The sequence below is a fragment of the Streptomyces sp. NPDC055815 genome (assembly GCF_053616475.1).
The window spans coordinates 1-55,565 of sequence record NZ_JBSHDU010000042.1 but is presented as its reverse complement, the minus strand read 5'-3'; the positions used below and the strand labels follow the sequence as shown (position 1 = coordinate 55,565).

Annotated in this window: 53 protein-coding genes, 1 tRNA gene and 2 pseudogenes (1 of these 56 running past the window's edge); 25 read left to right on the top strand and 31 right to left on the bottom strand. The window is 72.2% G+C overall.

The genetic code is table 11. The features are described 5' to 3' along the window. The 3 genes from ACWGN5_RS25175 to rsmI all read right to left on the bottom strand — a co-directional run. Positions 1 to 310 carry the 5' portion of a TatD family hydrolase gene (locus ACWGN5_RS25175; protein WP_369144709.1) on the bottom strand. The gene continues 560 nt to the left of window position 1, outside the view, so only the first 310 of its 870 coding nucleotides appear in the window; the start codon lies at positions 308 to 310; its stop codon lies beyond the left edge, outside the window. Positions 311 to 362: 52 nt separating this feature from the next. Continuing rightward, positions 363 to 785: a hypothetical protein gene (locus ACWGN5_RS25170; protein WP_453518993.1), complete on the bottom strand. Its 423-nt coding sequence runs from the start codon at positions 783 to 785 to the stop codon at positions 363 to 365. Between the two features lie 138 nt (positions 786 to 923). Then, entirely contained in the window at positions 924 to 1,811 is an 888-nt protein-coding gene (gene rsmI / locus ACWGN5_RS25165) for a 16S rRNA (cytidine(1402)-2'-O)-methyltransferase (RefSeq protein WP_453518992.1), read from the bottom strand. A gap of 52 nt (positions 1,812 to 1,863) precedes the next feature. On the opposite strand from rsmI, the gene ACWGN5_RS25160 reads away from it, so the two are divergent. Next, entirely contained in the window at positions 1,864 to 3,612 is a 1,749-nt protein-coding gene (locus ACWGN5_RS25160; RefSeq protein WP_453518990.1) for a dolichyl-phosphate-mannose--protein mannosyltransferase, read from the top strand. Between the two features lie 232 nt (positions 3,613 to 3,844). On the opposite strand, the pseudogene ACWGN5_RS25155 reads toward ACWGN5_RS25160, so the two are convergent. Further along, positions 3,845 to 4,702 (bottom strand): annotated as a pseudogene (locus tag ACWGN5_RS25155) (IS5 family transposase). 17 nt (positions 4,703 to 4,719) lie between these two features. Here ACWGN5_RS25155 and ACWGN5_RS25150 point away from each other — a divergent pair. Both ACWGN5_RS25150 and ACWGN5_RS25145 read left to right on the top strand, forming a co-directional pair. Further along, positions 4,720 to 4,860: pseudogene (locus ACWGN5_RS25150) on the top strand (tyrosine-type recombinase/integrase); the annotation flags it as partial. A 28-nt stretch (positions 4,861 to 4,888) separates the two neighbouring features. Then, positions 4,889 to 5,458 (top strand): hypothetical protein, encoded by a 570-nt coding sequence (locus ACWGN5_RS25145; RefSeq protein ID WP_453518987.1) that lies wholly within the window; start codon positions 4,889 to 4,891, stop codon positions 5,456 to 5,458. A gap of 229 nt (positions 5,459 to 5,687) precedes the next feature. Here ACWGN5_RS25145 and ACWGN5_RS25140 read toward each other — a convergent pair whose 3' ends face one another. Beyond that, complete coding sequence (locus ACWGN5_RS25140; protein ID WP_453518986.1) at positions 5,688 to 6,941, bottom strand: FG-GAP repeat domain-containing protein; 1,254 nt, start codon at positions 6,939 to 6,941, stop codon at positions 5,688 to 5,690. Between the two features lie 184 nt (positions 6,942 to 7,125). Between ACWGN5_RS25140 and ACWGN5_RS25135 the strand changes: the two genes are divergently transcribed. The 4 genes from ACWGN5_RS25135 (at position 7,126) to ACWGN5_RS25120 (ending at position 11,236) form a co-directional block, all read left to right on the top strand. After that, a complete protein-coding gene (locus ACWGN5_RS25135) occupies positions 7,126 to 8,763 on the top strand; it encodes a penicillin-binding transpeptidase domain-containing protein (protein WP_453518985.1) in 1,638 nt (545 codons plus the stop codon). A 200-nt stretch (positions 8,764 to 8,963) separates the two neighbouring features. Next, positions 8,964 to 9,461 (top strand): YbaK/EbsC family protein, encoded by a 498-nt coding sequence (locus ACWGN5_RS25130; RefSeq protein ID WP_453518982.1) that lies wholly within the window; start codon positions 8,964 to 8,966, stop codon positions 9,459 to 9,461. Continuing rightward, complete coding sequence (locus tag ACWGN5_RS25125; protein WP_453518981.1) at positions 9,458 to 10,309, top strand: EamA family transporter; 852 nt, start codon at positions 9,458 to 9,460, stop codon at positions 10,307 to 10,309. Before ACWGN5_RS25130 ends, ACWGN5_RS25125 begins: the two co-directional genes overlap by 4 nt. Positions 10,310 to 10,363: 54 nt before the next feature. Continuing rightward, positions 10,364 to 11,236: a MerR family transcriptional regulator gene (locus tag ACWGN5_RS25120; RefSeq protein ID WP_453518978.1), complete on the top strand. Its 873-nt coding sequence runs from the start codon at positions 10,364 to 10,366 to the stop codon at positions 11,234 to 11,236. A 114-nt stretch (positions 11,237 to 11,350) separates the two neighbouring features. On the opposite strand, the gene ACWGN5_RS25115 is transcribed toward ACWGN5_RS25120, so the two are convergent. Beyond that, positions 11,351 to 12,136 carry an SDR family NAD(P)-dependent oxidoreductase gene (locus ACWGN5_RS25115; protein WP_453518976.1) on the bottom strand — a complete coding sequence of 262 codons (786 nt, stop codon included), beginning with the start codon at positions 12,134 to 12,136 and terminating at the stop codon, positions 11,351 to 11,353. Positions 12,137 to 12,328: 192 nt separating this feature from the next. Between ACWGN5_RS25115 and ACWGN5_RS25110 the strand changes: the two genes are divergently transcribed. Both ACWGN5_RS25110 and ACWGN5_RS25105 read left to right on the top strand, forming a co-directional pair. Then, complete coding sequence (locus tag ACWGN5_RS25110) at positions 12,329 to 13,087, top strand: 2OG-Fe dioxygenase family protein (protein ID WP_453518974.1); 759 nt, start codon at positions 12,329 to 12,331, stop codon at positions 13,085 to 13,087. Between the two features lie 77 nt (positions 13,088 to 13,164). Further along, a complete protein-coding gene (locus ACWGN5_RS25105) occupies positions 13,165 to 13,782 on the top strand; it encodes a LysE family translocator (RefSeq protein ID WP_453518973.1) in 618 nt (205 codons plus the stop codon). A gap of 7 nt (positions 13,783 to 13,789) precedes the next feature. Here the strand turns inward: ACWGN5_RS25105 and ACWGN5_RS25100 are convergent, their stop codons facing one another. The 7 genes from ACWGN5_RS25100 to ACWGN5_RS25070 all read right to left on the bottom strand — a co-directional run bounded on the left by ACWGN5_RS25100 (position 13,790) and on the right by ACWGN5_RS25070 (position 20,050). Further along, entirely contained in the window at positions 13,790 to 14,287 is a 498-nt protein-coding gene (locus ACWGN5_RS25100; RefSeq protein ID WP_453518971.1) for a YbaK/EbsC family protein, read from the bottom strand. A 16-nt stretch (positions 14,288 to 14,303) separates the two neighbouring features. Further along, the gene (locus tag ACWGN5_RS25095; RefSeq protein ID WP_453518968.1) at positions 14,304 to 15,371 is read right to left on the bottom strand and encodes an ArsR family transcriptional regulator; all 1,068 of its coding nucleotides are present in this window, start codon (positions 15,369 to 15,371) and stop codon (positions 14,304 to 14,306) included. Positions 15,372 to 15,618: 247 nt separating this feature from the next. Beyond that, positions 15,619 to 16,785 (bottom strand): serine hydrolase domain-containing protein, encoded by a 1,167-nt coding sequence (locus tag ACWGN5_RS25090; RefSeq protein ID WP_453519037.1) that lies wholly within the window; start codon positions 16,783 to 16,785, stop codon positions 15,619 to 15,621. Positions 16,786 to 16,877: 92 nt separating this feature from the next. After that, positions 16,878 to 17,366: an allene oxide cyclase barrel-like domain-containing protein gene (locus ACWGN5_RS25085; RefSeq protein ID WP_453518966.1), complete on the bottom strand. Its 489-nt coding sequence runs from the start codon at positions 17,364 to 17,366 to the stop codon at positions 16,878 to 16,880. Positions 17,367 to 17,521: 155 nt separating this feature from the next. Then, on the bottom strand, positions 17,522 to 18,262 hold the full coding sequence (locus tag ACWGN5_RS25080; RefSeq protein ID WP_453518964.1) for an energy-coupling factor ABC transporter ATP-binding protein: 741 nt from the start codon (positions 18,260 to 18,262) through the stop codon (positions 17,522 to 17,524). Continuing rightward, positions 18,259 to 19,020: a cobalt ECF transporter T component CbiQ gene (gene cbiQ, locus ACWGN5_RS25075; RefSeq protein ID WP_453518962.1), complete on the bottom strand. Its 762-nt coding sequence runs from the start codon at positions 19,018 to 19,020 to the stop codon at positions 18,259 to 18,261. Before cbiQ ends, ACWGN5_RS25080 begins: the two co-directional genes overlap by 4 nt. A 1-nt stretch (position 19,021) precedes the next feature. Continuing rightward, positions 19,022 to 20,050: an energy-coupling factor ABC transporter permease gene (locus tag ACWGN5_RS25070; RefSeq protein WP_453518960.1), complete on the bottom strand. Its 1,029-nt coding sequence runs from the start codon at positions 20,048 to 20,050 to the stop codon at positions 19,022 to 19,024. A 179-nt stretch (positions 20,051 to 20,229) separates the two neighbouring features. Between ACWGN5_RS25070 and ACWGN5_RS25065 the strand changes: the two genes are divergently transcribed. Continuing rightward, positions 20,230 to 20,589 (top strand): SsgA family sporulation/cell division regulator, encoded by a 360-nt coding sequence (locus ACWGN5_RS25065; RefSeq protein WP_453518959.1) that lies wholly within the window; start codon positions 20,230 to 20,232, stop codon positions 20,587 to 20,589. 28 nt (positions 20,590 to 20,617) lie between these two features. Here the strand turns inward: ACWGN5_RS25065 and ACWGN5_RS25060 are convergent, their stop codons facing one another. Together ACWGN5_RS25060 and ACWGN5_RS25055 are read right to left on the bottom strand one after the other, a co-directional pair. Then, the gene (locus ACWGN5_RS25060) at positions 20,618 to 22,777 is read right to left on the bottom strand and encodes an MMPL family transporter (RefSeq protein ID WP_453518956.1); all 2,160 of its coding nucleotides are present in this window, start codon (positions 22,775 to 22,777) and stop codon (positions 20,618 to 20,620) included. 99 nt (positions 22,778 to 22,876) lie between these two features. Next, the gene (locus tag ACWGN5_RS25055) at positions 22,877 to 23,449 is read right to left on the bottom strand and encodes a TetR/AcrR family transcriptional regulator (protein ID WP_453518954.1); all 573 of its coding nucleotides are present in this window, start codon (positions 23,447 to 23,449) and stop codon (positions 22,877 to 22,879) included. A 172-nt stretch (positions 23,450 to 23,621) separates the two neighbouring features. Between ACWGN5_RS25055 and ACWGN5_RS25050 the strand changes: the two genes are divergently transcribed. After that, positions 23,622 to 26,924, top strand: coding sequence for a S41 family peptidase (locus ACWGN5_RS25050; RefSeq protein ID WP_453518951.1), 3,303 nt, complete (start codon positions 23,622 to 23,624; stop codon positions 26,922 to 26,924). Here the strand turns inward: ACWGN5_RS25050 and ACWGN5_RS25045 are convergent. The 5 genes from ACWGN5_RS25045 to ACWGN5_RS25025 all read right to left on the bottom strand — a co-directional run bounded on the left by ACWGN5_RS25045 (position 26,921) and on the right by ACWGN5_RS25025 (position 31,167). Next, positions 26,921 to 27,421: a GNAT family N-acetyltransferase gene (locus tag ACWGN5_RS25045; protein WP_453518949.1), complete on the bottom strand. Its 501-nt coding sequence runs from the start codon at positions 27,419 to 27,421 to the stop codon at positions 26,921 to 26,923. The two genes, ACWGN5_RS25050 and ACWGN5_RS25045, sit on opposite strands and share 4 nt — an antisense overlap. A 124-nt stretch (positions 27,422 to 27,545) precedes the next feature. Next, positions 27,546 to 27,731, bottom strand: a complete 186-nt coding sequence (locus tag ACWGN5_RS25040) for a hypothetical protein (RefSeq protein WP_453518948.1) — start codon at positions 27,729 to 27,731, stop codon at positions 27,546 to 27,548. Positions 27,732 to 27,839: 108 nt separating this feature from the next. Next, complete coding sequence (locus tag ACWGN5_RS25035; RefSeq protein WP_453518946.1) at positions 27,840 to 28,730, bottom strand: SDR family oxidoreductase; 891 nt, start codon at positions 28,728 to 28,730, stop codon at positions 27,840 to 27,842. Further along, the gene (locus ACWGN5_RS25030) at positions 28,727 to 29,644 is read right to left on the bottom strand and encodes an alpha/beta fold hydrolase (protein ID WP_453518943.1); all 918 of its coding nucleotides are present in this window, start codon (positions 29,642 to 29,644) and stop codon (positions 28,727 to 28,729) included. Before ACWGN5_RS25030 ends, ACWGN5_RS25035 begins: the two co-directional genes overlap by 4 nt. Continuing rightward, entirely contained in the window at positions 29,641 to 31,167 is a 1,527-nt protein-coding gene (locus tag ACWGN5_RS25025) for a flavin-containing monooxygenase (RefSeq protein ID WP_453518941.1), read from the bottom strand. The genes ACWGN5_RS25030 and ACWGN5_RS25025 overlap by 4 nt, the downstream gene beginning before the upstream one ends. A 214-nt stretch (positions 31,168 to 31,381) precedes the next feature. Here ACWGN5_RS25025 and ACWGN5_RS25020 point away from each other — a divergent pair, with 214 nt between their 5' ends. From ACWGN5_RS25020 to ACWGN5_RS24995, 6 genes are all read left to right on the top strand, one after another. Beyond that, positions 31,382 to 32,023, top strand: a complete 642-nt coding sequence (locus ACWGN5_RS25020) for a MerR family transcriptional regulator (RefSeq protein ID WP_453519035.1) — start codon at positions 31,382 to 31,384, stop codon at positions 32,021 to 32,023. Between the two features lie 101 nt (positions 32,024 to 32,124). Further along, entirely contained in the window at positions 32,125 to 32,721 is a 597-nt protein-coding gene (locus ACWGN5_RS25015; protein ID WP_453518938.1) for a hypothetical protein, read from the top strand. Between the two features lie 5 nt (positions 32,722 to 32,726). Then, positions 32,727 to 34,070, top strand: a complete 1,344-nt coding sequence (locus tag ACWGN5_RS25010) for a peptidoglycan-binding protein (protein WP_453518935.1) — start codon at positions 32,727 to 32,729, stop codon at positions 34,068 to 34,070. Further along, positions 34,067 to 34,777, top strand: coding sequence for an ABC transporter ATP-binding protein (locus tag ACWGN5_RS25005; RefSeq protein WP_453518933.1), 711 nt, complete (start codon positions 34,067 to 34,069; stop codon positions 34,775 to 34,777). Before ACWGN5_RS25010 ends, ACWGN5_RS25005 begins: the two co-directional genes overlap by 4 nt. Beyond that, on the top strand, positions 34,774 to 36,003 hold the full coding sequence (locus ACWGN5_RS25000) for an ABC transporter permease (protein ID WP_453518931.1): 1,230 nt from the start codon (positions 34,774 to 34,776) through the stop codon (positions 36,001 to 36,003). Before ACWGN5_RS25005 ends, ACWGN5_RS25000 begins: the two co-directional genes overlap by 4 nt. 464 nt (positions 36,004 to 36,467) lie before the next feature. After that, complete coding sequence (locus ACWGN5_RS24995) at positions 36,468 to 36,833, top strand: hypothetical protein (RefSeq protein WP_453518929.1); 366 nt, start codon at positions 36,468 to 36,470, stop codon at positions 36,831 to 36,833. Here the strand turns inward: ACWGN5_RS24995 and ACWGN5_RS24990 are convergent. From ACWGN5_RS24990 to ACWGN5_RS24980, 3 genes are read right to left on the bottom strand one after another with little or no spacing between them, the layout of a single operon-like run. After that, the gene (locus ACWGN5_RS24990; RefSeq protein WP_453518928.1) at positions 36,809 to 38,488 is read right to left on the bottom strand and encodes a HAMP domain-containing sensor histidine kinase; all 1,680 of its coding nucleotides are present in this window, start codon (positions 38,486 to 38,488) and stop codon (positions 36,809 to 36,811) included. The genes ACWGN5_RS24995 and ACWGN5_RS24990 overlap by 25 nt on opposite strands. After that, positions 38,485 to 39,192 carry a response regulator transcription factor gene (locus tag ACWGN5_RS24985; RefSeq protein ID WP_453518925.1) on the bottom strand — a complete coding sequence of 236 codons (708 nt, stop codon included), beginning with the start codon at positions 39,190 to 39,192 and terminating at the stop codon, positions 38,485 to 38,487. Before ACWGN5_RS24985 ends, ACWGN5_RS24990 begins: the two co-directional genes overlap by 4 nt. A gap of 40 nt (positions 39,193 to 39,232) precedes the next feature. Beyond that, complete coding sequence (locus ACWGN5_RS24980) at positions 39,233 to 40,036, bottom strand: exodeoxyribonuclease III (protein WP_453518923.1); 804 nt, start codon at positions 40,034 to 40,036, stop codon at positions 39,233 to 39,235. Positions 40,037 to 40,085: 49 nt separating this feature from the next. Between ACWGN5_RS24980 and ACWGN5_RS24975 the strand changes: the two genes are divergently transcribed. Both ACWGN5_RS24975 and ACWGN5_RS24970 read left to right on the top strand, forming a co-directional pair. Continuing rightward, a complete protein-coding gene (locus ACWGN5_RS24975) occupies positions 40,086 to 40,565 on the top strand; it encodes a GNAT family N-acetyltransferase (protein WP_453518920.1) in 480 nt (159 codons plus the stop codon). A 166-nt stretch (positions 40,566 to 40,731) separates the two neighbouring features. Further along, positions 40,732 to 41,664: a collagenase gene (locus tag ACWGN5_RS24970; RefSeq protein WP_453519032.1), complete on the top strand. Its 933-nt coding sequence runs from the start codon at positions 40,732 to 40,734 to the stop codon at positions 41,662 to 41,664. 71 nt (positions 41,665 to 41,735) lie between these two features. Here ACWGN5_RS24970 and ACWGN5_RS24965 read toward each other — a convergent pair. The 7 genes from ACWGN5_RS24965 to galU all read right to left on the bottom strand — a co-directional run bounded on the left by ACWGN5_RS24965 (position 41,736) and on the right by galU (position 47,059). After that, a tRNA-Ala gene (locus ACWGN5_RS24965) sits at positions 41,736 to 41,809 on the bottom strand. Between the two features lie 96 nt (positions 41,810 to 41,905). Further along, on the bottom strand, positions 41,906 to 42,949 hold the full coding sequence (sepX, locus tag ACWGN5_RS24960; protein WP_453518918.1) for a divisome protein SepX/GlpR: 1,044 nt from the start codon (positions 42,947 to 42,949) through the stop codon (positions 41,906 to 41,908). A 137-nt stretch (positions 42,950 to 43,086) separates the two neighbouring features. Next, positions 43,087 to 43,680, bottom strand: a complete 594-nt coding sequence (locus tag ACWGN5_RS24955; protein ID WP_351188888.1) for a GNAT family N-acetyltransferase — start codon at positions 43,678 to 43,680, stop codon at positions 43,087 to 43,089. Positions 43,681 to 43,694: 14 nt separating this feature from the next. Beyond that, a complete protein-coding gene (locus ACWGN5_RS24950; RefSeq protein ID WP_453519030.1) occupies positions 43,695 to 44,234 on the bottom strand; it encodes a MogA/MoaB family molybdenum cofactor biosynthesis protein in 540 nt (179 codons plus the stop codon). Between the two features lie 14 nt (positions 44,235 to 44,248). Further along, entirely contained in the window at positions 44,249 to 44,734 is a 486-nt protein-coding gene (gene moaC, locus ACWGN5_RS24945) for a cyclic pyranopterin monophosphate synthase MoaC (protein ID WP_116160486.1), read from the bottom strand. Between the two features lie 59 nt (positions 44,735 to 44,793). Continuing rightward, the gene (gene glp / locus ACWGN5_RS24940) at positions 44,794 to 46,143 is read right to left on the bottom strand and encodes a molybdotransferase-like divisome protein Glp (protein WP_453518914.1); all 1,350 of its coding nucleotides are present in this window, start codon (positions 46,141 to 46,143) and stop codon (positions 44,794 to 44,796) included. 4 nt (positions 46,144 to 46,147) lie between these two features. Further along, on the bottom strand, positions 46,148 to 47,059 hold the full coding sequence (galU, locus tag ACWGN5_RS24935) for a UTP--glucose-1-phosphate uridylyltransferase GalU (RefSeq protein WP_453518912.1): 912 nt from the start codon (positions 47,057 to 47,059) through the stop codon (positions 46,148 to 46,150). A 104-nt stretch (positions 47,060 to 47,163) separates the two neighbouring features. On the opposite strand from galU, the gene ACWGN5_RS24930 reads away from it, so the two are divergent. Further along, positions 47,164 to 47,763 (top strand): 5-formyltetrahydrofolate cyclo-ligase, encoded by a 600-nt coding sequence (locus ACWGN5_RS24930; RefSeq protein WP_453518910.1) that lies wholly within the window; start codon positions 47,164 to 47,166, stop codon positions 47,761 to 47,763. On the opposite strand, the gene ACWGN5_RS24925 is transcribed toward ACWGN5_RS24930, so the two are convergent. Continuing rightward, a complete protein-coding gene (locus ACWGN5_RS24925; RefSeq protein WP_453518908.1) occupies positions 47,747 to 50,497 on the bottom strand; it encodes a penicillin acylase family protein in 2,751 nt (916 codons plus the stop codon). The two genes, ACWGN5_RS24930 and ACWGN5_RS24925, sit on opposite strands and share 17 nt — an antisense overlap. Before the next feature lie 214 nt (positions 50,498 to 50,711). Between ACWGN5_RS24925 and ACWGN5_RS24920 the strand changes: the two genes are divergently transcribed. The 5 genes from ACWGN5_RS24920 (at position 50,712) to ACWGN5_RS24900 (ending at position 55,534) form a co-directional block, all read left to right on the top strand. Continuing rightward, positions 50,712 to 52,280, top strand: coding sequence for a potassium/proton antiporter (locus ACWGN5_RS24920; RefSeq protein WP_453519028.1), 1,569 nt, complete (start codon positions 50,712 to 50,714; stop codon positions 52,278 to 52,280). Between the two features lie 251 nt (positions 52,281 to 52,531). Then, a complete protein-coding gene (locus ACWGN5_RS24915) occupies positions 52,532 to 53,803 on the top strand; it encodes an MFS transporter (protein WP_453518905.1) in 1,272 nt (423 codons plus the stop codon). 68 nt (positions 53,804 to 53,871) lie between these two features. Beyond that, positions 53,872 to 54,219, top strand: coding sequence for an FmdB family zinc ribbon protein (locus ACWGN5_RS24910; protein ID WP_453518902.1), 348 nt, complete (start codon positions 53,872 to 53,874; stop codon positions 54,217 to 54,219). 77 nt (positions 54,220 to 54,296) lie between these two features. Next, a complete protein-coding gene (locus ACWGN5_RS24905) occupies positions 54,297 to 55,142 on the top strand; it encodes an S-methyl-5'-thioadenosine phosphorylase (protein ID WP_453518899.1) in 846 nt (281 codons plus the stop codon). A gap of 128 nt (positions 55,143 to 55,270) precedes the next feature. Beyond that, positions 55,271 to 55,534, top strand: a complete 264-nt coding sequence (locus ACWGN5_RS24900) for a hypothetical protein (RefSeq protein WP_453518896.1) — start codon at positions 55,271 to 55,273, stop codon at positions 55,532 to 55,534. Positions 55,535 to 55,565 lie beyond the last annotated feature (31 nt).

The window sequence follows — 55,565 nt, the reverse complement described above, 5'->3', positions numbered from 1 at the left end:
CGTCGCCGCCGCCCTGACGGGCGCCCTGCCGGGACCAGCCGTCGGGGTCCCCGAGGACGATGCGGGGGGCCTCGTTGGGGTGCAGCGCGACGGCGGCGTGCACGTTCTCGTGGGCGGCGGCCGTCTCGGCGGCCCACTGCGAGCCCTTCACGTCGCAGCCGACCTGGACGACCGTGGTCACGCCGACCGCGGCGGCCTTGACCAGGGCCTCCTCGACGGTCCCGGACTGCAGGTCCATGTGGGTGTGCGAGTCCGCGACCTCCACGAGGAGGGGTTCGGGCAGCGGCGGCGGGGCGTCCTTGGCACTCATGGCCCCGATCGTACGAGGGCCACGAGTGCCGGCGCGCGGGGTTACCGGTGGACTAGTGGTGACGCCTGCGGGGGTGGAAGAGGTCCGACAGATGCCAGTGATGCGGCACCGGCGGCTTCTCGGGGGCGTCGTCCTCGGTCAGCTCCTGGCCGATGGGCCCGGCCGGTGAGACGGGCTTCGTCGCCCGCGCCCCGTGCTGGTGCTTCTCGGTCGCGGCGACCAGGTCGAGCACCGACGACACCTGCCCCGCGCGCATGATGCGGACGACATGTCCGCCGCAGTTCATGCAGGTGGGGCTGGACAGCGGGGACGGTACCCGCTCTCCGTCGGCCTTGTAGACGACGAATTCCTGGCCGGCGGCGTCGACGTGGTGCTCGATGTCGTACGCCTGCTCCCAGCCGTATCCACAGCGCATGCAGGCGAAGGCGTACGCCTCATGGGCGACGGATATGCCGGTGCCGGTGATCTCGCTCATGCCAGCTCCTCTCCACTGATCAGTGGACGCCTTTTCGGGCCGGAGCGCATCAGCGGGGGACGAACCATGGATTTCTCTTTGGCGTTCCCTTGCCAAGCGCCCTGCGAAGAGTCCCGGCGCCGGGTTCGGCTTTGCCTTTCACATTAGTCCTTTACCCTTTCCGGGGCCCGACACGTCCGCATTCTTTGCCGCGACCACGGCATCGAACACCTCCCGCTTGGGAAGCCCCGCCTCCGCCGCGACGGCGGCGATCGCCTCCTTGCGGCGCTCCCCCGCCTCCTCGCGCACCCGCACCCTGCGCACCAGCTCCTCCGCGTCGAGCTCGGCCGGGCCGGTCTCCGGGGCGCCCTCGACGACGACGGTGATCTCGCCCCGTACGCCGTCCTTCGCCCATTCCGCGAGCTCGCCGAGCGGGCCCCGCTTGACCTCCTCGTACGTCTTCGTCAGCTCGCGGCAGACCGCGGCCCGGCGCTCGGCGCCGAACACCTCGGCCATCGCGGCCAGGGTGTCGTCGAGCCGGTGCGGGGCCTCGAAGTAGACGAGGGTCCTGCGCTCGTCCGCGACCTCGCGGAGACGGCCCAGGCGCTCGCCGGCCTTCCTCGGCAGGAAGCCCTCGAAGCAGAAGCGGTCCACCGGGAGGCCGGAGAGGGCCAGCGCGGTGAGCACGGCGGACGGGCCGGGCACGGCCGTCACCTTGATGTCCTGCTCGACGGCGGCGGCGACCAGCCGGTAGCCGGGGTCCGAGACCGACGGCATGCCCGCGTCCGTCACGAGCAGCACCCGCGCCCCGCCGACCAGGGCCTCGACGAGCTCCGGCGTACGGGCGGACTCGTTGCCCTCGAAATACGAGACGACCCGGCCCGTCGTGTGGATGCCGAGCGCCCGGGTGAGGCCGCGCAGCCTCCGGGTGTCCTCGGCTGCCACGATGTCCGCGCCCTGCAGCTCGGCGGCGAGACGGGGCGGGGCGTCCGCGATGTCACCGATGGGGGTCCCTGCGAGTACCAGCGTTCCTGTCACACGGAACATCCTCCCAGCCCGGACAGGCGACTCGCACAGGCGCGTTCCCTACGATGGCGCGGTGACCAGTACCGCACCCGAGGCCCTGGAGGGCCAGCACCCCATGGCGGCGCCCGTGGCAGAGCCCTCTTCGTGGCAGCAGAGGCTGCGGCGCTTCGGCTACACACCGCCTGCCTCCGACCCGATCGGACTGCGCGAGCGGCTCGTCCCCCCGTACACCCGGCCCTCCGAACGGACGTGGTCGCTGCTCGGCATCGGCCCCGGCGGCGCCGACCGGCTGTGGCGGCTGCTGGCCTGGGGCGGTCCGCTCCTGGTCACGGCGGTCGCGGGCCTGCTGCGGTTCTGGAACCTGGGCAAGCCGCACGCGGTGATATTCGACGAGACGTACTACGCCAAGGACTCCTGGGCCCTGATCAACCAGGGGTACGAGGGGGCCTGGCCGAAGGACATCGACAAGACGATCCTCACCGACCCCGGCTCGGTCCTGGTGCCGACGGATCCCGGGTACGTCGTGCACCCGCCGATGGGCAAATGGGTGATCGGCGTCGGCGAGAAGCTCTTCGGCTTCGAACCCTTCGGCTGGCGTTTCATGGTCGCCCTGCTCGGCACCCTGTCCGTGCTGATGCTGTGCCGGATCGGCCGCCGGCTGTTCCGCTCGACGTTCCTGGGCTGCCTGGCGGGCCTGCTCCTGGCCGTCGACGGACTGCACTTCGTGATGAGCCGCACCGCGCTGCTCGACCAGGTGCTGATGTTCTTCGTGCTCGCCGCCTTCGGCTGCCTGGTCCTGGACCGGGACAGGACGCGCCGACGGCTCGCCGCCGCCCTCCCCGAGGACGAGGAAGGGGTCCTGCGTCCGGACGCGGAGATCGCCGAGACCCTCCGCCTGGGCTGGCGGCCCTGGCGGATCGCGGCCGGCGTCTCCCTGGGCCTCGCGGCGGCCACCAAGTGGAACGGCCTCTACGTGATGGTCGCCTTCGGTCTCCTCACCGTCCTGTGGGACGTCGGCGGCCGCCGCACGGCCGGCGCCGTCCGCCCGTACCTCGCGGTGATCAAGAAGGACCTGGTCCCCGCGTTCGTCTCCGTCGTCCCGGTGGCCATCGGCACGTACCTGGCGACCTGGAGCGGCTGGCTGGCCACCGACAAGGGCTACTTCCGCCACTGGGCCGAGGAGCACGACAAGGCGGTCGGCGGCGGCACCTGGGGCTGGCTCCCGGACTGGCTGCGCAGCCTGTGGCACTACGAGTCCGAGGTGTACACCTTCCACGTCGGCCTCACCTCGCCGCACACCTACCAGTCGAACCCCTGGTCCTGGATCGTGCTGGGCCGCCCCGTCTCGTACTTCTACGAGTCCCCCGCCCCCGGCACGGCCGGCTGCCCGGCGACGGCGAAGGAGAAGTGCGCCCAGGAGGTCCTGGCCCTCGGCACCCCCCTCCTCTGGTGGGCCGCCTGCTTCGCGATCCTGTACGTCCTGTGGCGCTGGGCCTTCCGCCGCGACTGGCGCGCGGGCGCGATCGCCTGCGGCATCGCGGCCGGCTGGCTCCCCTGGTTCCTTTACCAGGAACGCACCATCTTCCTTTTCTACGCGGTCGTCTTCGTGCCTTTCCTGTGCCTGGCGGTGGCCATGATGCTGGGCGCGATCATCGGCCCCCGAGGCTCCTCGGAAAGACGCCGCACTTTCGGCGCGGTGGCAGCGGGCTGCCTGGTCCTGCTCATCGTCTGGAATTTCATCTACTTCTGGCCCATCTACACCGGCACCCCCATTCCACTGGACCAGTGGAGAAGCCGGATGTGGCTGGACACCTGGGTGTAGCGGGGGAAATACGGCAAGAGGGCGCGACCGTCGGTCGCGCCCTCTTGGTTGTTGTCGGTGGCTGTCAGTGGGCTCCGGCGACCCCTCGACGGCCCACAGACGGCCCGGGACGGCCTCCGCTTGCCTCTCCAGCGTGTACGAGGCGCGCTCTATCACCGTGCCCGCGAGACGTCGCCCCGCTAACGTCTGAGCCACTCGGCGGTGCCGGGTTCCTTGAGAGCTCGTAACACGATCATGAGCTGTGCTTCTTGACGCGTCTCCAGCAGATGAGGCTGCAGGCGAGGGAGACGAAGGCGTCGTGGAGTTCGGTTCGCCGTTCCCAGCGGACGGCGAGGCGTTTGAACTGGTGCAGCAGGGCGAAGGTCTGCTCGACGACGTAGCGGAGCTTGCCCAGGCCCTCGATGTTCGGGGAGCCTCTGCGGGAGATGACCGGGAGTATCCGCCGCTTGCGCAGTTCGCGGCGGTTCGGGTCGGAGTCGTAGCCCTTGTCGCCGAGCAGGGCTTCGGCGCTGCCGCGGCCGGCCCGGGCGGCCTGCGACGGGCGGGATGCCGTCGACCAGGGCGAGGGTCTGGGTGACGTCGTTGACGTTGGCGGCGGTGGTGATGACCTTCAGCGGAGTGCCACGTCCATCGCAGATCAGATGGTGCTTGCTGCCCGTCTTCCGCCGGTCGACCGGCGACGGACCGGTGTCGGCTCCCCCTTTTTCGCGCGGACGTGGGAGCCGTCGACGCACGCTCTGGACCAGTCCAGCTCGCCGGCCGCGTTCAGCTCGGCGAGCAGGATCCGGTGCAGCCGGTCGAAGACCCCGGCCTTCTGCCACCGCTCCAGCCGCCGCCAGCAGGTCTGGCCCGATCCGAACCCCAGCTCCAGCGGCAGCAGTTGCCAGGCGATGTCGTTGCGGAGCACGTACAGGATGCCTTGCTGGCACAGCCGGTCCGGCACCGGCCGCGGGCCGGGAGCCTTCTTGGGCCAGGGCGGCAGCAACGGCTCGATCAGCGCCCACAGGTCATCGTCCACGATCCACGGCCGGGTACTCACACCATCCCGAACGGCCGAATCGTCACACCGGTCACGGCCGACCAGGAGCATTCAGCAAGATCGTGTTACGAGCTCTGAGTCAGTACCTCGGTCACGCAGATCCGGGGTTCACGCTGCGCACGTACACGCACCTCATGCCGAGCAGCGAGGGGCGGACGCGGAACGCGGTGGAAGCGTTGTATCTCTCAATGGGTCCTCTGCCTGAATGACGCCCACGAGGTCCAGCAGAATGACGCCATGGACCAGGGACTAGCAGCAGCGTTGGCAGGGATCGCCGGAGTGGTGGGGGCTGGCATCGGCGGCCTAGCGACCGCCTATGGAGCGCGTGTTGGCGCACAAAAGACGATCGAGGCAGTCCATACACAAGTCGCACATCAGGCCTCTGCTGAGCACGAGCACTGGACTCGCGAGCAGCGGAGGCAGGCATGCGACGAGACCGTGGCCGCATGGATGACGTTCATTACCCAATCCGTGCCATGCCAAGGGCGCATCTCACGAGACCAGGACCTCTCCGAAGAGCAGTTCAGCGCACTACACGAAGCGTTCATAGCTCTGACGATTGCCACCGCCAAGCTTCAGCTCTGGGGCCCCGACGACCTGGTCTCATCGGCACGCAGCATGGGGTCAGCAGCGAAGCAACTCCACGTTGCAATACTCAGGTGGCCCCGGGCACTTCATGGTGGCGACGCAGCAGAATCCAGCGCCACCAAAGCACAAGTTGAAGCCTGCGGCACGAACGCGAGCGCCGCTTGGCATTCCTTCGCCTCCACCGCACACACAACGCTTAGCGTGCGCTCGCAGCACTGACCACGGCCCACAGACGGCCCCAGTAGCGCCTTCACAGCCTCCGCTGCGAAGAAACCGCTGGTGAGGGCCTATTTCTCTTTGGATGAGGAAGCTTCATCTACTTCTGGCCCATCTACACCGGCACCCCCAATCCGATGGAGGGCTGGCGGGCCCGGATGTGGCTCGACACCTGGGTGTAGCGGGGGAATTGCACGAGGAGGGCGCGACCGCCGGTCGCGCCCTCCTGGCGTCAGGCGATCTTGTCCCAGGTGTAACCCGGGTTGTACACCGAGGACCGCTGGGCGGGAGCGAGGGGTGCGCGCCAGTCGCCGGTTGTTCGGTAGAGGTAGAGGGAGTCGTCGGTGCCGGAGTTCGGGCAGGCGTTGATGCCGCCGAGGAGGTCGGGGCGGCCGTCCTTGGTGACGTCGCCGGCGCCGATGAGCCAGCCGTAGGTGTTCCAGCCGCCGCCGATCTTCGTGCGCGGGGCGAAGGTGCCGTCGCCCTTGCCCAGGTACTGCCAGAGCACGCCGGACTTGTCGCGCGCGACCAGGTCGCCGGGCGCGCCGCCCGCGATGTCGCCGACGGCGGTCAGCTCGTTGTAGACGCCCCAGCCCGTACCGATCTTTCTGCGGGCGGTGAAGGGGGCACTGGCGTTCCCTGTGCCGGGGTAGAGCCAGAGGACGCCGGACCTGTCGGTGGCGATCGCGTCCGCGCGGCCGTCGTTCGTCAGATCGCTGCCCGCCGCGATCTTGTCGTAGATCTGCCAGCCGGTGCCGACCTTGATCCGGGTGGCGAAGCCGCCTCGCCCGTTGCCCTGGTACAGCCAGAGGACGCCGGATCTGTCGCGGGCCAGGAGGTCGCCGACCGCCGCACCGCCGAGGTTGCCGGCCGCTTCGATCTGATCGTAGATCTCCCAGCCTCGGCCGATGAACTGGTGGGACTCCTGGTCCAGAGTGCCGCCGGAGTAAACGGTGGTGTCGGACCGCCACAGCCCGCCGCCGCCGTCGCGCCGGATGATGTCGAGCGAGCCGTTGTCGTTGAAGTCGTGCGGCTGCGTCTTGCGGACGACCGTGAAGGAACCAGAGGCTTGGAAGCCGAGCGGGGTCCCGTCGAGGGTCTCCGCCGTGAGCGTCCAGGTGTAGTCACCGTTCGGGGCGTCACCGATGTTGGTGGCGTGGGTGTCCCAGTAGAGGGAGAAGGTGCCGGGGCTGCCCGCGTCGCCGAGCATGTGCTTCATCGTGATCCCGGTCCGCGTGTGGCGTAGGACGACCGTGGCCCCTCTGGCACCCGTGAGCGTCCAGTTCATCTCGAAGTACGTCTTGGTGCTCAGATCGACGACGGACGGCACGGTGTGCCGGACGAGCGTGACGTCGTCCTCGGCGGCGTCCACGCCGATGGGGGATGCGAACGCCGGGGTGCTCACCGCACCAGCGCCGAACGACACGGCAAGCACAGTGGTGACGGCGGCGGCGAGCCGACGCCGGGTCGAACGAGCCAGAGGCACGGGTGATCCCTCCCGGAGGCAACAGGCGCTCCATGCGCCTCACTTGTGAGACCGGCGGGGGCGTGAAGGGTTGTACGGCGGGGGCCGGTGGGGCGGGAGTGACGGATATGACGAAAGTTGCTCGACACACGGATGCCGGGGCTGCTTGACTCTTCGGTTCCACCTGGGGAGGGGAAACGCAGTCATGCGCAGTGGAGTCAAGGTCACGATCGTCGGGGGCGTGTTCCTCGTCGTGGCGAGCGGAGTCGGGTACGGGGGATACAACCTCTGGACGGGGATCACGGGCGGCGAGACGTCCGTGGACGCCAAGGCCGGTGACGCACCGAAGACGGGGCCCGTCACCGACGACGAGGTCACCTCGACCGCGAAGGACTTCCTGGCCGCCTGGGCCGCCGGGGAGTCGGACCGGGCGGCCCAGCTGACGAACGACCCGGTCTCCGCGGAACCCGCGGTCGCCGGCTTCCGCGAGGGCGCGAAGGTCGCCAAGGCCGTCATCACGCCGGGGGCGGCCGTCGGGGCCAAGGTGCCGTTCACGGTGCGGGCGACCGTCACGTACGACGGCGTGTCCAAGGACCTGTCCTACGCCTCCGAACTGACCGTGGTGCGCGGGCAGACCACCGGCCGCCCGCTCGTGAAGTGGCAGCCGACCGTCCTCCACCCGAAGCTGACCGCCGCCGGCACCCTGCGCACGGGCGTCGCGAAGACCGCCGAGGTGAAGGCCGTCGACCGCGAGGGCGTGGAGCTGACGGCGGCGAAGTACCCCTCGCTCGCGCCGGTCCTGGCCGAACTCCGCAAGCGGTACGGGTCGAAGGTCGACGGCACCGCCGGTGTCGAGACCTGGATCGACTCCGGCAGCGAGGGCGTCGCCGACACGCCGCTCCTCGTCCTGCGGAAGGGGAAGCCGGGCACGTTGAAGACCACCATCGACGCGGACGTCCAGGCGGCGGCCGAGAAGGCCGTCAAGGGGTACGACTCCGCCTCGGTGGCCGCCATCGAGCCGTCCACCGGAGCGATACGGGCCGTCGCCAACAGCCCGGCCAAGGAGTTCAACACCGCGCTCCAGGGCCAGCAGGCCCCCGGCTCCACCATGAAGATCGTCACCGCGGCGATGATGATGGAGCACGGTCTGGCCACGCCCGACACCAAGGTCGAGTGTCCGCCGGACGTCCTGTCGCGGGGCGCCACCTTCCAGAACCTCAAGCGGTTCAGCATCAACGGCGGCACCCTCACCGACGCGTTCCGCCGCTCCTGCAACACCGCCTTCATCAAGTCGATCACCAAGCTCAGCGACAAGGGCGTCGCGGACACCGCCCTCGGCACCACCGCCCGCCACTGGTTCGGCATCGGCGAGGAGTGGAACATCGGCGTCCAGGCCTCGGACGGCAGCGTCCCCGAGTCGGCCGGCAGCGAGACGCCCGCCTCGTACATCGGCCAGGGCAAGATCACGATGAGCGCCCTGAACGTCGCCTCGCTCTCCGCGACCGCGAAGAACGGCGCCTTCCTCCAGCCGTACCTGGTGGCGCGGGACCTCGACGACCGCGCGTTCGCCACGGCGGAGCCGCTCCCCGGCGAGGTCGCCGGTGGGCTGCGCCGGATGATGAAGGCGACGGCGACGAACGGTACGGCGGCGGAGGCCATGGCGGGGGTGCCCTCGCCGAAGGGCGCCAAGACCGGCTCGGCGGAGGTCGACGGCCAGTCCACCTCGAACAGCTGGTTCACCGGCTACTCCGGCGACCTCGCGGCGGCGGCCGTCGTCCAGGCCGGCGGCCACGGCGGCGACGCGGCGGGCCCGGTGGTGGCCAAGGTCCTCAAGGCCGGGTGACCTCCGGGGTCCGGCAGGTGGGGTGACCCTCGCGGGACTGGAGGCGGGGTGGCCCTCGCGGGACTGGAGGCGGGGTGGCCCTCGCGGGACTGGAGGCGGGGTGGCCCTCGCGGGACTGGAGGCGGGGTGGCCTGAAGGCGCGCGACCCCGCCCGGAACCCGGTCGCATGCCCCGTACACCGACCGCTAGCGTGTCGGGGCATGACGACCCACGAGGACACCGCCTCCGCCGCTCATCCCCAGTTCGCCGCCGCCCTGCGGGAGCTGGGGCTCGACGTCGAGATCCGCCGCTTCCCGGACGAGACCCGCACCGCCCAGCAGGCCGCCGACGCCATCGGCTGCGCGGTCGGCGAGATCGTGAAGTCGCTGATCTTCGCGGCCGACGGGGTGCCGGTCCTGGTCCTGATGGACGGCGCGTCGCGGGTGGACGTCGAGCGGGTGCGGCAGGAGCTGGGCGCGGAGAAGGTGACCCGCGCGGACGCGAAGGCGGTGCGGGAGACGACGGGGTACGCGATCGGGGGCGTGCCGCCGTTCGGCCACCGCACCCGGACGCGGGTCCTCGCCGACCGGGGCATCCTCGACCACACGGTGGTGTGGGCGGCGGCGGGCACCCCGCACACGGTCTTCGCGATGGACCCGAAGACGCTGGTCACGCACGCCGGCGGCACGCTCGTGGACGTCCGCGAGCCCGTGAAGTGACCCCGCTCGTCACGCTCGCGGTCCTCGTCGCGGCCGTCACGCACGCCGGCTGGAACGCGATCGCGCACCACATCAAGGACCAGCTGCTCTCCTTCACGCTGATCTCCGGCGGCGGGGCGCTGATCGGTCTGGCCGCGGCCTGCTTCGTACCGCTGCCGGCGGCGGGCGCGTGGCCGTACCTGATCCTGTCGGCGGCCCTGCACGTCGGCTACTACGCCCTGCTGATGCGGTCGTTCTCGCTCGGCGACTTCGGCCAGATGTACCCGATCGCGCGCGGTACGGCCCCCCTGGTCGTGACCGTCGTCGCGGCGGTCTTCCTCCACGAGGTGCCGGACAGTAGGCAGCTGCTCGGGGTGGCCGTGGCCTGCGCGGGCCTGACGGGCCTGGCGCTGTGGGGCATCCGGGGCAAGGACGCCCGCCCGCACTGGCCGGCGCTCCTCGCGGCGGGCGCGACGGGCCTGTCGATCGCCCTGTACACGGTGGTCGACGGCGTCGGCGTCCGCGCCTCCGGCACCCCGCTGGGCTACATCGCGTGGCTGATGATCCTGGAGGGCCTCGTGATCCCGGCGTACGCCCTGTGGACCCGCCGCGCGGCCCTCCTCCCCCAGCTCCGCCCGTACGCGGCCCGTGGCCTCCTCGGCGCGGCCCTCTCGGTCTCGGCGTACGCGCTCGTCCTGTGGGCGCAGACCAAGGCGCCCCTGGCCCCGATCGCGGCGCTGCGCGAGTCCTCCATCATCGTGGGCGCGGCCATCGGCGCCCTCTTCTTCAAGGAGGGCTTCGGCGCCCCGAGGATCGCGGCGGCGGGCCTGATGGTGGTGGGCATCGGGCTGATGCTGCACGCGGGGTGACGGGTGCGTCGGCGGGCTTGCGTCTCCCGTAGGGGGAGGCTCCAGGGTGGGGGCATGGACGAGGACATCGCGTTGGGGATCGGGGAGCTGGCCCGGCGGGGCGGGGTCTCCGTGAAGACCGTTCGGTTCTATTCCGATCAGGGGATCCTCGTGCCCGCCGGGCGCAGTGCCGCCGGATACCGGCTGTACGGCGTCGAGGCCGTCGCGCGGCTCGAACTGGTGCGGACCCTGCGGGACCTGGGGATCGACCTGCCGACGGTGCGCCGGGTACTGGACCGGGAGGTCTCGCTGCCGCAGGTCGCCGCGGTGCACGCCGAGGCGCTCGACGTGCAGATCCGGGCCCTGCGGTTGCGGCGGGCCGTGCTGACGGCGGTGGCCTCGCGTGGATCTACTCCCGAGGAGACGGAACTCATGCACAGACTCGCCCGACTTTCCGAGGACGAACGTCGGCTTCTCGTCCAGGACTTCCTCGATTCCGTGTTCGCGGGAGTCGGGGCCGAGGGGCCCTTCGCCGGGGTGCGGCGGTCGATGACCCCCGAGCTGCCCGACGACCCCTCGCCCGCCCGGATCCGCGCCTGGGTCGAGATCGCCGAGCTCAGTCAGGACCCGGAGTTCCGGGCGTCCCTGCGGAGGGCCGTGGAGGGGGAGGCGGGGAGGTACGAGGGGGTTCCCCGGCCCGGCGTCGCCGCCGTGGTGCGCGAGCTCGTCGGGCCCGCCCTCCGCGACGGGGTGGATCCCCGCTCGCCCGCGGCCGAGCCCTTCGTACGGGGCGTGCTCGGCCACTGCACGGAGGAACAGCTCCAGGGGCTCGTCGACCCGCTGCGCGACCGGTACTTCGAGCTGCTCGCCGTCGTCAACGGCTGGTCCCCGCCGGAGAGTTGCACACCCGCCGTCACGTGGACCCTCCGCGCGATCGCCGCGTCCTAGCCGCCCGGCGCGCGCCCGGGCCCCGCGCGCGATCGCCGCGGCCCAGCCGCCCGGCGCGCCCGGGCCCCGCGCGCTCGCCGCCATCCGGGTCAGGCAAGATCCGAAAGAGACGGCCTAACCCTCCCCCAGTACCTCCGCGAAGTGTGTGTTCACGGCGAGCAGGCCGCCGTCCACGCGGAGGGTCGTGCCCGTGATCCAGGACGCGTCGGTGGAGGCCAGGAAGGCCACCGCCGCCGCCACGTCCTCCGGGGTGCCGACGCGGCCCAGGGGGTAGACGCGGCCGGCGAGGGCCGCGAGATCGGTCTCGCGGCCCTTCCAGGCCGTCGTCGCGATCGTGCCCGGGTTGATCTGGTTGACCCGGACCCCGCGCGCGGCGGCGTCGCCCGCCAGCGTGCGGGTCAGGGACGCCAGGCCCGCCTTGGCCGCGCTGTAGGCGTGGTTGCCGAAGTCCGCCTCCGCGTTGACGGAGCCGATCGTGACGATCGCCCCGCGCCCGCCGGCCGCCGCGAGGTGCGGCAGCGCCGCCCGTGCGCAGCGGACGGCGCCCATCAGCGTGACGTCGAACTGGCCGGTCCAGCCCGCGTCGGGTTCGTCCTCGAAGCGGTCCCGGTCGGGGGCGACGGGGGCGAGGGCGTTGTTGACGAGGACGTCCAGACGGCCGAAGGTCTTCACGGCGTACGCGACGGCCGCGTCCACCGACTCCTGGTCGGCGACGTCGCAGCGCGCCGCCAGCGCCCCGGGGAGTTCCTCCGCCGTCTTCTCCGCCGCCGGCTCGTCGATGTCCGTCACGAGGACCCGGGCGCCCTCCGCCGTGAGCCGCCGGGCGGTGGCCGCGCCGATGCCGCGCGCCGCGCCGGTGACCAGTACCGCGTACCCCTCGAAGCGTTGCGTGAGATCCATGGCCAGATCCCAGCACCCCGTGAAACCTTTTCGCAACACGGTGTTCATGGAATTCACGGACGAATGGCCAGAGATGGCCCGAGAACGCGAACTCGCGGCCATTCGGCCAGGACCGAAACTCTTTGACACCCGTCCCCGGCGAATAGCACGATCCACCCCGCCGACCATTACTTTTCGACCCAGGGGGAAACAATGACTTCGCTGCAGCACGGGGACGATACGTACGAGTCCGGCGTCGAGGAGATCTGCTCGTCCCTTTCCTCCCGGAGTTTCGATCTGATCTCCGGCGACAAGGTGAAGTCGCTCCTCCTCCGCCGCTCCGAGACGGCCCTCGACGACCTGGAGTCCTTCCGCGACAGCTGGTCCCGCATGCCCCTCGACGGGTACATGGCGGACGGCGGCCGCTACCGCCGGCGTCGGCACGCCACGCTGAGCGCGCCCCCGGCGAGCGCCGAGTACGCGGTCGAGGCCCACCAGCCGCACTACCAGGGCCTCGACTACAACAACCTCAACGGCGGTGTCGCCCGGCACTACGAGCCGTTCGAGGAGCAGAGCCTGCGCGGCCGCACCATGGACAGCCTGGTCACGCTGGGGTGCGACATCTTCGGCCGCCTCGCCCCGTACTCGGGCTGGCACATCGAGGCCCACCAGTTCCGCATCGAGGTGAACGGCGAGGAGGTCGGCCTGCCGACCCCCGAGGGCGTCCACCGCGACGGCGTCACCTTCGTCCTGATGGCGATGATCGGCCGCTCGAACGCCACCGGCGGCGAGAGCACCGTCTTCAACCTGGACAAGCAGCCGGTGGAGAAGTTCTCCCTCACCGACGTCCTGGACGTGGCGCTCGTCAACGACGAGCGGGTCTACCACGGCGTCACGCCCATCGAGCAGATCGATCCCGCCCTCCCGGCCTCGCGCGACGTGCTCGTGATCACCTACCGTCACAAGCCGTAAGTGTCCGGTGCGGCGCGGGGGGCGGCCACTCCGGCGCCCCCCGCGCCCGCATTCCACCCGAGTGAGAAGACGGGAAAATGGGTCAGCTCATCGCCGTAGCGGTCATCACCATTCTGGCAGTCATCAGTCCCGGCGCGGACTTCGCGATGACCGTGCGGAACAGCTATTTGTACGGGCGGACCGCCGGAGTTCTCGCCGCCGTCGGCATTTCCCTGGGCGTTCTCGTCCATGTCACCTACACCATGCTGGGTGTCGGACTTCTGGTGTCCCGGACCCCGATGCTTTTCACGGCGATGAAACTGATCGGCGCCGCGTACCTGGTGTACATCGGATACAAGACCTTCGTCACCAAGGCGCAGGTGGACATCGACCTGTCGAGCGACTCCGGCCTCTCGAAGGCGGGGGCGCTGCGGACCGGATTCCTGACGAACGCGCTCAACCCGAAGACGATGCTCTTCGTGCTGAGCACCTACACCCAGGTCGTCAGCGCCGACACCCCCGTCTTCCAGCAGATCGGCTACGGCCTGTTCATGTCACTCGCGCACCTGGTCTGGTTCGCGCTGGCCGCGGTGCTCTTCTCCAACCAGTCCCTGCGGACGCGGCTGCTGCAGCGGCAGCGCGTGCTCAACAAGGTCATCGGGACCGTCCTCGTCGGGCTCGGGATGGTGCTCGCCCTCACGCCGTCCATGGCGTGAGGGACGGTCAGGAGGAGACCCGTTCCACCCGCGGCTCCGCGATCGTGCGGTAGTCCTCCGTGGCCAGGGCCAGCGAGCGGTCGAGGCGGGCCGCGTTGAAGAAGAACTCCTCGTGGACCAACAGGTCCGGGTCCACGATCAGTTCGAGGCGCTCGTCGAAGGCGAACGGCAGGATCGTGCCGCTCGGGGAGCCCGCGAGCTCCTCGGCGATCTCCGGAGAGGCGAAGGAGACGTACGTGCCGCCGTACAGCGCCTTCACCGCGTTGAGGTCGATGCGCCGGTCGCCCGGGACGACGACGAGCGCGAAGCGCTTCTCCTTCTTGCCGATCTTCACCATGGCGATGATGCACTTGGCCGCCCGGTCGAGCGAGTGGCCGCGCAGTGCGCTGACCGCCTCGGTGGCGCCCTCGGGGGCGTGCTCGATCACCCGGTAGGCCGCGCCGCGCTCGTCGAGCAGGGCGAGCAGCTTCTCGTACGTGTCGACACCCGTGACATCCGTGGTCATTCGGTTCCTCCTGCTTTCAACTGGTTTGGTTCTCCGGCGCGTTGACCCTACGCCTGTTGTCCATGTGCCGGAGCAGCGCGACACCCGGGCCGTCCAGCTCGTACAGCACCCGTACGCCCTCCCTGCGCCGTCGCACCACGCCCGCGGCGACCAGGGCGGTGAGGTGCTCGGAGACGGTGCTCGGGGCCAGGCCCAGGGTCGCGGCGAGGTCCGAGGTGGTGGTGGGCGCGACGAGGCCGCGGACGACGCCGGCCCGGCTGCGGCCGAGCAGTATCTCCAGCCGGTCCCCGCGCGTGGGCTCCTCGGCGAGGCCCCGGCGGCCCGGCGGGGGCGTCTCCCCGAGCAGGACGGCCGCCCCCTCCGCCTGGTAGGCGACGGCCGTCGTGCCGTCCGAGGCGGACGCGGAGTACGGGGCCCCCTTGCCGAACACCAGGGGGACGAGGATCAGCCGGGAGACGCACGGCACCGCGGTCCTGTCCCGCACCACGGGGCCGACGTGCAGCCTCAGCACGTCGTCCCGCCGGGTGAGCCGTCGTCCGCGCAGGGAGCCGAGCAGCCGCTCCGGGCCCTGGGTGGCGAGGATCCGGGCCCGCAGCAGGATGTCCTCCTCGGTGGCGACCCGCAGGGGCGCCGCGTACGGGGCCATGGCCGCCCGCCAGTACCGGGGGACGAACTCGCCGAGCTCGGCGAGGCGGGCTCGCGGATCCGCGTACAGGGGCGCCACCTCGGGGGGTACGCCCTGCGGGAACCACTGCTCCAGCTCCGCCCTGACCCGGGCCGGGGGCAGGGCGGCGAGGGCCGCGAGATCCGCCGTCAGGTCGCCCCTGGAGGGGTCGGGGACGGCGAGGAGGAAGGAGGGGAGGGCGCCGCCGCGGGCGCGGTACAGCGGGACGAGCCAGCCCGGGATGGCCACCCCGGCCCTTGTCAGCGAACGGCGGGCCGCCCGGTCCCAGTTGGTGTACGGCCAGGGCGCGAGCCCGCGCCGCGAGGAGAGCAGCCCGATGCTGCCGTACGTCTCCCAGAGCCGGCTGTCGGCGATCCGGACCGTTCCGTACCCGGACCGCCGCAGCGGAATCTCGATCACCACGCACCCCCGCGCCCGCTCCATGGTCGGTGGAGCGGGCACACGGTATCGGCCAGGTGGCCGGGGAATGGTTCGTCGGCGCTCACAATGTCAAGTCGCCGGACAGGGAACGTATTTCAGCCGAAAAGGACCCTGCTTTTCAGCCCGAGAGGCCGCGCGGCCTCAGCCCGGGGCCGCGCGGCCTCAGCCCGGGGCCGCTCTGCCTCAGCCCGGGGCGCTCGCACTCAGCCCGGTGAGCCGCTCGTCCTCAGCCCGTCACCGAGCGCACCGCGCGCACCAGGGCCTGGGCGCGCGGGTCGGCCGTGACCGTCTTCCGCATGCCGTTGGTGACGTACCCGAAGGCGATCCCGGCGTCCGCGTCGGCGAAGCCGAGGGAGCCGCCGCGGCCGGGGTGGCCGAAGGAGGAGGGGCCGAGGAGCGGCGAGGCCGGGCCGTGCAGCATGTGGCCGAGGCCGAAGCGCGTGCCGACGAGCAGCACCTGGTCCGGGCCCGCGGACTCCTCGGTGCGGGCGAGGGTCAGGGTGGCGGGGGCGAAGAGGCGCTCGGCGCCACCGACGGGGCCGAGGGTGGCGGCGTAGAAGCCGGCGAGGGCGCGGGCGGTGGCGACGCCCGCCGAGCCGGGCAGTTCGGCGGCCCGGTAGACGGGGTCGTTCTCGTCGGGCTTGGGCTCGATGACCCCGAAGGCGCGCCGGGTGAGGGAGGCGGGGTCCTGGTAGGCCTCGGTGACGGAGCGCTTGGGGCGGAGCTTGAGGGCGCCGCTGCCCGGCGGGTCGATCTCCTCGACGGGGCCGAGCCGGCCGACCCGGTGGGTCTCGGCCTCGGGCAGGCCGATCCACAGGTCGAGGCCGAGGGGGCCGGTGATCTCCTCGGCGACCCAGCGGCCTATCGTGCGGCCGGTGGCCCGGTGGACCAGGCCGGAGAGCAGCCAGCTGAAGGTGTGGGCGTGGTAGCCGTGGGCGGTGCCGGGCTCCCAGACGGGGGCCTGGGCGGCGATCGCGCGCGTGGCGGTGTCCAGGTCGACCGCCTCGGCGAGGGTGAGCGGGGTGTCGAGGACCGGGACGCCCGCCCGGTGCGCGAGCAGCTGCCGTACGGTCACCCGGTCCTTGCCGTGGGCCTTGAACTCGGGCCAGTACGAGGCCACGGGGGCGTCCAGGTCGAGCAGCCCGCGCTGGTGCAGGAGCAGGGGGACGGCGGCGGAGACGCCCTTGGTGGCGGAGCGGACGACCTGGGCGGTGTCCGCCGTCCACGGCTCCGTACCGTCGACGTCCTTCGTGCCCGCCCACAGGTCGACGACCTTCTCGCCGTCCCGGTGGACGGCGAGCGCCGCGCCGCGCTCGCCGCGCTCCTCGAAGTTGCGCAGGAACGCGTCCCTGACCGGCTCCCAGCCCGCCGCCACCGTGCCCTGGACGTCCACCTGACCCACACTTCCTCTCGTACGACCGTCTCCCATGGTGCAACGCGAGGGGAGAAGGCCGGATTCCGGGGTCAGGTGGAGGTCCGGGGCGGTCAGACGAGGTTGATCGTGAAGGTCCTCACGCGCGGTCCGGCCGGCTCGGAGTGGACCGAGCCACGAGCCTTGTCGTACCTCCCGGTGCCACCGGTGATCGCGTTGTCGAAGGGCCCCTGGTCGAGGTAGTTGAAGTACATCCCCTGCACGGTGAGCTGGCCGTCCGGGAGGACGTAGGTCGCGACGCACTGCTCCGCTTCGTCGTCGCCGCCCCGGGTGGTGGTGCAGGCGACGTGGCTCTCGCCGATCTTGGCGTGCGTCGGGTCGTCGAAGAGGGAGAGGTCCGAGCGGGCGATGGCCCGATCACCCTGCGCGGGGTCGCCGGTGGCGGGAATGCGGGTCAGCTCCTTCACCTCGGCCCGGAGTGTGATGGTCCGGGCTTTGCTCCCGGCCTGGGCGGAATCGGTGTCCGTCGCGGCGTCGGCCGCGACAGAAGTGCAGGTGAGGAGGGTGACCAGCGTGGCCGCGCCGAGACAGGCGGCTCTCATGGGGCGCATCATGCGTCTCCTGGGGTGATGTGGGGGAATGACCGGATGGCGAACTCTCATCCGATTCCGTTCGATTCCCTTCATAACCCCGGCACCACCGCCGCACGGAGCGTCCAGGCGCGACCCACCGGCAGGTCCAGCCGGTCGGACCAAAGTCAGGCGACGGAGCTCGGTACGAAGCCGAACGGGAGCTCCAGGCGGTGCCGGGCCATCGTCTCCTCGTCCGAGAGGATCGCGGCGGTCGGGCCGTCCTCCGCGATCACGCCCTCGCTGAGGATCACCGAGCGCGGGCAGAGCTCCAGGGCGTACGGCAGGTCGTGGGTGACCATCAGGACGGTGACGTCCAGCGCCTTGAGGATGTCGGCGAGCTCGCGGCGCGAGGCGGGGTCCAGGTTGGAGGAGGGCTCGTCGAGGACGAGGATCTCCGGCTCCATGGCGAGGACGGTCGCGACGGCGACCCGGCGGCGCTGCCCGAAGGACAGGTGGTGCGGGGGCCGGTCGGCGAACTCCGCCATGCCGACCTTCTCCAAAGCTCGGAGCACGACGGCTTCGAGCTCGGCGCCCCGCACCCCGGCCGCCGCCGGGCCGAAGGCCACGTCCTCGCGGACGGTCGGCATGAACAGCTGGTCGTCGGGGTCCTGGAAGACGATGCCGACCTTGCGGCGGATCTCCGCCATGTGCTTCTTGCCGACGGGCAGCCCGGCGACGGTGACGCTGCCCGCGCCGCCGGTGAGGATGCCGTTGAGGTGGAGGACGAGGGTCGTCTTGCCGGCGCCGTTCGGGCCGAGCAGGGCGACCCGCTCGCCGCGCCCGACGGTCAGGTCGACGCCGAAGAGGGCCTGGTGGCCGTCGGGGTAGGCGTACGCGAGGCCGCGCACTTCCAGCGAGGCGGTCATAGGGTCCATCCCAGGAGGCAGATCAGGAGTGCGGTGAGCGGCAGCGCGGCGGCGTACGTCCACTGGGCGCGGGTGGCGGTCACCTCGTCGATGACCGGCATGGTGCCGCTGTAGCCGCGGCTGACCATGGCGAGGTGGACGCGTTCGCCGCGCTCGTACGAGCGGATGAAGAGCGCGCCCGCGGACTTGGCGAGGACGCCCCAGTGGCGGACGCCCTTCGCCTCGAAGCCGCGGGAGCGGCGGGCGACGGACATGCGGCGCATCTCGTCGGTGATGACGTCGCCGTACCGGATCATGAACGAGGCGATCTGGACGAGCAGCGGCGGCAGCTTGAGCCGCTGGAGGCCGAGGACCAGGGCCCGCAGTTCGGTGGTGGAGGCGAGGAGCACGGAGGCGGCGACGCCGAGGGTGCCCTTGGCGAGGACGTTCCAGGCGCCCCACAGGCCGGGGACGCTCAGGGACACCCCGAGGACCTCCGTCTGCTCGCCCGGCACGACGAAGGGCATGAGCAGCGCGAAGGCGACGAACGGGATCTCGATGAGCAGCCGCTTGAGCAGGAAGCCGGCCGGGATCCGGGCCTTCGCGGCGACGGCCGCGAGGAGTGCGGCGTAGAGGGCGAAGGCCCAGACGGCCTCGCGGGGCGTCGAGACGACGACCACGACGAAGCCGAGGACGGCGGCGAGCTTGGTGTGCGGGGGCAGCTCGTGGACCGGCGAGTGCCCGTGCCGGTAGAGCTTGTGGGCGTGCCCCGCTCCCATGTCACGCCTCCACGGCGGCGGCGGCCTTGCGGCGGCGGACGACCCAGAAGGCGCCGGTGCCGACGGCCAGGGTCGCGCCGACGCCGATGACGCCGGCGAGGCCGCCGGAGAGGCGGGGGGCCTCGATGCCCTTGACGCCGTAGTCGGCGAGCGGGGAGTCGGCGGCGGCGTGCTCCTCGACGTTCTTGTCGATGCCCTTGTCGGCGGCGACCTTCTCCAGGCCGTCGGGGCTGGCGGAGGCGTAGAAGGAGACGAAGCCGGCGAGGACGAGGGCGGTGACCACGCCGCCGATCCACAGCTTCTTCGGGGAGCCCTGCGCGAGGGGCGTCGCGGCGGGAGCCGCGTCGACCAGCTCGCCGTCGACGCGGAGCTTGAGCGGCGCGGTCAGGCCGCGGGCGCCGTACACCAGGTCGGGGCGGACGGCGACGACGGCGCCGACGGTCAGCATGGTGATGACGGCCTCGCCGACGCCGATGAGGACGTGCACGCCGACCATGGCCGTGAGGACCTTGGAGACGGGGACGTCGGTGGTGCCGCCGATGGCGTAGATGAGGGTGAAGGCGGCGGCCGCGGCCGGTACGGAGACGAGCGCGGCGGCGAAGGAGGCCACCGTCACCGAGCGGCGGGTGCGGGGCAGGACGAGGACCAGGCCGCGGAAGAGCGCGTACGCGACGACGACGGTGACGACGCCCATGACGGTGATGTTCACGCCGAGGGCGGTGAGGCCGCCGTCGGCGAAGAGGATGCCCTGCATGAGCAGGACGACGGCGATGCACAGGACGCCGGTCCAGGGCCCGACGAGGATCGCGGCGAGCGCTCCGCCGAGGAGGTGTCCGCTGGTCCCGGCGGCGACCGGGAAGTTCAGCATCTGGACGGCGAAGATGAACGCCGCGACGAGCCCCGCGAGCGGCGCGGTCCGCTCGTCGAGTTCGCGGCGCGCTCCGCGCAGGCTGACCGCGACAGCGCCGGCGGCGACGACACCGGCGGCGGCCGATACGGGGGCGTTGATGAATCCGTCAGGTACATGCACGTCCGGAATGATAAGGCGCTCCTGCAAACAACTTGCAAGAGCGCATCTGTCACAGGACGACGGCGCTCGGATGCACGTGACCCCGCGCACACCTTCCGCCGTACGGGTATGAGCCGTGCCCGCGAAGGGAAGGCGTGGGACATTGGTAGACAAGAGGACAAAAGGTGAGGAGTCACCCAATGGCCGCCGTAGACGACCGCGCAGTCGACGACCATGCCAAGGGACGGATCATCAGCGACGCCCCGCTCTCCCGCCCCGTCCCGGTGGCCCTCCGCTACGACCCCGGCTTCTCCCCCGCGACGGTCCGCTTCGTCTTCCCCGGCGCCGTCGAGTGGTCCTTCCCGCGCGCCCTCCTGGAGACGGGGATGCGTACCCCGACCCGCCGCGGCGACATCGGCGTCTGGCCCTGCGGCCGCGTCCAGACGGTCGTCGAGCTCCACCGGGACGACGGGGTGACGGTCGTGCAGTTCGACACCACGGCGCTGCTCCGCTTCCTGAAGCACACGTACGCCGCCAGCACGTCGATGACGACGCACTGACGGCGTACGGAACTCAGCGGCGGGAAGCTCAGACCTTCACGAGGTCCGGCTTCGCGTCCGCCTGATCGGCCGTGGGCTTCGCGAGGCCCTCGCCCTCGACGTCCACGTTCGGCAGGATCCGGTCCAGCCACTTCGGCAGCCACCAGGCCTTGTGGCCGAGCAGGGCGAGGACGGCCGGGACGATCGCCATGCGGACCACGAAGGCGTCGAAGAGGACCGCCGCCGCGAGGCCGAAGCCGATCATCTTCACCATCTGGTCGTCCATGCCGATGAAGCCGGAGAAGACCGCGATCATGATCACCGCCGCGGCGGTGACCACCCGGGCGCTGTGCCGGAAGCCGGTCACGATCGCCTCGCCGGGACGCTCGCCGTGCACGTACGCCTCGCGCATCCGGGTGACGAGGAAGACCTCGTAGTCCATCGCCAGGCCGAAGACGACACCCACCATGAAGATCGGCATCATCGACATGATCGGGCCGGTCTGCTCGACCCCGAAGAGGCTGCCGAGCCAGCCCCACTGGAAGACCGCGACGACCGCGCCGAGGGCCGCGACCACCGAGAGCAGGAAGCCGAGGGCCGCCTTCAGCGGGACGAGGACCGAGCGGAAGACCAGGGTCAGGAGGACGAAGGCGAGGCCGACGACCAGTGCCAGGTACGGCACGAGCGCGTCGTTCATCTTCTGCGAGAAGTCGATGTTCATCGCGGTGGCGCCGGTGACCAGGACGTTGTCGCCCGTGGCGTCGCGGATGTCGTGGACCAGGCCCTCGGTGGCGGTCGAGGACGGCCGGTCCTTCGGGACCACGGTGATCATCGCGGCGTCGCCGGCCTTGTTCGGGGTCGGCGGGGTGACCGCCGCCCAGCCGTCGAGGCCCTTGATCGCGGAGACCGTCTTGTCGGCGGTCGCCTTGTCGCCGTCCACGACGACGAGCAGCGGGCCGTTGAAGCCGGGGCCGAAGCCGTCGGACAGCGCGTCGTACGCCCGGCGCTCGGAGGTGGAGGTCGGCTTCACGCCGTCGTCCGGGAGGCCCATCTCCAGGGAGGCGGCGGGCACGGCGATCGCGCCGAGGCCGAGGACGCCGACGATCAGCACCATCAGCGGGCGGCGGATGACGAAGCGGGCCCAGCGGGTGCCGCCGTTGGGCTTGTCGCTCGGCTTGGCGGTGCCCTTGCGCTGCTTGCGGCCGACGACCTTGTTCCCGGCGAAGCCGAGCAGGGCCGGGATGAGGGTGAGCGCGATCAGTACGGCGATCACGACCGTGCCGGCGGCGGCGAAGCCCATCTTCGTCAGCATCGGGATGTTGACGACGGCCAGGCCGACCAGGGCGATGACGACGGTGAGTCCGGCGAAGACGACGGCGGAGCCGGCCGTGCCGACCGCGCGCCCGGCGGCGTCCTCCCTCTCACGGCCCTCGGCGAGCTCCGCGCGGTAGCGGGAGACGATGAAGAGGGCGTAGTCGATGCCGACGGCGAGGCCGATCATCGACGCGAGCGTGGAGGTGGTGGTGCCGAGGTCCAGGACGTTCGCGAGCGCGGTGATCGACGAGACGCCGATGCCGACGCCGATGACCGCGGTGAGCAGCGGCAGCCCGGCCGCGACGAGCGAGCCGAAGGTGAGGACGAGCACGATGCCGGCGAGGACGATGCCGATGGCCTCGCTCGCGCCCTGCTCGGGCATGGTCTGGAGCGCGTCGCCGCCGATCTCGACGGTCAGCCCCTTGCCCTGCGCGTCGTGGCCGGTGTCCTTGAGGGCCTCGCGGGTCTCGTCGGTCAGCTCCATGGCGTTGACCTTGTAGGAGACCGAGACGTAGGCGGTGGAGCCGTCCTGCGAGACGGCGTGCGCGGTGTACGGGTCGGTGACCTGGACGATCTGGTCCGAGCCGGACTTCAGCGCGGCGACGGTGTCCTCGACGACGGCCTTGTGCGCCGGGTCGGTCATCTTCTGGCCCTGGGGGGCCTTGAAGACGACGCGGGCGGTGGCCCCGTCGGCTCCGGCGCCCGGGAAGCGCTCTTCGAGCAGGTCGAAGGCGCGCTGGGCCTCGGTGCCGGGGATCGAGAAGGAGCTGGAGGTGGCGGTGGGCGCGGTGGCGGCACCGATGCCGGCGATCGCGAGGAGCGCCACCCAGAGGAGGGCGACGAGCCGTCGGCGCCGGAAGGCGGTGCGGCCCAACTTGTAGAGGAACGTGGCCACGGGGGCGTACTCCCAGTGTGGGGCGGGACAGGGCATGGGGAGCCGGCCCGACGGCGTGAGCGGTTCGTCGTCAGGTGGAGAGGTGGAGCTTCGGGTGGATCAGGCGCCGAGTGAGGGGAGCACCACGGCGTCGAAATACGCGCTGAGGAAGGCGCGGTCGACCGGCTGATCGTCGATCAGCGGGCGGGCGATGAACGCACCGATCAGCATGTGCGGGACGAACTTCAGCGCCGGGTTGTCGGCGGGGATCTCGCCCCTGCGGACCGCTCGGCGCAGCACCTCGTCGAGGCCGTTCATCTCGGGTTCGACGAGCAGCTCGCGCAGCGCTTGGTGCAGTGCGGGGTTGGTGTGGGCGGCATGGGCGAGACCCCGCATCAGCGCGGTGTCCTTGTCCATCTGGCAGTCGTCGGTGTGGGCGACCATCTCCTCGATGTCGCCCCGCAGCGAGCCGGTGTCGATCTCGGTGATGTCGACCGGCTTGTTGTGACGCAGTGCCCGTGCGACCAGCTCGGGCTTGCTCCCCCACTGGCGGTAGAGGGTGGCCTTGCTGGAGTGGGTGCGGGCGGCGACGGCGTCCATGGTGAGGGCGTCGTAGCCGACCTCGCGGAGGAGGTCGAGCACGGCCGCGTACAGCTCGGACTCCCGCTCGGGAGTGAGTCTGCTGCGAGCCATGGCCGGTCTCCGATCCGAACGAAACGGTTTCGTACACCACGACGATACCCACCCCCTCAGCGAAACGAAACCGTTTCGTACGTGTCCTGGACCACATCGTGCACGCATTCACAAGGACGCCCGCATACACGTACGAGTTGCCTCACCCCCTCCGCGCGGAAAGCATGAACGGGTGAGTGACGACGTCGCGTATCTCCGTTTTCCGCATCTCCACGACGACCTGCTGTGCTTCGCCGCCGAGGACGATCTGTGGCTCGCCCCGCTCGTCCCCGAGGGCCACCGCCCCGGCCGGGCCTGGCGCCTCACCGTCGACCGGACGCGGGTCGGACACCCGCGCTTCTCGCCGGACGGGCGGCACATCGCGTACACGAACTGGCGCAGCCTCGACCCCGAGATCCATCTCGTCCCCATCGACGGCGGCGCCGCCCGGCGGCTCACCTACTGGGGCTCCACCGACACCCGGGTCTGCGGCTGGACGCCCCCCGACAAGGACGGCCGCTCCGACATCCTCGCCGTCTCCTCGCACGGGCAGCCCTTCTCGTACTACTCCTGGGCGTACACCGTCCCCACCGACGGCTCCCCCGGCCTCCGCATGCCCTGGGGGCCCGTCTCCGACATAAGCGTCACCGACGACCCCGCGATCACCGGACACGACGGCGAGCGCCGCACCCTGCTGCTCACCGGGAAGCCGCCGCACGAGCCGGCCGCCTGGAAGCGGTACCTCGGCGGCGCCACCGGCCGCCTCTGGCTCCACGGCGAACGGCTCCTGCCCGACCTCGGCGGCCACATCGACGCCCCCATGCCCGTCGGCGGCCGGATCGCCTTCCTCTCCGACCACGAGGGCGTCGGCAACCTCTACTCCTGCCTGCCCGACGGCACCGACCTGCGCCGCCACACCGACCACGACGACTTCTACGCCCGGCACGCCTCCAGCGACGGCCACCGGGTCGTCTACCAGTGCGCGGGCGAGCTGTGGACCGTCGACGCCCTCACCGCCGACTCCCGCCCCCGCAAGCTGGAGGTGCGGCTCGGCGGGCAGCGCGTCGGCCGGCGCCACTACCAGGTGCCCGCCGCCCACCACGTCGACGCGGTCTCCGTCGACGAGACCGGCCGGGCCTCCGCCGTCTCCGTACGCGGCAGCCTGTACTGGCTGACGCACCGCGACGGCCCCGCCCGCACCATCATCGACACCCCCGGCGTCCGCGTCCGGCTGCCCGAGATGCTCGGCAGCGGCGGCCAGGTCGCGTACGTCACCGACGCCGAGGGCGAGGACGCCGTCGAGGTCGCCTACCTGCCGCGCGCCAGCGGCGACCGGCCGCCCCGCAGGCTCGCCTCGGGCGACCTCGGCCGGGTCGAGGAGCTCGTCTCCGACCCGGACGGCGAGCGGCTCGCCATCGCCTCCCACGACGGCCGGCTCCTCCTCCTCGACGCCACGGAGGACTCCAACGGCGAGGTGACGGAGCTGATCCGGTCCGTCAACGGACCCGTCCGCGACCTCGCCTTCTCCCCCGACGGCGACTGGCTCACCTGGTCCCACCCCGGCATCGGCCGCTCCCTGCGCTCCATCAAGATGGCCCGGATCTCAGGCCCCGGCGCCCGCACCGTCGTCGACGTCACCAACGGCCGCTTCGAGGACGAGAACCCCGTCTTCACCCGCGACGGCCGCTACCTCGCCTTCCTCTCCTGGCGCGGCTTCGACCCGGTGTACGACGTGCACACCGGCGACCTGTCCTTCCCGCTCGGCTGCCGCCCCTACCTCGTCCCGCTCTCCTCCGCCACGCCCTCCCCCTTCGCGCTGCTCCCCGACGGACGCCCGGCCGCCGGCGGCCTCGACCCCGCCGACGACGACACCGAGAACGCCGACGGCACCGTCACCGTCGAGATCGAGGGGCTCCCCGACCGGGTCACCCCCTTCCCGGTCGCCGCCTCCAAGTACTCGGCCCTGCACCCGGTCAGCGGCGGCGGCCTCGTCTGGCTGCGCTGGCCCATCTCGGGCGCCCTCGGCGAGACCTTCGCCAACCCCGCCGACACCTCCGGCAAGCCCACCCTGGAGCACTTCTCCATCACCAAGGCCCGCAAGAGCGAACTCGCCAAGGACCTCGACTGGTTCTCCGTCAGCGGCGACGGCACCCGGCTCGTCGTCGCCGACGAGGGCGAGCTGCGGGCCGTGCCCGCCACCGAGTCCGGGGACGGCGACTCCACCGTCTATCTGGACCTGCGGCGCATCCTGCACGAGATCGACCCCGGCGCCGAATGGCGGCAGGCCTTCGACGAGGCCGGCCGGATCGTCCGCGCCTACTTCTGGGAACCGGAGCTCGGCGGGGTCGACTGGACGGCCGTCCTCGACCAGTACCGGCCCCTCGTCGAACGGGTCGCGTCCCCCGACGAGTTCGCCGACCTGCTCCGCGAGGTCATGGGCGAGCTCGGCACCTCCCACGCGTACGTCACACCCGCCCGCCGCAACGAGGGACCGCCGCACTACCAGCGGCCGATGGGACTGCTCGGCGCCAACCTCGTGCCCCGGGAAGCCGGCTGGACGGTCAAACGCATCCTCCCCGGCGAGTCCTCCGACTCCAAGGCCCGCTCCCCGCTCGCCGGCACCGGCATCCGCGAGGGCGCCGTCCTCACCCACGTCGACGGCCGGCCCGTCGACCCGGTCACCGGCCCGTACCCGCTGCTCTCCGGCACCGGCGGCACCACCGTCGAGCTCACCTTCACCCCCGCCGAGGGCGAGGGCCGCGCCCGCCGCGTCGCCGTCGTCCCGCTCGTCGACGAGCGGCCCCTGCGCTACCAGGACTGGGTCGCCAAACGCCGTGCGGTGGTACGGGAGGTCAGCGGCGGCCGCTGCGGCTACCTCCACATCCCTGACATGGGCGGCTCCGGCTGGGCCCAGTTCAACCGCGACCTGCGCATGGAGGTCTCCCGGCCCGCCCTCATCGTCGACGTGCGCGGCAACGCCGGCGGCAACATCAGCGAACTCGTCATCGAGAAGCTCACCCGCAAGATCCTCGGCTGGGACCTCACGAGGAACGCCCAGCCCGTCTCGTACGCCTCCAACGCCCCGCGCGGCCCCGTCGTCGCCCTCGCCGACGAGGCCACCTCCTCCGACGGCGACATGATCACCGCCGCGTTCAAGCTCCTCGGCCTCGGCCCGGTCGTCGGACAGCGCACCTGGGGCGGGGTCGTCGGCATGACCGGACGTCACCGGCTCGGCGACGGCACCCAGATCACCGTCCCGATGAACGCGGCCTGGTTCCCCGAGTACGGCTGGTCCCTGGAGAACCACGGCGTCGAGCCCGACATCGCGGTCCTGCGCACCCCCCTCGACTGGGCCGAGGGCCGGCACGCCCAGCTCGACGACGCGGTCCACGTGGCCCTCGAACTCCTCGCCGAGACCCCGGCGGCGAGCCCCCCGGCCTACGAACTCCTCCCGGACCGCTCCCGCCCGAAACTGCCCCCGAGGCCCGGCTCCTAGCCGGCGAGGGCGAGGTCCAGCTCGTACGCGATGCACAGCTCCCCGTCGTCGAGCGTCACCCCGCCCACGGCCCCGAACCCGGCCCGGGCGAGCACGGCGCTCGACGCGTCGTTGCCCAGCGTCACGAGGGCGGTCAGCCGGCTGAGCCCGTACTCCCCGACGGCCAGCCGGCACACCTCCCGCACCCCGCGGGTGGCGAGGCCCCGCCCGGTCGCCTTCTCGGCGAGCCGGTAGCCGAGCTCGGCGCTGCCCGCGGCGGCGTCCACGTCGACGAGGTTGACCCGCCCGACGATCTCCCCGCCCTCGGTGACGAGCACATGGAAGTGGACCTCGCCCGCCTCCTGTGCCTCGATCAGCTCCCGGTGCCGGGCGTCGAACTCGGCGAAGTACGCGTCCCCCCGGTCGGGCACGCGGGCGGCGAAGTAGTCCCGGTTCTCCCGCTCGAAGGCGAGCAGCGCGGGTGCGTGGTCGAGACGGAGTCGCTCAAGTACGGCCATGGTGATCACCGTACGGAGATCCGGCCGCGGGCGCGCGGGAGTTACGGAACGGCATCCGGATCCGGGCACGCGCGAAGGCGCACCCGGGTGTTCCGGGTGCGCCTTCGGCAAGGACGGGCCGACGTCAGGCGTCGTAGTCCATGTCGAAGCGGTCCTGCTCCTCCTGCTGGGCGCGGCGGGTCTCGTCGTCGGCGCGCTCGCGGCCCTTGGAGGCGCGCTGGGAGGCCTCGTCCTTCGCCTTGCCGGCGGCCTGCCTGGCCTTCTCCGCGGCCTGCTTGGCCTTGTCCTTCATCTGCTCCTGCATACCCATGGAAGTTCACTCCTAGAAGGGTGTGGGGGCCCGGGGCGATGTGCCCCTCGGGCCTCGACCAGACTCGCACGAGCGAACATTCCACGCATTTCGATCAGTTACGGACCGCTACCGTACGGAGTCGCCCTCCGCCCGCGCCTGCTCGTCCGCCGCGCCGCCCGCGCCCACCAGGCCCTTGGAGACCGAGCCCAGGCGCGGCTCGAAGCGCCGCATCTCGCGCTGCCCGACCGTGGCGATCAGGCTCGGCAGGTAGCCGCGGACCGACTGCATGCCGCGCAGCCACCACTGCGCGTACACATGGGCCGAGCGCCGCTCGATGCCCGCGACGATCCGGTCGACGGCCGGGCCGAGGGGGTACGTGCGGTTCGAGGGCCACGGCAGCCGCTGCCGCAGCTCCTTCATCACGTCGTCCTGGTCCGCGCCCCGCACCATGTCCGTGTCGGTCCAGGACAGATAGCCGACGCCGACCTTCACGCCCTTGTACGCGACCTCGGCGCGCAGGCTGTGCGCGAAGGCCTCGACGCCCGACTTGGAGGCGCAGTACGCCGTCATCATCGGGGCCGGGGTGATGGCCGCGAGCGAGGCGATCTGGAGGAAGTACCCCCGGGACTCCATGAGGACCGGCAGGAACGCCCGGCCGGTCACGGCCCCGCCGATCAGGTTGACCTCGATGACCCGCCGCCAGGCGGCCGGGTCGGAGTCGACGAACGGGCCGCCCGCCGCGACACCGGCGTTGGCGACGACGATGTCGACCTTCCCGAACCGTTCCTTCACCTCGGCCGCGACCTTGGCCATCGCCTCGTGGTCGGTGACGTCGGCGTGCCACCAGTCGGCCTCGGTGTGCAGCCGCCCGGCGACCTCCTTCAGCTGCTCCGGCTCCAGGCCGACCAGCGCGATCTTCGCGCCGCGCGCGGAGAGCTTGCGGGCGAGGAGCTCCCCGACACCGCGGGCCCCGCCGGTGACGACCGCGACCTGTCCTTCCAGGCTCACCCTGCTCATGCCCCTGCCTCCTCGTTCTCCTTGACGCCCAGGTACGTGAGGGTCAGTTCGCGGATCTGCGCGGTGACGGCCTCGGGGGCCTCCACCGGTGTCATGTGGCCCATGCCCGCCAGCGTGACGAGGCCCGTGCAGTGCGGCAGCGCCTCCGCCATCACATGGGAGTGCACGGCCGGGGTGAGCCGGTCGGCGGTGCCGACGAGCACGGCCACCGGCAGCCGCAGCTCCCGCAGGCCCGCTTCCAGATCGAGGCCCGCCAGGACCTGCGACCAGCCGTGGCGGGCGCCGCGCGGGCAGGCGTGCACGATCCGCGCGCAGGCCTCCACCTTGTCCGGCGACGAACCCGGTCCCATCGTCGCGTACTTCAGGATCTTCTTCGAGACGGCGTTGACCGGGCCGAGCGGTGCCTTCGCGCCGAGGACGGCCGCGGTCAGCCGGCTGCGCAGCCCGCCGGGCCGGAGCGGTACGACGGTGGCCTCGGCGGTGAGGCGCGAGGGCCCGGTGGAGCAGAGCAGGACGGCGGCGGCGTGCTGCCGGAAGCCGGGCCGCGCGGCGGCGGCCATCATCGTCATGCCGCCCATGGAGTGACCGGCGAGGACGGCCCGCTCGCCGGGGCCGAGGGTGGCGGCGAGCACGGCCTCCAGGTCGTCGGCGAGCGCCGTCGTGGAGTAGCCGGCGCCGCCGCTCGCGGCGGGCGCGGGGGACCGGCCGTGGCCGCGCTGGTCGTAGGCGATGACCCGGTGGTCGGCGGCGAGGGACCGTATCTGCTCGGTCCAGAAGGCGATCGAGCAGGTCCAGCCGTGGGAGAGGACGACGGCGGGCGCGTCCTCGGGGCCGTACACCTCGACGTGGATCGGGGTGCCGTCGGCGGAGACGGCGGTGAGCGCCCGGGGGGCGGGAAGGCTGTGGAGGGTCACTTGGCGGTCTCCTTCTTCCGGGCGGAGCGGTTCTTGGGCGCGGGCGCCGGCCGGGGGGCGCGGATCACCTCGTACTCGGAGAGGTCGACCTGCCGGGTCTCGCGCCGGAACTCGGCCGTGGTGCCCGGCCACAGGGTGGTGTTGCGGCCGCTGGCGTCGAGGTACCAGCTGTTGCAGCCGCCCGCCTTCCACACGGTCCGCTCCATCCGGGCCTGGACCTTGCGGTTCCAGGCGCCGACGGCGGAGGGGCGGACGGCGAGGGCGGTGCGGCCGCCGAGCACGTCGAGCTGGCGCAGGTAGTCGGCCAGGTAGTTCAGCTGGGACTCGATCATGAGGATCATGGAGGAGTTCCCGAGGCCGGTGTTCGGCCCGATGATCATCATGAGGTTGGGGAAGCCGCCGGCGGTGGCCCCGCGCAGCACCTGGACGCCGTCCTTCCAGGACTCGGCGAGGGTGTGCCCCTCGGCGCCGACGACGCGCTCGGCGATCGGGATGTCGGTGACGTGGAAGCCGGTGCCGAAGACGATCGCGTCGACCTCGGTCTCGGTGCCGTCGGCGGCGACCACGGTCGAGCCGCGGACCTCGCGGAGCCCGGCGGCGACGACGTCCACATTCGGCTGGGCGAGCGCCGGGTAGTACGTGTTGGAGAGCAGGATCCGCTTGCAGCCGATGCGGTACGAGGGCGTCAGCCTGGCCCGCAGCTCCGGGTCCTTGATGGAGCGGGCGATGTTGGCCTTGGCGAGCTTCTCGACGAGGCCGAGTTCGTTCGGGTGCTTGGTGAAGGCGCCGACCTGGAGCTCGCGGATGCCCCAGAGGATGCCCCGGCGCAGGGTCGCGGTGGCCGGGAGCGTGCGGTGGAGCCACCGCTCGGCGCCGCTGATCGCGCGGTCCATGCGGGGCATGACCCACGGGGGCGTGCGCTGGAAGAGGGTGAGCCTGCCGACCTCGCGCTGGATCTCGGGCACGATCTGGATGGCGGAGGCGCCGGTGCCGACCATGGCGACGCGCTTGCCGCGCAGGTCGTAGTCGTGGTCCCACTGCGCCGAGTGGAAGACCTTGCCGGGGAAGTCGGCGAGGCCCGGGATGTCCGGGATCTTCGGGTCGGAGAGCGGCCCGGCGGCCGAGACGAGGACCTCGGCGCTGAAGGTGCCGCCACTGGTCTCGATCTCCCAGCGCAGCGTCTCCGCGTCCCAGCGCGCCGTGAGCATCTCGTGGTTCAGGCGCAGGTGCGGCCGGATCCCGAAGGTGTCGGTGACGTGCTCCAGGTAGGCGCGGATGTGGCGCTGTCCGGAGAAGGTCCTGGGCCAGTCCGGGTTGGGCGCGAAGGAGAAGGAGTAGAGGTGGGAGGGGACGTCGCAGGCGCAGCCGGGGTAGCTGTTGTCACGCCAGGCGCCGCCCACGGAGTCGGCCCGCTCCAGGACGACGAAGTCGGTGATCCCTTCGCGGCGGAGCCGGACGGCGGCTCCGATGCCGCCGAATCCCGACCCGATCACCGCCACCCTTACGTGCTCGTGCTTCGCCATGCCGCCTCCCGTGCGCCCGGCCAAGATTCCGCCAGCAATCACTGGCACAGTCGGGACTGTAGAGCAGCTGCATACCGAGCGGTAGGGGTACGGCGAGGGAAAGTTACCGGCGGTACAACATAGGCTGGCGGGTGTGGCAGAAGGATCACGTCCCGAGACGGGCGCACAGGACGGCCCGCGCGAGACCGCGGCGGCAGGCGTGCGCGAGTACCGCATGGAGGAACTGGCCTCCGCCGCCGGCATCACCGTGCGCACCCTGCGCTTCTACCGCGAGCGCGGCCTGATCCCCCCGCCCCGCCGCGAGGGCCGGATCGCCTGGTACGACGACAACCACCTGGCCCGGCTGCGCACCATCGCCGCCCTCCTGGAGCGCGGCCACACCCTCAACGGCATCGCCGACCTCACCACCGCCTTCGAGAGCGGCCGCAACGTCCGCGAGGTCCTCGCACTGCCCGCCCCCTCCGAGGAGGAGCCGGTCCGCCTCACCCCCGAGGAGCTCGCCGACCACTTCGCCGGCGAGGTCACCGCCGAGAACCTCGCCGCCGCGCTCGACCTCGGCTACCTCGTCACCGACGGCGAGGAGATCATCCACATCAGCCGCCGGCTGCTCGACGTCTCCGCCGCCCTGGTCCGCGAGGGCGTCCCGCTCGCCGAGGTCCTCAAGGCCGGCGCCCGCGTCCGCGAACACGCCGACGCGCTCGCCGAACTCTTCACCGAACTCCTGCGCACCCACGCCAAGGACGACGACCTGTGGCGGCTGCGCCCGCTCGCCAAGAGCGTGGTGGAGGCGGAACTGTCGATGGCACTCGACCGGCGGCTGCGCGAGGCCCCCGGCGCACCGGACACGGCCTCATGATCGCCTGACAGGTTCTTCAAAAGTTCTTCATGACCCCCGTCCTACGGTCGGTCCGCCCACCGCGCCCGCGGCCGGGCCCGACGGGAGGAACGGGAGAACCGATGAGGACGAACCGGATACTGCTGGCCGCCGCGGCGGCGGTCACCGCGTTCGCGCTGACCGGCTGCGGCGCCGGCGGGGACGACGGCGCGGGGAAGATCCCGACGGCCGGCGACGGCACCTCCTCCGCCGGTACGGGCAAGGCCACCACGGGGAGCGGGAACGGCGGCGGCAAGGACGAGGCCGCCGCGTACGTCGAGGCCAAGCGGGCCTGGGTGAAGTGCCTGCGCGAGAACGGCCTGGACGCCCCCGACCCCGACGCGAACGGCCAGGTCGAACTCGGCGACGCCAGGGTCCTCAAGAAGAACCCCACCTTCATCGAGGCTTCGCAGAAGTGCAGCGACCTCAACCCGCCCGTCCCCGCCGAGATCGAGCGCAGGCTCGCCCCCAAGCTCACCCCCGAACAGATCAAGAAGCAGTTCGACTTCGCCGACTGCATGCAGAAGAACGGCGCCCCCGACTTCCCCGACCCCGAGCCCGACGGCAACGTGTACGGGGACGTCCAGTGGAACTCCGGCACCGCCGCCGCCAAGCAGGCCGCCCGCACCTGCGCGCCGATCATCGGCACCCCCGTCGAGCAGGGCCCGGGCAAGGGCTGAGCACGGTGAGCGGAATCTTCACGGACAGGGACGAGGACGAGGCCGGCGGCGCGGAGGTGGAGCCGCGGCAGGAGGGGACGGCTCCCCCGCGCGCCCCGGGCCGCCGGCGGAGCCGTACCGTCCTCGTCGCCGCCGCCTGCGTCGTGGTCGCGGCGGTCGCCGTCGTCGGCCGGCTCGGCCTGGGCGGCGGCGGGGGCGAGGGTCCCACCGCCCCGCCGAGGGCGGGCGGCACGGTCGCGGTCGGCCGGCAGACCCTCGTCGAACGCACCAAGGTCGAGGGCCAGTTGGGCTTCGGCGCGGAGATCCCTCTGCCGGTCAAGGCCTCCGGCACCGTCACCTGGCTCCCGGAGGCGGGCACGACCGCCGAGCGCGGGGACACCCTGCTCCGGGTGGACGACCGGCCGGTGGTCCTGCTGTACGGGACGCTTCCGATGTACCGCGAACTGGGCATGACGCCCGGCACCGAGGCCCCTCCGGCGGCGGGGGACACGGGAGGCGGGACCGGCGGCGCGGACGGGCGCACGGACGGCGGTGCGGACGGGCGCACGGACGGCGGTGCGGACGGGCGCACGGACGGCGGTGCGGCCGGCGGCAAGGGCACGAACACCGCCACGGACGCGAACACGCCCCCTCCCGCCGCTCCCCCGCAGCCCCTCCGCGGCATGGACGTCCTCCAGTTCGAGTCCAACCTCGCCGCCCTCGGCTACACCGGCTTCACCGTCGACGAGAACTTCACCTCCGGCACCGCACGGGCCGTCAAGCGCTGGCAGAAGTCCCTGGGCCTGCCCGAGACCGGCCGGATCGCCCTCGGCGACGTCGTGTACGCCTCCGGCCGGATCCGCCTCGGCCACGCGGGCGTCCGCCTCGGCGCGGCGGCCGGCGAGAACGTCCTCGGCTACACCGGCACGACCCGCAAGGTCGTCGTCAACGCCTCCGCCACGGAGGCCTCCTGGGCCGTGCGCGGCAGCGAGGTCACCGTCGGCCTGCCCGACGGCACCCCCGTGCGGGGCGAGGTCGCCTCGGTCGGCAAGGAGGCGGCCGCACCCGAGGGGGACGGCGGGAGCGGCGGCGGCCCGCCCACGGTCCCGGTCACGATCACCCTCGCCGACCAGCGGTCCCTGGGCCGCCTGGAGAGCGGTCCGGTCTCCGTCGAGTACGTGGGCAGGAAGCGCGAGAACGTCCTGACCGTCCCGGTCGCGGCCCTGGTGGCGCTCGCCGAGGGCGGACACGGCCTGGAGACCGAGGACGGCCGCTTCGTCACCGCCCGCACGGGCCTCTTCGCCGACGGCATGGTCGAGGTGAGCGGCCCGGCGCTGCGCGAGGGCCTGAAGGTGAGGATCCCGCAGTGAACGCCGTCGTGGAGTTCCGGGAGGTCTCGAAGACGTACCCCGGCGGGGTGACCGCGGTCCGGGACGTGAGCCTGCGCGTCCGGCGCGGCGAACTCGTCGCGATCGTCGGCCCGTCGGGCTCCGGCAAGTCCAGCATGCTGAACCTGATGGGCAGCCTCGACCGGCCCTCGGCGGGCCACGTCCTGGTCGACGGCCACGACGTGGCGGAGCTGACGGACCGGGAGGTGTCGGCACTGCGGGCCACCCGGATCGGCTTCGTCTTCCAGCAGTTCCACCTGGCGGTCGGCGTCCCGGTCCTGGACTCGGTCGCCGACGGCCTGCTGTACGCGGGGATCCCGCTGCGCCGCCGCCGGGCGCGGGCGGCGGCGGCCCTGGACCGGGTCGGGCTGAGCCACCGGGTCCACCACCTGCCGCACCAGCTCTCGGGCGGCGAGCGCCAGCGGGTCGCCGTGGCACGGGCGGTGGTCGGCGGACCCGCGGTCCTGCTCGCGGACGAGCCGACGGGGAACCTGGACTCGGCGTCGGGGGCGGCCGTCCTGGCGCTGCTGCGGGAGCTGCACGCCTCGGGCACGACCGTCGTCGTCATCACCCACGACCGGGAGATCGCAGCCGCGCTGCCCCGCCGTATCGAGATGCGCGACGGCACGGTGGTCGCGGACACCTCCACGGAAACCGACGGCTCTCCCGCGATCGGAGCCCACGGATGATCCCCGCCCAGCGAGGAAGAGGCACCGGGCGGCGAGGCACCGCCCTCCGCCCGGCCCGGCTGCGCCCCGCCGACGTCGTCCGGCTCGGCGGCACCGGCCTGCGCACCCGCCCGCTGCGGGTGTTCCTCTCCGCGCTCGGCATCGCGATCGGCGTCGCCGCCATGATCGCGGTGGTCGGCATCTCCGGCTCGGGCCAGGCGGAGGTGGACCGCCGCCTCGACGCGCTCGGCACCAACCTGCTGCGGGTCGAGCCCGGCGCCACCCTGGGCGGGCAGCAGACGAAGCTCCCGGCCGAGGCGGCCCGCATGATCGACCGCATCCCGCCGGTCCGGGAGGTCGCCGCCACCGGCGCGATCGACGCGAAGGTCTACCGCAACGAGCGGATCGCGGTCGGCCGCACCGGCTCCCTCTCCGTCCTGGCGGCGGACGAGGGCCTGCTCCCGGCGGTCGGCGGCCGGATGGGCCGGGGCCGCTGGCTGGACGCGGCGACCGAGCGCTACCCGGCGGTGGTGCTCGGCGCGACGGCCGCCCAGCGGCTCGACGTGTACACCCCGGGGACCCGGCTGTGGATCGGCGGCCGCTGGTTCTCCCTGGTCGGCGTCCTCGACCCCGTACCGCTGGCCCCGGAGCTGGACGGCGCGGCGCTCGTCGGCGGGCCCGCGGCCCGGACGTACCTGCGGTTCGACGGCCATCCGTCGACGGTCTACGTCCGCGCCGAGGACCGTGCCGTCGCGGCGGTACGGGCGGTGCTGCCGGCCACGGCGAACCCGGCGAAGCCCGCGGAGGTGCGGGTCTCCCGGCCCTCGGACGCGCTCGCGGCCCGCGAGGCCACCGAGTCGACGCTGACCGGTCTGCTCCTCGGCCTCGGCGGGGTCGCGCTGCTCGTCGGCGGGGTCGGCGTCGGGAACACGATGGTGATCTCCGTCCTCGAACGGCGCCCCGAGATCGGGCTGCGCCGGGCGCTCGGCGCCACCCGGGGCCAGATCCGCACGCAGTTCGTCACGGAGTCCCTGCTCCTGTCGGTGATCGGCGGTCTAGGCGGGACCGTCCTGGGGACGGTGATCACGGCCGCGTACGCGGTGAGCCGGGGCTGGCCGACGGTCGTCCCGGCGTGGGCGACGGCGGCCGGGGTGGGGGCGACGCTGGTGATCGGGATGATCGCGGGCCTCTATCCGGCGGTACGAGCGAGCCGACTGGCCCCGACGGTGGCGCTGTCCGGCACGTGAGGCAGCACGGCCCGCCGGAAGGGGCCGACACCTGGCGAGCCGGGCCACGTCGCGCACCGCCCGCACGGCCCGCGCGCCCCGCCGGAAGCGGCCAACCTCGGTCGGGCGCCGCCCCGGGCCGGGTTGGCCGCTTCCCGTCGTTTCCCGCTGCTTCCCCCCGATTCCCCCGGGGCCCGGATCCCGGAATTCCGGCGGACCGGAAGCGAATGACCGGCTCCCCACACCCCCGTCACGGGCTCCACGGGCCCGGGGACCGGAATTCCGAAGCCCCTCCGTCCGGCGCCCGCATTACTCCCGAAATACCCGCGCCACCCCCGCCGGATATCCACCACCGAAAAGAAGCCGACGCCCTGTCCGCCCGTTGAACGATTTCCCTCCTCCGGGCAATTCTTTCCCCGCACTCGAACGAACCCGCCCGTCCGGCACACCGCCGGACGGAACGACCACGAGTTCAGGAGAGATCGATGCGTCTTCGGACGAAGCTCGCCGCGGTGGCCCTCGGCGCCGTCGCGGCCACCGGCGGCCTGGTCCTGCCCACGACGGCGGCCGTGGCCGCCCCGGACGGTGCCGCCGCCTGCTCCAGCCCCGGCTGGTCCAACAGGGACGGCCGGGCCGGCGGCACGAACACGGACTACGTGAACATCCGCAGCGGCCCCACGACCGAGTGCGTCGCGCTCGGCCAGGCGCAGGCGAGCCACGGCCTCACCCTGCACTGCTGGGTGGCCGGCCAGGACGGCACGTGGTCGCACGTCCGCGACAACACCACCGGCATCTCCGGCTGGATCAAGGACAGCTTGCTGAACGGCTACGGGTCCAACGTTCCCTGTTGATCCCGCACCCCGCCGCCGGCCCCGCCCCGCGGGGCCGGCAGCACCACCGTGAACACGGACCCCACGCCCACCTCGGACGTCACCTCGACGGCCCCGTGGTGGTCCGCCACGATCTGCCGGGCGATCGAGAGACCGAGCCCACTGCCGCCGGTGGCCCGCCCGCGGGCCGCGTCCGCCCGCCAGAAGCGGTCGAAGAGGTACGGCAGATCGGCGGCCGGGATGCCGCTGCCGGTGTCCGCGACCGCGATCCGCACCCGCTCGTCCCGCTCGTCCAGTGCGAGCCGCACACGGCCCCCGGGGGGCGTGTGCCGCACCGCGTTGCCGACGAGGTTCCCGAGGGCCTGGCGCAGCCGGTCCGGGTCCCCGTGCAGCCGTACGGTGCCGGGGGCGGCGCCCGCCACCTCCAGGGCGACCCCGGCCGCCGCGGCCCGGGCGCTGTGCGCGGTCCGGCAGGCCTCGACCAGCTCCCGCGCGTCCAGCGGCCTGCGGTGGTACGTGAGGGCGCCCGCCTCGGCCAGCGCCAGGTCCTGGAGGTCGTCCACGATCCGCTGCTGGAGCAGCACCTCCTCGTGGAGCGAGTCGAGCAGCTCGGCGTCGGCCTCCAGGACGCCGTCGCGGAGGGCCTCCAGATAGCCGCGCAGGTTCGCGAGGGGGGTGCGCAGCTCGTGGGCGATGTCCCCGACGAGCCGGCGCTGCCGCTCCTCGCTGCCCTGGAGGGAGCCGGCCATCCGGTTGAAGGAGCGGCCGAGCTCCGCGATCTCGTCCTTGCCGGAGGCGGGCACCCTGCGCCCGAGGTCGCCCCCGCCGAGCCCCCGGGAGGCCGCCGTGAGGGCGCGTACGGGGCGCAGGACGGCCCGGCCGAGGAGCAGCGCGCAGGCGAGCACGGCGGCGGCGACCCCGGCGGCGACGAGCGCGGTGGGGCCCGCGGCCAGGGTCTGTCCGGCGTCGTCGACGGCGCCGAGCCGCACGGTCAGCGGCTGCGGGCCGAGGGCGGCGGTGCGTTCGGTGAAGACCCGGCGCAGACAGGCGAGCGCTTCGGCGTGCCCCGGGGCGCGGCAGGCCTCGGCCGCGGTGATGTCGGCCCGGCGCGGGCTGTCGGAGCCGGAGTCGGCGCAGGGCGTGCCGGCCGGGGTGTTCCCGCCGCCCCGGTAGAGCGGCATGCCGAACTTGCCGGGCAGGACGGTGACCTGCTGTCCGAGCCGGGTCAGGCAGGCCGCGTAGGTGACGTTGTCGCCGTACCGCTTGATGACGGAGGGCGTCACCTTGCGCATCGAGCCGGCTTCCCAGACCTGGGGGAAGTCCAGCTGGGGCCTCGGGTCGACGAGCAGCGCGGGGGCGGTGCTGCCGGGGCGCGGGTCGCGGCCGAGGAGGGTGTCGGAGTCGGCGAGCTGGCCCTGCCGGTCGGTGCTGATCCGGATGCGCTGCCCGGTCTCCTCGGCGAGGGTGCGGACGGTGGCGGCGACGCCCTCCCAGGTGCCGTGGCCGGCTCCGTAGGCGCGCAGCTCCTCGGTGATGGCGGCGATGGACTGGCGGTCGGCGGCGGCGGACTCGCGGACCTGTCCGGTGAGCTGCCGCAGGGTCAGCCAGGCGGTGGCGCCGCTGGCGGCCACGGCGACGAGCAGGACGAGCGAGAAGACCCGCAGCCGGAAGCTCATGAGGCTCCGTCGGAGAAGTCGGAGAGCCGGTATCCCCGCCCGTACACGGTCTCCAGTCGGCGGGGCCGGCCGGGATCGTCCTCCATCTTCAGCCGGAGGTTGCGGACGTGGACGTCGACCGTGCGCTCCAGGACGTCGCTGTCGAAGCCGAAGACCCGCTCGATGAGCTGCGCGCGGGTGAAGACCCGGCCCGGCTCGCGGGCCAGGACCTCCAGGAGGGAGAACTCCTTCGAGGTGAGGGCGACCGGCCGGCCGGCGACCCGGACCTCGAAGCGGGCGGTGTCGAGCTCGACCGCGCCGACGGTAAGGAGCTCGTCGCGGGCGGCGGCGCCGGTCGCCCGGGACCGGCGGAGCAGGGCGCGGACCCGGGCGGTGAGCTCACGGGGGCTGTACGGCTTGGTGAGGTAGTCGTCGGCGCCGAGGTCGAGGCCGAGGAGCATGTCCTCCTCGGTGCTGCGGGCGGTGAGCAGCAGGATCGGTACGTCGGATCCCTCGGAGCGGAGAATGCGGCACACGTCGAGCCCGTCGACGAAGGGCAGCATCACATCGAGAACGACGAGATCGGGCCGTACGGAACGCACACGCTCCAGTGCGGCGCGTCCGTCCGCGACGACCTGGACGGAATTCCCCTCCCGTTCCAGATAGATCCGAATCAGCCGTGACTGTTTTTCGTCGTCCTCGGCGATGAGAATGCGCGCGCTCAACGATGCCCCCACCCGGTGCCGTCAATGGCACAGCACCGTACTAGACCTCGTAGACGGCGGTGACGGGCGCGTGATCGCTCCACCGCTCCCCGTGCGTGGCGGCCCGCTCGACATAGGCCTTGACGGCCTTGGCGGCGAGTCCGGGGGTGGCCATCTGGTAGTCGATGCGCCAGCCGCTGTCGTTGTCGAAGGCGCGCCCGCGGTAGGACCACCAGGAGTAGGGCCCCTCCTGCTCGGGGTGCAGGGCGCGCACGACGTCCACGTAGCCCCCGTCCGCCTCGTCGAGGACGCGGGAGAGCCACTCCCGCTCCTCGGGCAGGAAGCCGGCGTTCTTCTTGTTGGACTTCCAGTTCTTGAGGTCGGCCTCGCGGTGGGCGATGTTCCAGTCGCCGCAGACGACGACCTCGCGGCCGTCGGCGGCGGCGCGGGTCCTGAGCTCCTTGAGGTACGGCAGGAACTCGCCCAGGAACCGGTACTTCTCGTCCTGGCGCTCGGTGCCGACCTCGCCGGAGGGCAGGTAGAGGCTGGCGACGGTCACGCCGGGCAGGTCGGCCTCGACGTAGCGGCCGCTGGAATCGAACTCGGCGGACCCGAACCCGATCCGGACGGCGTCGGGCTCGCGCCGGGTGTAGAGCGACACACCCGCGCGCCCCTTGGCGGCGGCGGGGGCGTGGACGGTGAACCAGCCCTCGGGGCTGCGCACCTCCTCGGGCAGCTGCGCCTCCTCGGCGCGGACCTCCTGGAGGCAGACGGCATCGGCGGAGGTGCCGGCCAGCCACTCGACGAAGCCCTTCTTGGCGGCGGCACGGAGTCCGTTGACATTCGCGGTCGTGACAGTGAGCATCCCGGGAGAATACAGACAATGGCCATCGCATAGAAGTACGATCCATCGCATGAACATCCAGCCCACGCCTTATGACCACCCCGACGCCGTCAAACTCAACGACGCGGTCCAGGCGGAGTACGCCGCCCGCTACGGCGACGAGGGCGACGCCACACCGCTGGACGCCGGAATGTTCGTGCCGCCCCGCGGCCTCTACCTCCTCGCGTACGACCCCGAGGGCCGGCCGGTCGCCACGGGCGGCTGGCGCACCCAGGACGAGAACGACGAGGGCTACGCGGACGGCGACGCCGAGCTGAAGCGCATGTACGTGATACCCGAGGCACGCGGTCTCGGTCTGGCCCGCCGCATCCTCGCGGCCCTGGAATCCGACGCCCGCGCCGCCGGCCGCGTCCGCATGGTCCTGGAGACGGGCACCGAGCAGCCCGAGGCCATCGCCCTCTACACCTCCAGCGGCTACGAGCCCTGCACCAAGTTCGGCCACTACCGCCACAGCGAGCTCAGCCGCTGCTTCGCGAAGCCGCTGAACTGAGGCCTCCGGCAGCGACCGGAACCCCTGAGATCCCGCCCGATCCCCCGATCGGGCGGGATTTCTGCGTCCGCAGGACTGTTCAAGCCATGTGACATGTGCCATTTTACTGCGCAGCCCGTCCAGGACGGGACCCCAACTCCCCTACCAGGAGTGCGTCTTGCGCATCATGGCCCTCGCCACCGCCCTGCTCGCCGCCACCCTCGCGGCCGCTCCCGCCCAGGCCGCCCAGGCCGAACCCGAGCCGGGCCACGCCTTCGCGGACCCGGCCCAGCGCCCGGCCCACGGCATCGCCAAGGGCAACCCCGGCGCGACCGGCACCACCGGCGGCAGGCTGGAATCACGGATCCTGCCGATCGTCCACGACTGCGGCCCCTCCCTCCGGATCCGGGCCCAGGAGATGACCGCCGCCCAGCTGGCGGCGACCTGCGCGAGCCTGGCCAACCAGGACGCCTACTTCCACGGCGTGGTGAACGACCCGGGTCCGGTGGCGGACGACCGCAACACCACCCTGGAGGTCGACGTCTTCAACTCGAGCGCCGACTACAAGGCCTACGCGGGCAGGATCTACGGCATCGACACGAACAACGGCGGCATGTACCTGGAGGGAGACCCCGCCAGGACGGGCAACCAGCCGCGCTTCATCTGCTACGAGCGCACCGACGTGAGCCCCGGCTGGCAGATCTGGAACCTCAACCACGAGTACACCCACTACCTCGACGGCCGCTTCGACCTGTACGGCGACTTCGAGGCGAGCCAGAGCACCCCCACCGTGTGGTGGGGCGAGGGCATAGCGGAGTACGTCTCCTACTCCTACCGCGGCGTCACGTACACCAACGCCATCGCCGAGGCCGGCAAGCACACGTACTCCCTGCGCACGCTGTTCGACACCACCTACGCCAACAGCGACGTCAGCCGCACCTACTCCTGGGGCTACCTCGCCGCCCGCTACATGGTCGAGAGGCACCCGGCGGACGTGGCCACCGTACTCGGCCACTACCGCAGCGGGAACTGGGCCGCCGCGCGTGCCCACCTCACCTCGCTGGACTACGAGAGCGACTGGAACGCCTGGCTGACGGCCGTGGCGACGGCAGGCGCCTGACGGACCGCGAAGAACCCCTGAACGACGAAGATCCCGCCCGGTCTTTCGACCGGGCGGGATCTCGTTGTCTGTGGACCTGTGGGGATTTGAACCCCAGACCCCCTCGATGCGAACGAGGTGCGCTACCAGACTGCGCCACAGGCCCTTGCGACGTGTGAAACATTAGCATCCCGATCGGGAAGAACAAAAATCGCTTCCCTCGCAGGTCAGCCGGGGGCCGTCGCGGGCCCCCGGCCGGGGGTCATTCGTTGGCCGCGCGGGGGCGGTCGTCGTCCGCGTACTGGTCGAAGAGCGGGGTCCGGCCGTGGTCGCGGCCCCGGCGCGGCGGGGTGGTCCGCTGGCGGGGCGCGGGGGACGGCGCCGGGGTCGGGTCGGCCGCCGTGGAGGAGCGGGCCGCGCTCCAGGTCTCCGGGTCCGTGATGTCGATGCCGCTCGTGGCGCGCGGGGCGACCGGGGCGGTGACGTACGTGGGGAGCGGCACCGGGACCGGGTCCCAGCTGTCGCCGCGGGCCGGGCCGCGCTCGCGCTGCTGGTCCACCCACTCCGCGTGGTCCGTCTGCTCGACCAGGGCGCGCCGGTCCGCCTCCTGCGGGGTGACCGCCGGGGCCTGCTCGGCCTCCGGCTCCGGCGTCGGGGCCGGGCGCCGGCTCTCGCGCAGCCGGGCGGCGGCCGCCTCGGCGCGCCGCCGGTCCATCACGTACACGAAGCGGCGGCGTTCCTGGATCCGCAGGTGGACGATGTACGCGCTGAGGAGCAGCGCGGGGACCGCCGGGGCCCACAGGAAGGCGATGCCGCCGACGGCCGCGACGACCGCGCCGAGGGTGAAGGCGGCGAAGAGGAGCGTCGTGGTCCGGCGGCGCCGGGCGAGGACCTTGCCGCGGCGGGCGCGCTCGGCGGCTCCCGGGGCGGGCCGGGCCGGCGCGGGCGCCGGTTCGGGCGCCGGTTCCGGCTCGGGTTCCGGTTCGGGTTCCGGGAGCTCCAGGCGCGCTTCCGTCCTGGCCGCGGGCGCGGAGAAGGCCCGGACGTCGACCGAGCTCAGATGCTCGGTCTCCGCGTCCGGGTCCACGTCGGGCGTCGGTCCCTCCGCCGTACGGTCCCGCTCCTTGAGCTCCTTGGCGTACCGGCGCTCCATGCCCGCCCGTCCGGAAAGCAGCCGGATGGCGGTGCTGAAGCGTTCCGTCGGACGGGCTTCGTTCAGCTCGTCCTGCCTGCGGAGCCACATCGGCACCAAGTAGGCGGCCCAGGCCCCGACGATGACTGCGTAGATGAGGCCGCTGCTGCTCACGCCTCACACGGTAGAGGGGTTCTGTAACACGCATCGGCCAATTGGCCCGGTGTGTCGCACGATCTGGCTGATATCACTGAACTTTTTTGTGATTGTTCCGATCGATTGACCGCCAACTGACGATTAAATTCGAACACTTATTGCATTCTTGCGTGATGCCAGCGGCGCAGCAGCCCCTCCGGCACCTCCTCCGCCGTCAGCGCGAAGACCAGATGGTCCCGCCACGCGCCGTCGATGTGGAGATAGCGGGGCCGCAGGCCCTCCTCGCGGAAACCGAGCTTCTCCACCACCCGGCGCGAAGGCCCGTTCTCCGGGCGGATGCACACCTCCATGCGGTGCAGCCCCACCACGCGGAAGCAGTGGTCGACGGCGAGCGCGACCGCCGTCGGCATCACCCCGCGCCCGGCCACCTCGCTGTCCACCCAGTACCCCACGTGCCCCGAGCACATCGAGCCCCACGTGATCCCGGCGACCGTCAACTGGCCGACGAGCCGCCCCCGGTACTCGATCACGAACGGCAGCATCCGGCCGGCGTTCGCCTCCGACCGCAGATGACGCACCATCTGACGGTACGTCGGCCGGTGCGCGACCGGGCCGCCCGGAGGCGGCGGCGGAACCGTCGCCTCCCAGGGCCGCAGCCACTCGCGGTTGCGCCGGTTCACCTCGCGCCAGGCCGCCTGGTCGCGCATCTTTATCGGTCGGAGCAGTACGTCGCCGTCGACGAGCACCACCGGCCAGGACGGGATCACGACGCTCTCGGGTGGTCGCCGCCGCGGATCTGGTCGACGGCGTGGCGCAGCAGCGGCTCGAGCACGGCGAGCCCGTCGCGGACCCCGCCCGGGGACCCGGGCAGGTTCACGATCAGCGTGGAGCCCGCGACCCCCGCGAGCCCCCGGGAGAGCGCCGCCGTCGGCACCTTCTCCCTCCCGTACGCGCGGATCGCCTCCGGGATGCCCGGGATCTCCCGCTCCAGGACCCGGCGGGTCACCTCGGGCGTCTCGTCGGTGGGCGAGATGCCCGTACCGCCGGTCGTGACGATCACGTCGTACCCGGCGTCGACCCCTGCCCGCAGGGCCGCCTCCACCGGCGCCCCGTCCGGGACGACCTGCGGGCCGTCCACGGCGAAGCGCATCCGGGTCAGGCCCTCGGCGATCAGCGGACCGCCCTTGTCCTCGTACACCCCGGCCGACGCCCGGTTGGAGGCGGTGACGACGAGCGCGCGGTAGGCCGCGGCCGGGACCTCCTCGGGGGCGGCCTCCGTCTGCTCCTCGTGCGTGGCGGCCACCCGGCCCGCGCGCGTCACGCCTCGGCCCTCGTCCAGTGGCCCGACTTGCCGCCCGTCTTCTCCTCCACCCGTACGTCGGAGATGACCGCGCCCTTGTCGACCGCCTTCACCATGTCGACGACGGTCAGGGCCGCCACCGAGACCGCCGTGAGGGCCTCCATCTCGACGCCCGTGCGGTCCGTGGTCTTCACCGTCGCCAGGATCTCGACCGCGTCGTCCGTGACCGCCAGGTCCAGGGTGACGCCCGAGACGGCCAGCGGGTGGCAGAGCGGGATGAGGTCCGGGGTCTTCTTGGCGCCCATGATCCCCGCGATGCGGGCGGTGGCGAGCGCGTCGCCCTTCGGGACGCCCTCGCCGCGCAGCAGCTCGATCACGCGCGGCGAGACGAGGACCCGCCCGCTGGCGCGGGCGGTGCGGGACGTGACGTCCTTCGCCGATACGTCGACCATGCGGGCCGCGCCCGCCTCGTCGATGTGGGTGAGACCTTGCTGCGTGCTCATGGCCGTGACACTCCCGGTCGCTGTGTGAAGGACGACACCGTACCCCCAGCGTCGCCCCCTCAGCCCAGGAGGACCACTTCCAGCTCGGTGCCCGGCTCCACGTTCCGCGTCTCCTCCGGGACCACGAGCAGGCAGTCCGCGTGGGCGAGGGCCGCGATCAGGTGGGAACCGGCACCGCCCACGGGTGTGACGGTGCCCGCCGCACGGTCGTACGTGCCGCGGAGGAACTGGCGGCGGCCCGCCGGGGACGAGAGGGGCTCGTCGGCGGCGAGGACGGCCCGGACCGTGGGCCGGTGCAGGTCCTCGACGCCCATCAGGGCGCGGATCGCGGGGCGCACGAACAGCTCGAAGGAGACGTACGAGGAGACCGGGTTCCCCGGCAGGGCGAGCAGCGGGATCTGCTCGGTGCCGACCGCGCCGAAGCCCTGGGGCTTGCCCGGCTGCATGGCGAGCTTGCGGAAGTCGACCTGTCCGTCGGCGGTCAGCGCCTCCTTCACCACGTCGTACGCGCCGACGCTCACCCCGCCCGTGGTGACGATCAGGTCGGCCCGGATGAGCTGGTCCTCGATGGTGGCGCGCAGCGACTCCGCGTCGTCGGCGACGGCCCCCACCCGGTAGGCCAGGGCGCCGGCGTCCCGCGCGGCGGCGGCGAGCGCGAAGCTGTTGGAGTCGTGGATCTGGCCCTCGCCGAGCGGCTCCCCGGGCTGGACGAGCTCGCTGCCGGTGGAGAGGACGACCACCCGGGGGCGGGGGCGGACCTTGACGGTGCCGCGGCCGATCGCGGCGAGCAGGCCGATCTGCGGCGGCCCGAGGACCGTGCCGGCCGCGAGGGCGAGCTCCCCGGCCCGTACGTCGCTGCCCGCTCTGCGGACGTGGGCGCCGGCCTCGGCGGAGCGGTGGACCCGGACCTCGCCCGCGGCGCCCTCGGGGGCGGTGCTGGCGGCGGTCATGCCGGTGGCGGCGCCCCCGCCCGTACCGCCGTCGGTCCACTCGACGGGGACGACGGCCTCGGCGCCGGGCGGCAGCGGGGCGCCGGTCATGATCCGGGCGGCCTGGCCGGGGCCGACCTCGGGCAGGCCGCCGGCGCCCGCGGCGACGTCGCCGATGACGGTGAGGACGGCGGGGAACTCCTCGGTGGCCCCGGCGACATCGGCGACCCGGACCGCGTAGCCGTCCATGGAGCTGTTGTCGAAGGGGGGCAGCGCGGCCGGCACCGTCACGTCCTCGACGAGGACGCAGCCCTGGGCGTCGAGGAGTTGCAGCTCGATCGGTTCGAGCGGGGAGACCGTCGCGAGGATGTCGGCGAGGTGCTCGTCCACCGACCACAGGCCGCGGGCCGGGCCCGCGCAGGGGTCCGGCGCGCCCGCCCCGTGGTCGTGCTCGTGCTCGTGTGCCGCACTGCTGCTCAAGGTGCTACATCTCCTCGCTGACATATCTCCGGAGCCAGGCCCGGAAGTCCGGTCCCAGATCTTCACGTTCGCACGCGAGTCTGACAATGGCACGCAGATAGTCGCCGCGGTCGCCGGTGTCATAGCGGCGCCCCTTGAACACGACGCCGTGCACGGGGCCGCCGAGCTTCTCGTCCCAGGCGAGTTTCTGCAGGGCGTCGGTCAGCTGGATCTCGCCGCCGCGGCCCGGCTCGGTCTCCCGCAGGGTGTCGAAAACGGCTGGATCCAGGACGTAACGGCCGATGATCGCGTAGTTGCTGGGCGCCTCGCCCGGATCCGGCTTCTCGACCAGGTCCGTCACCTTCACCACGTCCGAGTCGCCGGTCGGCTCGACCGCCGCGCAGCCGTAGAGGTGGATCTGCGAGGGCTCGACCTCCATCAGGGCGATGACGCTGCCGCCCTCCCGCTCCTGCACCTCCACCATCCGCGCGAGCAGCGGGTCGCGCGGGTCGATCAGGTCGTCGCCGAGGAGCACCGCGAAGGGCTGGTCACCGACGTGCGGGGCGGCGCACAGCACGGCGTGGCCGAGGCCGCGCGGGGCGCCCTGGCGGACGTAGTGCATGGTGGCGAGGTCGCTGGACTCCTGGACCTTGGAGAGGCGTTCCTCGTCGCCCTTGCGGAGGAGGGCCTCCTCCAGCTCGTAGTTCCGGTCGAAGTGGTCCTCCAGGGGCCGCTTGTTCCGGCCGGTGATCATCAGGACGTCGGAGAGGCCGGCCGCGACGGCCTCCTCGACGACGTACTGGATGGCCGGCTTGTCGACGACCGGCAGCATCTCCTTCGGGGTCGCCTTCGTCGCCGGCAGGAAGCGGGTGCCGAGACCGGCGGCGGGGATGACAGCCTTGCTGATCCGACCGAGCCTGGGGAACGACTGATTCATGCGGTGCACCTTAGCCGTTCGGAATGAGAGGAAGATGTGGCTTCGGTTAACTTCCTCCACATAAAGACAGTTACAAGAATTCCGTATATGTACATGAGGCCGGCATGACACCTGAGATGTCCGAAAAGACCCTGCTGCGCAGCCGACTTCTGGGCACCCGCGCCGCACTGACCCCCCTTCTCGTCGCGGACGCGGCCGAATCCCTCGCCGCGCACGGAATGGAACTGGCCGAACTCTCGGGGGCGGCCACCGTCGCCGCCTATGTGTCGGTGGGCCGCGAACCGGGCACGCGCGCGCTGCTCGACGCCCTCCACGCGCGCGGGGTGCGGGTCCTGCTCCCGGTCCTGCTGCCCGACAACGACCTGGACTGGGCGGCGTACGAGGGACCGGAGGCGCTGGCGAAGGCCGGCCGCGGCCTGCTCGAACCGACCGGGCCCCGGCTGGGCCCCGAGGCGGTGTGCGCCGCCGACACCGTGCTGCTGCCGGGCCTCGCGGTCGACGGGCGAGGGATGCGGCTGGGGCGGGGCGGCGGCTCGTACGACCGGGTCCTGGCCCGGCTCGCACGCGCGGGCGTGGATCCGGCCCTGGTGGTGCTCCTGTACGCGAACGAGGTGGTCGCCCGGGTCCCGGAGGAACCGCACGACCACCCCGTGCAAGCGGTGGTGACCCCGGAGGGGGTCACCCGGTTCAGGGCTTCAGCGTGAGCGTGTCCTTCGCCGCCGCGTCGACCGCCGCCTTGCCGTAGGCCCAGTCGTACAGCTCGCCCTTCGCCCAGGTGTCCGTCTGGTCGGTGTAGTTCGAGTGGAAGGCGTGCCCGGAGGCGCCGGTCAGGTTGACCCAGCGGGACTTGTCCCAGTCGCCGACGTTCACGACCATCCGCATCGACGGCACCCAGATGACCTCGTAGCCGCCGGCCGCGTTCCAGCCGGTGGCGTCGACGGCCGCCTCACCGCCGCCCAGGTTCCACGGGCCGCGGTTGAGGAGCTGCTGCACGACGCCGGGGCCCGCGGTGCCGAGGGTCTGGTTCTTCAGGGTCAGCTGGTGCAGCCGGCCCCAGCTCCAGGTGGAGACGTCCTTGCCGAGCTTCGCGGTCAGCTCCCAGCGGGCGTCCTTCATGGCGCGGGCGAGCAGCTGGTCACGGGTCTCGGTGGCCGGGTCCAGACGGTTGCCCGGGGTCTTCCACCACTCGTTCTTCTCCTGCTTGAGGAGCGGGCGGACCACCTCGTACCAGCGGTCGCCGCCGTCCGGCTGCGCCGAGTCGGGGTCGCGCTCGCCGCACTCGCGGACGAGCTTGTTCTGCTCGTCGACCGGGCCGGTGGCCTGGGCCGGGCGGACGCTGATGCAGTCGCCCTCGGCGCGCAGTTCCTTGGGCAGCTTGTTGCCGAAGGCGAGCTTGAGGACGTTGCGCCAGACCGCGTTGAAGTAGGCGGCGGCGGCCGAGTCGGGCTCCTGGGTGTAGTCCCAGCCTTCGAGGAGCTTCTGCGCCTCACGGACCTGCGGGTCGGCGATGTCGATCTTCAGCAGGAGCGGGTTGAGCAGGGTCGCGATCTCGCTGCGGTTGTCCGTCTGCATGGTCCGCATGTCGTCCGGCGAGATCTTGCCGCCGTCCTTGGTCTTCGACTCGATGAGGTCGTTGATCCGCTGGCTGCGCGAGCCGTAGCCCCAGTCCTTGGTGAGCAGGTCGGGGTAGGTCTTCTGGTCGATCACGGCCTGGTTGGCGGTGACGATGTAGCCGCGCCGCGGGTTGTACTCGTAGGGCAGCTTCTCGAAGGGGATGGTGCTCCTCCATCCGTACGAGGAGTCCCAGCCGGGCGCGGGCAGGGTGCCGTCGCCCTTCTTCCGCTGCGGGATCGTGCCCGGGGACTGGTAGCCGATGTTGCCCTCGGTGTCGGCGTAGATCAGGTTCTGGGACGGGACCTCGAAGTACTTGGCGGCCGCCCGGAAGGTCTTGAAGTCCTTGGCGCGGTCGAGGGCGAAGACGGCGTCCATCGAGTGGCCGGGCTGGAGCGCGGTCCACTGGAGGGAGACGCCGTAGCCGGTGCCGCGGTCCGGGGCGGAGTTGCCGACGGGGGCCTTCTGGCCGACCTTCTCCAGGTCGGAGGAGCGGTCGGAGACGAGCGGGCCGTGCTCGGTGGAGCGGACGGTGATCTTCCGGTCGCTGCCGCCGGCGACCTTGATGATCTCCTCGCGGCTCTTGAAGGGCTTGACCTTGCCGTCGACGAGGTAGCCGTCGGGGCCGATCTTCTCCAGGTAGAGGTCGGTCACGTCGGCGCCGAGGTTGGTGAGGCCCCAGGCGATCTTGTCGTTGTGGCCGATGATCACGCCGGGCATGCCGGAGAAGGTGTAGCCGGCGACGTCGTAGCGGCAGGTGGCCGAGACGGAGCGGCAGTGCAGGCCCATCTGGTACCAGAGGGACGGCAGCTGGGGCGCGAGGTGCGGGTCGTTGGCGAGCAGCGGCTTGCCGGAGGTGGTGAGCCGCCCGGCGACGACCCAGGAGTTCGAGCCGATGCCGTTGCCGTTCGGGCCGAGCAGGGCGGGGACGGTGTCGAGGACCTCGGAGAGGGCGCCGAGCTGGGAGCTCACGCCGCCGCTCGCACGGCCGGGACCCGCGCCCGGGGTGTCCCCGGTGGTGGTGCCGTCGCCCTCGGTCGCGTCGGCCTTCGGGTCGAACTTCCCGGTGGACGCGTCGACCGCGCCCTTGTCCAGGATCGGCTGGTGCAGCGCGTACGGGTACTCCGGGTACAGCTGCTTGATCTGCTTCGCGTTCAGCCGGCTCGTCATCAGCGAGCGGTCGATCTCGTCCTGCATGTTGCCGCGCAGGTCCCAGGCCATCGCCTTGAGCCAGGACACCGAGTCGACCGGGGTCCACGGCTCGATCGCGTAGTCGTTGGTGAGGCCGAGCGCCGCGTACTCGACGGAGACGTCCTCCGGCGCGCGGTCCTTCAGGTAGGCGTTGACGCCCTCCGCGTACGCCTGGAGGTACTTCTTCGTCTCCGGCGACAGGACCTTGTCGTACTCCTGCTGCGCGACCCGGCGCCAGCCGAGGGTGCGCAGGAAGGCGTCGGTGTCGACCTGGCTCTCGCCGAACATCTCGGAGAGCCGGCCCGCGGTCACGTGCCGGCGGACGTCCATCTCGTAGAACCGGTCCTGCGCCTGGACGTAGCCCTGGGCGCGGAAGAGGTCGGTCTCGTTGTCGGCGTAGATCTGCGGGACGCCGTTGGCGTCGCGCTTCACCTCGACGTCGGCGGAGAGTTTGTCGAGTCGGATCTCGCCGGTCGTCTGCGGGAACGAGGCCCGGACGGTGCTGACACCCCAGTACCCGCCGAAGCCGATGCCCGCGACCAGTGCGAGGACCAGGACGACGAGGATCAGGCGGGCGCGCCGCCCTTTCTTCTTGGCGGTCTTCTTGCCGGGGGGCGCGGTCGTGTTGGAGGGCATCGCTGTCCTTCGAGGGGCAGGGTGGTCCTGGAGTACGGGAGCAACCTTAGGCGCAGCGTCCGGACGGCCCGGACGCGGTGTCAGGAAGAGAACCGTACTGATGAGCGAGGAGAAGCAAAGAGGGCGTCAAGAAAGCGTTAAAGATTAGGTAAGGTAACGAAGTACCTTGCCGCTGGAGGAACGATCCAGCCGCACGTGAGGGAAGGAACGGCCACTGACTGTCCACCAGCTCAACGAACTTCTGCTCGTCTGCTCCCTCGTCCTGCTCGTGGCCGTCGCGGCCGTGCGGATCTCCTCCCGGAGCGGGCTCCCCAGCCTGCTGCTCTACCTCGGCATCGGCGTCGCCATCGGCCAGGACGGCATCGGCAACGTCGCCTTCGACAACGCCGAACTCACGCAGGTCATCGGCTACGCCGCCCTCGTCGTGATCCTCGCCGAGGGTGGTCTCGGCACGAAGTGGAAGGAGATCAAGCCGGCACTGCCCGCCGCGGTCGTCCTCTCCACCGTCGGCGTCGCCGTCAGCGTCGGCATCACCGCCGCGGGCGCCCACTACCTCGTCGGGCTGGACTGGCGGCAGGCCCTGATCATCGGCGCCGTCGTCTCCTCCACCGACGCCGCCGCGGTCTTCTCCGTGCTGCGCAAGGTGCCCCTCCCCTCACGGGTCACCGGTGTCCTGGAGGCCGAGTCCGGCTTCAACGACGCCCCCGTCGTCATCCTCGTCGTCGCCTTCTCCACGGCCGGACCGGTCGACCACTGGTACCTGCTCATCGCCGAGATCGCCCTCGAACTCGCCATCGGCGTCGCCGTCGGCCTCGCGGTCGGCTTCGTCGGGGCCTACGGGCTCAAGCACGTCGCCCTGCCCGCCTCCGGCCTGTACCCGATCGCCGTCATGGCCATCGCCGTCGTCGCGTACGCCGCCGGCGCCATGGCCCACGGCTCCGGCTTCCTCGCCGTCTACCTGGCCTCGATGGTCCTCGGCAACGCCAAGCTTCCCCACGCGCCCGCGAACCGCGGCTTCGCCGAGGGACTCGGCTGGATCGCCCAGATCGGCATGTTCGTCCTGCTCGGCCTGCTCGTCACCCCGCACGAGCTCGGCCACGACTTCTGGCCCGCCGTCGTCATCGGCCTCGTCCTGACCGTGGTCGCACGGCCCATGGAGGTCCTGGTCAGCCTGCTGCCCTTCCGGATCCCCTGGCAGGAGCAGGCCCTGATGTCCTGGGCCGGCCTGCGCGGAGCCGTCCCCATCATCCTCGCCACCATCCCGATGGTGTCGAAGATCGAGGGCAGCGAGCGGATCTTCAACATCGTCTTCGTCCTCGTCGTCGTCTACACCCTCGTCCAGGGCCCGACGCTGCCCTGGCTGGCGAAGGCCCTCAAGCTCGGCGACTCCACCGAGACCGCCGACCTCGGCGTCGAGTCCGCACCCCTGGAGCGGCTGCGCGGCCACCTGCTCTCCGTCGCCATCCCGGAGAGCTCCCGGATGCACGGCGTCGAGGTCGCCGAGCTGCGCCTCCCCGCCGGAGCCGCCGTCACCCTCGTCGTACGGGAGGACGCCAGCTTCGTACCGGGTCCGGCGACCGTCCTGCGGCACGGCGACGAACTCCTCGTCGTCGCCACCGACCCGGTGCGGGACGCCACCGAACGGCGGCTGCGGGCCGTCGGACAGGGCGGCAAGCTCGCCGGCTGGCTCGGGACCGGGGGCGCGACGGCCGCCTCGGAACCCACGGCCATGGGGCGCTTCCACCTGCCGGGCAGCGACCACCGCAGGAAAACTTCCGGTTAATCCCAGGCATTAATTCAGGTGCGGGAGCGTTTTCCCAGGCGGGAAGACGCTCTTCCCTGTACCATGAAGGAACACCTGATCGAACCAACTCTGCCTGACGCAGAGCTGGCGCGACCGTATGGCGGCCGTGGCGCCCCTCCGCAGTGGGGCCGGCCCGGTATCTACCGCAGTAACGCGCATGAGGACAGCTCTCGGCGACACCCGCACCACCGTGCGGAGGCGCGCTACCAGGCGGCAGAAAGGCAAGGACCGTGGCGTCCACGGTCATCTCGGACAAGCGGCCCGGCTACGGGCAGCTGCTGCGCACACCCGGCGCACTGTCCTTCCTGCTCCCCGGCTTCGCCGCGCGGCAGCCCTTCGCGATGCTGACCATCGGCATCGTCCTGCTCGTCCAGCACACCACCGGCTCCTTCGGCAGCGCCGGCGCGGTCGCCGCCGTCACCGGTGTCTCCATGGCGCTGTTCGCCCCGCAGAGCGGCAAGCTCGCCGACCGCTTCGGCCAGCGCGCCGTCCTGATCCCCGGCGTCCTCGTCCACACCGCGTCCGTCTCCCTGCTCGTCGCGCTCGCCCTGTCGGGCGCCCCGCTCTGGGCACTGTTCCTGGCCGCGGTCCCCTCCGGTGCCTCCGTGCCCCAGGTCGGGCCGATGGTCCGGTCCCGCTGGGCCGCCAAGCTCGACGGCACCCCGCTGATGCCGACGGCCGCCGCCTTCGAATCCGTCACGGACGAGTTCACCTTCGTCGTCGGCCCCGTCCTCGCCACCGCCCTGTGCACCGGCGTCCACCCGGCCGCGGGCCTGATCGCCGAGGCCGCCCTCACCCTCGTCGGCGGCCTGTTCTTCGCCGCACAGCGCGCCACCCAGCCCGCGTACGGCCTGTCCGCCGCGGTCACCTCGGAGCCCCACCGCTCCGCCCTGTCCGTCCCCGGCGTCCGCGTCCTGATCGTCGCCTTCCTCGGCATCGGCTCCGTCTTCGGCGGCATGCAGGTCTCCCTCACCGCCTTCACCGAGGAGATCGGCAACCCCGGCGCCAACGGCCTGCTGTACGGGATCTTCGCCGCCGGCAACATGCTCGCGGGCATCGCCATGGGCGCCGTCGCCTGGAAGACCGGCCCCCGCCGCCGCCTCGTCCTGGGCTACGCGGGCCTCACCGCCGCCGCCTCCCTGCTGTGGACCACGCACTCGGTGCTGCTCCTCGGCGCCCTGGGCCTCGTCGTCGGCCTGTGCATCGCCCCCGCCCTGATCACCGGCTACACCATCGTCGAGACCCTGATCCCGGCCTCGGCCCGTACCGAGGCCTTCACCTGGCTCACCGGCGCCGTCGCGCTCGGCCAGGCCGCGGCCGTCACGGTCGCCGGCCGCCTCGCCGACGCCCACGGCGCCAGCACCGGATTCCTGGTGCCGATGGCGGGCACGGCCCTCGCCCTGACCACGCTGCTCGCCCTGCGGTCGCGGCTGAAGCCGCGCGAGGCGAGCCGGGTCGCCGCACGTGGTATCGGTCACCGCGTGCCGGTGGCGGTGGACTGAACCCACGGAATACGTCACTATGGATCGTCGTTAGCACTCGATGAGTGTGAGTGCCAGGAGGAAGTCAAGTGCCGACCTACCAGTACCAGTGCACCGAGTGCGGCGAAGGCCTCGAGGCGGTGCAGAAGTTCACGGATGACGCCCTGACCGTGTGCCCCAGCTGCCAGGGACGCCTGAAGAAGGTGTTCTCGGCCGTCGGCATCGTCTTCAAGGGCTCCGGCTTCTACCGGAACGACAGCCGCGGCTCGTCGTCCAGCAGCTCGCCGGCCTCGTCGAAGTCCTCGACGTCCTCGACGTCGACCTCTTCGTCCCCGGCCTCGTCGTCCGCTTCGTCCTCTTCGGACGCGAAGCCGGCCGCGTCGTCCGCTTCCTCCTCCTCGACGTCCTCGTCGAGCACCGGAAGCTCGGCCGCCTAGTTCTTCCCCGAGGGGCCCGTCGCCGTGCGCGACGGGCCCCTCGGTGTTTCCGGGGGCGCGCGCTTAGGGTGACCGGCATGGCCAACCATGACGTGTACGCGGACATCGGCGTGATCGGCGGCTCCGGCTTCTACTCGTTCCTGGAGGACGTCACCGAGGTGTCCGTCGACACCCCGTACGGCAGCCCCAGCGACTCCCTCTTCCTCGGCTCGATCGCCGGGCGGCAGGTCGCCTTCCTCCCCCGGCACGGCCGCGGCCACACCGTCCCGCCCCACCGGATCAACTACCGCGCCAACCTCTGGGCGCTGCGCTCCGTGGGCGTACGGCAGGTCCTCGGGCCCTGCGCCGTCGGCGGACTGCGCGAGGAGTACGGGCCCGGCACGCTCGTCGTGCCCGACCAGCTCGTCGACCGCACGAAGAGCCGGGCACAGACCTACTTCGACGGCGAGCGGCGGGCCGACGGAGCCGTACCGAACGTCGTCCACGTGACCTTCGCCGACCCCTACTGCCCGGACGGGCGGCGGGTCGCGGTCAAGGCCGCCCGGGGCCGCGGCTGGGAACCCGTCGACGGCGGCACGATGGTCGTCGTCGAAGGGCCCCGCTTCTCCACCCGCGCCGAGTCCCGCTGGCACGCCGCCGCGGGCTGGTCGGTGGTCGGCATGACCGGACACCCCGAGGCCGTCCTCGCCCGCGAGCTGGGCCTCTGCTACACCTCCCTCGCCCTCGTCACCGACCTCGACGCGGGCGCCGAGACCGGCGAGGGCGTCTCCCACACCGAGGTGCTGCGGGTGTTCGGCGAGAACGTGGGACGGCTGCGGGAGGTCCTCTTCGACGCGGTGGGGGCCCTGCCGGCGACGGCGGACCGGGACTGCCTGTGCCTGCGGGCGCACGACGGCTGGGACCTGGGGATCGAACTGCCGTAAACCACCCTTGGGTGTGGGCGAGTTGTCCACAGCCCTGAGGTGATCCCCAGGCCGGAGCGGGGTGGGGGCGGAGTCGGGAGAGTGGGGGCGTTCTCGCTCCGCTCCCGACCGGACAGGCGGTACCCCGCATGACGACCACCCTCACCTCCTCCGTCCCCGCGCCCTGTACGGTGCCGGCCTTCGAGCCGCTCCGGGTGCGGGGCGCCCGCCACCGGCTGCGGAGGGCCCTCCGGCGGGGGCGGCGCGCACCGGCGCTGCTCCTGGCCCTGACGGCGGGCGCGCTGGCCGTCGCGCACATGGGCGCCGCCCCGGCCACGCCCCCGCCGCCGTCGGGCCCCCCCCCCGCCCCGCCGCCCCGCGCCCCCCCCACGACGGCGACGGCCACTCCGTAGACGGAGCGCTGGAAGCGGCGCACGAAGGCCA

Bases quoted from the DNA above. Each gene is read 5' to 3' on its own strand.
- ACWGN5_RS25170 (WP_453518993.1), bottom strand. From the start codon at position 785: ATGAGCGAGATCACCGGCACCGGCATATCCGTCGCCCATGAGGCGTAC.
- rsmI (WP_453518992.1), bottom strand. From the start codon at position 1,811: ATGTTCCGTGTGACAGGAACGCTGGTACTCGCAGGGACCCCCATCGGT.
- ACWGN5_RS25145 (WP_453518987.1), top strand. From the start codon at position 4,889: ATGGACCAGGGACTAGCAGCAGCGTTGGCAGGGATCGCCGGAGTGGTG.
- ACWGN5_RS25135 (WP_453518985.1), top strand. From the start codon at position 7,126: ATGCGCAGTGGAGTCAAGGTCACGATCGTCGGGGGCGTGTTCCTCGTC.
- ACWGN5_RS25130 (WP_453518982.1), top strand. From the start codon at position 8,964: ATGACGACCCACGAGGACACCGCCTCCGCCGCTCATCCCCAGTTCGCC.
- ACWGN5_RS25120 (WP_453518978.1), top strand. From the start codon at position 10,364: ATGGACGAGGACATCGCGTTGGGGATCGGGGAGCTGGCCCGGCGGGGC.
- ACWGN5_RS25115 (WP_453518976.1), bottom strand. From the start codon at position 12,136: ATGGATCTCACGCAACGCTTCGAGGGGTACGCGGTACTGGTCACCGGC.
- ACWGN5_RS25110 (WP_453518974.1), top strand. From the start codon at position 12,329: ATGACTTCGCTGCAGCACGGGGACGATACGTACGAGTCCGGCGTCGAG.
- ACWGN5_RS25105 (WP_453518973.1), top strand. From the start codon at position 13,165: ATGGGTCAGCTCATCGCCGTAGCGGTCATCACCATTCTGGCAGTCATC.
- ACWGN5_RS25100 (WP_453518971.1), bottom strand. From the start codon at position 14,287: ATGACCACGGATGTCACGGGTGTCGACACGTACGAGAAGCTGCTCGCC.
- ACWGN5_RS25085 (WP_453518966.1), bottom strand. From the start codon at position 17,366: ATGAGAGCCGCCTGTCTCGGCGCGGCCACGCTGGTCACCCTCCTCACC.
- ACWGN5_RS25080 (WP_453518964.1), bottom strand. From the start codon at position 18,262: ATGACCGCCTCGCTGGAAGTGCGCGGCCTCGCGTACGCCTACCCCGAC.
- cbiQ (WP_453518962.1), bottom strand. From the start codon at position 19,020: ATGGGAGCGGGGCACGCCCACAAGCTCTACCGGCACGGGCACTCGCCG.
- ACWGN5_RS25065 (WP_453518959.1), top strand. From the start codon at position 20,230: ATGGCCGCCGTAGACGACCGCGCAGTCGACGACCATGCCAAGGGACGG.
- ACWGN5_RS25055 (WP_453518954.1), bottom strand. From the start codon at position 23,449: ATGGCTCGCAGCAGACTCACTCCCGAGCGGGAGTCCGAGCTGTACGCG.
- ACWGN5_RS25045 (WP_453518949.1), bottom strand. From the start codon at position 27,421: ATGGCCGTACTTGAGCGACTCCGTCTCGACCACGCACCCGCGCTGCTC.
- ACWGN5_RS25040 (WP_453518948.1), bottom strand. From the start codon at position 27,731: ATGGGTATGCAGGAGCAGATGAAGGACAAGGCCAAGCAGGCCGCGGAG.
- ACWGN5_RS25035 (WP_453518946.1), bottom strand. From the start codon at position 28,730: ATGAGCAGGGTGAGCCTGGAAGGACAGGTCGCGGTCGTCACCGGCGGG.
- ACWGN5_RS25025 (WP_453518941.1), bottom strand. From the start codon at position 31,167: ATGGCGAAGCACGAGCACGTAAGGGTGGCGGTGATCGGGTCGGGATTC.
- ACWGN5_RS25020 (WP_453519035.1), top strand. From the start codon at position 31,382: ATGGAGGAACTGGCCTCCGCCGCCGGCATCACCGTGCGCACCCTGCGC.
- ACWGN5_RS25015 (WP_453518938.1), top strand. From the start codon at position 32,125: ATGAGGACGAACCGGATACTGCTGGCCGCCGCGGCGGCGGTCACCGCG.
- ACWGN5_RS25000 (WP_453518931.1), top strand. From the start codon at position 34,774: ATGATCCCCGCCCAGCGAGGAAGAGGCACCGGGCGGCGAGGCACCGCC.
- ACWGN5_RS24995 (WP_453518929.1), top strand. From the start codon at position 36,468: ATGCGTCTTCGGACGAAGCTCGCCGCGGTGGCCCTCGGCGCCGTCGCG.
- ACWGN5_RS24990 (WP_453518928.1), bottom strand. From the start codon at position 38,488: ATGAGCTTCCGGCTGCGGGTCTTCTCGCTCGTCCTGCTCGTCGCCGTG.
- ACWGN5_RS24980 (WP_453518923.1), bottom strand. From the start codon at position 40,036: ATGCTCACTGTCACGACCGCGAATGTCAACGGACTCCGTGCCGCCGCC.
- ACWGN5_RS24975 (WP_453518920.1), top strand. From the start codon at position 40,086: ATGAACATCCAGCCCACGCCTTATGACCACCCCGACGCCGTCAAACTC.
- ACWGN5_RS24970 (WP_453519032.1), top strand. From the start codon at position 40,732: ATGGCCCTCGCCACCGCCCTGCTCGCCGCCACCCTCGCGGCCGCTCCC.
- moaC (WP_116160486.1), bottom strand. From the start codon at position 44,734: ATGAGCACGCAGCAAGGTCTCACCCACATCGACGAGGCGGGCGCGGCC.
- galU (WP_453518912.1), bottom strand. From the start codon at position 47,059: ATGAATCAGTCGTTCCCCAGGCTCGGTCGGATCAGCAAGGCTGTCATC.
- ACWGN5_RS24930 (WP_453518910.1), top strand. From the start codon at position 47,164: ATGACACCTGAGATGTCCGAAAAGACCCTGCTGCGCAGCCGACTTCTG.
- ACWGN5_RS24925 (WP_453518908.1), bottom strand. From the start codon at position 50,497: ATGCCCTCCAACACGACCGCGCCCCCCGGCAAGAAGACCGCCAAGAAG.
- ACWGN5_RS24905 (WP_453518899.1), top strand. From the start codon at position 54,297: ATGGCCAACCATGACGTGTACGCGGACATCGGCGTGATCGGCGGCTCC.
- ACWGN5_RS24900 (WP_453518896.1), top strand. From the start codon at position 55,271: ATGACGACCACCCTCACCTCCTCCGTCCCCGCGCCCTGTACGGTGCCG.